General features: G+C 49.2%; 45 protein-coding genes (1 of these 45 running past the window's edge). 16 read left to right on the forward strand and 29 right to left on the reverse strand.

Features of this window, described 5'->3' with window-relative positions; genetic code table 11:
* Positions 1 to 742 precede the first annotated feature (742 nt).
* The 6 genes from IE181_RS00005 to IE181_RS00030 all read left to right on the forward strand — a co-directional run bounded on the left by IE181_RS00005 (position 743) and on the right by IE181_RS00030 (position 11,343).
* Complete coding sequence (locus tag IE181_RS00005) at positions 743 to 2,191, forward strand: M23 family metallopeptidase (RefSeq protein ID WP_191249515.1); 1,449 nt, start codon at positions 743 to 745, stop codon at positions 2,189 to 2,191.
* 130 nt (positions 2,192 to 2,321) lie between these two features.
* A complete protein-coding gene (locus tag IE181_RS00010) occupies positions 2,322 to 2,921 on the forward strand; it encodes a hypothetical protein (protein ID WP_191249516.1) in 600 nt (199 codons plus the stop codon).
* Between the two features lie 329 nt (positions 2,922 to 3,250).
* Positions 3,251 to 6,211, forward strand: a complete 2,961-nt coding sequence (locus IE181_RS00015; RefSeq protein WP_191249517.1) for a TonB-dependent receptor plug domain-containing protein — start codon at positions 3,251 to 3,253, stop codon at positions 6,209 to 6,211.
* A 135-nt stretch (positions 6,212 to 6,346) separates the two neighbouring features.
* Positions 6,347 to 6,880 (forward strand): hypothetical protein, encoded by a 534-nt coding sequence (locus IE181_RS00020; RefSeq protein ID WP_191249518.1) that lies wholly within the window; start codon positions 6,347 to 6,349, stop codon positions 6,878 to 6,880.
* Positions 6,881 to 6,918: 38 nt separating this feature from the next.
* Entirely contained in the window at positions 6,919 to 8,097 is a 1,179-nt protein-coding gene (locus tag IE181_RS00025; RefSeq protein ID WP_191249519.1) for an aspartyl/asparaginyl beta-hydroxylase domain-containing protein, read from the forward strand.
* Positions 8,098 to 8,451: 354 nt separating this feature from the next.
* Complete coding sequence (locus IE181_RS00030; RefSeq protein WP_191249520.1) at positions 8,452 to 11,343, forward strand: TonB-dependent receptor domain-containing protein; 2,892 nt, start codon at positions 8,452 to 8,454, stop codon at positions 11,341 to 11,343.
* Between the two features lie 121 nt (positions 11,344 to 11,464).
* Here the strand turns inward: IE181_RS00030 and IE181_RS00035 are convergent, their stop codons facing one another.
* The gene (locus IE181_RS00035; protein WP_191249521.1) at positions 11,465 to 13,339 is read right to left on the reverse strand and encodes a tetratricopeptide repeat-containing sulfotransferase family protein; all 1,875 of its coding nucleotides are present in this window, start codon (positions 13,337 to 13,339) and stop codon (positions 11,465 to 11,467) included.
* A gap of 85 nt (positions 13,340 to 13,424) precedes the next feature.
* Between IE181_RS00035 and IE181_RS00040 the strand changes: the two genes are divergently transcribed.
* Positions 13,425 to 14,141 (forward strand): 2OG-Fe(II) oxygenase, encoded by a 717-nt coding sequence (locus IE181_RS00040; protein WP_191249522.1) that lies wholly within the window; start codon positions 13,425 to 13,427, stop codon positions 14,139 to 14,141.
* A gap of 6 nt (positions 14,142 to 14,147) precedes the next feature.
* Here IE181_RS00040 and IE181_RS00045 read toward each other — a convergent pair whose 3' ends face one another.
* The 3 genes from IE181_RS00045 to clpB all read right to left on the reverse strand — a co-directional run bounded on the left by IE181_RS00045 (position 14,148) and on the right by clpB (position 19,038).
* Positions 14,148 to 15,971: a tetratricopeptide repeat protein gene (locus IE181_RS00045; protein ID WP_191249523.1), complete on the reverse strand. Its 1,824-nt coding sequence runs from the start codon at positions 15,969 to 15,971 to the stop codon at positions 14,148 to 14,150.
* A gap of 17 nt (positions 15,972 to 15,988) precedes the next feature.
* Complete coding sequence (locus tag IE181_RS00050; RefSeq protein WP_191249524.1) at positions 15,989 to 16,336, reverse strand: DUF4870 family protein; 348 nt, start codon at positions 16,334 to 16,336, stop codon at positions 15,989 to 15,991.
* 98 nt (positions 16,337 to 16,434) lie between these two features.
* Complete coding sequence (gene clpB, locus IE181_RS00055) at positions 16,435 to 19,038, reverse strand: ATP-dependent chaperone ClpB (protein WP_191249525.1); 2,604 nt, start codon at positions 19,036 to 19,038, stop codon at positions 16,435 to 16,437.
* Between the two features lie 237 nt (positions 19,039 to 19,275).
* On the opposite strand from clpB, the gene IE181_RS00060 reads away from it, so the two are divergent.
* Positions 19,276 to 20,139, forward strand: coding sequence for an SDR family NAD(P)-dependent oxidoreductase (locus IE181_RS00060; RefSeq protein ID WP_191249526.1), 864 nt, complete (start codon positions 19,276 to 19,278; stop codon positions 20,137 to 20,139).
* A 93-nt stretch (positions 20,140 to 20,232) separates the two neighbouring features.
* On the opposite strand, the gene IE181_RS00065 is transcribed toward IE181_RS00060, so the two are convergent.
* The 9 genes from IE181_RS00065 to IE181_RS00105 form a co-directional block, all read right to left on the reverse strand.
* Positions 20,233 to 20,916, reverse strand: coding sequence for a DUF4167 domain-containing protein (locus IE181_RS00065; protein WP_191249527.1), 684 nt, complete (start codon positions 20,914 to 20,916; stop codon positions 20,233 to 20,235).
* A 178-nt stretch (positions 20,917 to 21,094) separates the two neighbouring features.
* Positions 21,095 to 21,991 (reverse strand): peptide chain release factor N(5)-glutamine methyltransferase, encoded by an 897-nt coding sequence (prmC, locus tag IE181_RS00070; RefSeq protein ID WP_191249528.1) that lies wholly within the window; start codon positions 21,989 to 21,991, stop codon positions 21,095 to 21,097.
* Positions 21,988 to 23,067: a peptide chain release factor 1 gene (gene prfA / locus IE181_RS00075; protein ID WP_191249529.1), complete on the reverse strand. Its 1,080-nt coding sequence runs from the start codon at positions 23,065 to 23,067 to the stop codon at positions 21,988 to 21,990. The genes prmC and prfA overlap by 4 nt, the downstream gene beginning before the upstream one ends.
* Positions 23,064 to 24,323: a histidine--tRNA ligase gene (hisS, locus tag IE181_RS00080; protein ID WP_191249530.1), complete on the reverse strand. Its 1,260-nt coding sequence runs from the start codon at positions 24,321 to 24,323 to the stop codon at positions 23,064 to 23,066. Before hisS ends, prfA begins: the two co-directional genes overlap by 4 nt.
* A gap of 20 nt (positions 24,324 to 24,343) precedes the next feature.
* Complete coding sequence (ispG, locus tag IE181_RS00085; RefSeq protein ID WP_191249531.1) at positions 24,344 to 25,456, reverse strand: flavodoxin-dependent (E)-4-hydroxy-3-methylbut-2-enyl-diphosphate synthase; 1,113 nt, start codon at positions 25,454 to 25,456, stop codon at positions 24,344 to 24,346.
* A 151-nt stretch (positions 25,457 to 25,607) separates the two neighbouring features.
* The gene (locus IE181_RS00090; RefSeq protein ID WP_191249532.1) at positions 25,608 to 26,702 is read right to left on the reverse strand and encodes a helix-turn-helix domain-containing protein; all 1,095 of its coding nucleotides are present in this window, start codon (positions 26,700 to 26,702) and stop codon (positions 25,608 to 25,610) included.
* Positions 26,703 to 26,920: 218 nt separating this feature from the next.
* Positions 26,921 to 29,182, reverse strand: coding sequence for a phosphoenolpyruvate--protein phosphotransferase (ptsP, locus tag IE181_RS00095; RefSeq protein ID WP_229819024.1), 2,262 nt, complete (start codon positions 29,180 to 29,182; stop codon positions 26,921 to 26,923).
* 56 nt (positions 29,183 to 29,238) lie between these two features.
* Positions 29,239 to 30,249 (reverse strand): NAD(P)H-dependent flavin oxidoreductase, encoded by a 1,011-nt coding sequence (locus IE181_RS00100; RefSeq protein ID WP_191249533.1) that lies wholly within the window; start codon positions 30,247 to 30,249, stop codon positions 29,239 to 29,241.
* A 77-nt stretch (positions 30,250 to 30,326) separates the two neighbouring features.
* Complete coding sequence (locus IE181_RS00105) at positions 30,327 to 31,550, reverse strand: aspartate kinase (protein WP_191249534.1); 1,224 nt, start codon at positions 31,548 to 31,550, stop codon at positions 30,327 to 30,329.
* 230 nt (positions 31,551 to 31,780) lie between these two features.
* On the opposite strand from IE181_RS00105, the gene ubiG reads away from it, so the two are divergent.
* Positions 31,781 to 32,515, forward strand: coding sequence for a bifunctional 2-polyprenyl-6-hydroxyphenol methylase/3-demethylubiquinol 3-O-methyltransferase UbiG (gene ubiG, locus IE181_RS00110; RefSeq protein ID WP_191251438.1), 735 nt, complete (start codon positions 31,781 to 31,783; stop codon positions 32,513 to 32,515).
* 13 nt (positions 32,516 to 32,528) lie between these two features.
* Here ubiG and IE181_RS00115 read toward each other — a convergent pair whose 3' ends face one another.
* From IE181_RS00115 to IE181_RS00130, 4 genes are all read right to left on the reverse strand, one after another.
* Positions 32,529 to 33,050, reverse strand: a complete 522-nt coding sequence (locus tag IE181_RS00115) for a DUF1178 family protein (RefSeq protein ID WP_191249535.1) — start codon at positions 33,048 to 33,050, stop codon at positions 32,529 to 32,531.
* Positions 33,047 to 33,874 carry a carbon-nitrogen hydrolase family protein gene (locus IE181_RS00120; RefSeq protein WP_191249536.1) on the reverse strand — a complete coding sequence of 276 codons (828 nt, stop codon included), beginning with the start codon at positions 33,872 to 33,874 and terminating at the stop codon, positions 33,047 to 33,049. Before IE181_RS00120 ends, IE181_RS00115 begins: the two co-directional genes overlap by 4 nt.
* Positions 33,875 to 33,900: 26 nt before the next feature.
* A complete protein-coding gene (gene grxC, locus IE181_RS00125; RefSeq protein ID WP_191249537.1) occupies positions 33,901 to 34,161 on the reverse strand; it encodes a glutaredoxin 3 in 261 nt (86 codons plus the stop codon).
* Positions 34,162 to 34,304: 143 nt separating this feature from the next.
* Positions 34,305 to 35,108, reverse strand: coding sequence for a ComF family protein (locus IE181_RS00130; protein ID WP_268245721.1), 804 nt, complete (start codon positions 35,106 to 35,108; stop codon positions 34,305 to 34,307).
* Between the two features lie 41 nt (positions 35,109 to 35,149).
* On the opposite strand from IE181_RS00130, the gene IE181_RS00135 reads away from it, so the two are divergent.
* Positions 35,150 to 36,016 carry a methyltransferase domain-containing protein gene (locus IE181_RS00135; protein WP_191249539.1) on the forward strand — a complete coding sequence of 289 codons (867 nt, stop codon included), beginning with the start codon at positions 35,150 to 35,152 and terminating at the stop codon, positions 36,014 to 36,016.
* A gap of 15 nt (positions 36,017 to 36,031) precedes the next feature.
* Here IE181_RS00135 and IE181_RS00140 read toward each other — a convergent pair whose 3' ends face one another.
* Entirely contained in the window at positions 36,032 to 36,475 is a 444-nt protein-coding gene (locus IE181_RS00140; protein ID WP_191249540.1) for a (deoxy)nucleoside triphosphate pyrophosphohydrolase, read from the reverse strand.
* Between the two features lie 122 nt (positions 36,476 to 36,597).
* Between IE181_RS00140 and IE181_RS00145 the strand changes: the two genes are divergently transcribed.
* Positions 36,598 to 36,780, forward strand: coding sequence for a Flp family type IVb pilin (locus tag IE181_RS00145; protein ID WP_191249541.1), 183 nt, complete (start codon positions 36,598 to 36,600; stop codon positions 36,778 to 36,780).
* A 50-nt stretch (positions 36,781 to 36,830) separates the two neighbouring features.
* Here IE181_RS00145 and IE181_RS00150 read toward each other — a convergent pair whose 3' ends face one another.
* Together IE181_RS00150 and argJ are read right to left on the reverse strand one after the other, a co-directional pair.
* The gene (locus IE181_RS00150) at positions 36,831 to 37,091 is read right to left on the reverse strand and encodes a hypothetical protein (RefSeq protein ID WP_191249542.1); all 261 of its coding nucleotides are present in this window, start codon (positions 37,089 to 37,091) and stop codon (positions 36,831 to 36,833) included.
* A 172-nt stretch (positions 37,092 to 37,263) separates the two neighbouring features.
* A complete protein-coding gene (gene argJ / locus IE181_RS00155; RefSeq protein ID WP_191249543.1) occupies positions 37,264 to 38,508 on the reverse strand; it encodes a bifunctional glutamate N-acetyltransferase/amino-acid acetyltransferase ArgJ in 1,245 nt (414 codons plus the stop codon).
* Between the two features lie 232 nt (positions 38,509 to 38,740).
* On the opposite strand from argJ, the gene secA reads away from it, so the two are divergent.
* Together secA and IE181_RS00165 are read left to right on the forward strand one after the other, a co-directional pair.
* Positions 38,741 to 41,527: a preprotein translocase subunit SecA gene (gene secA, locus IE181_RS00160; protein ID WP_191249544.1), complete on the forward strand. Its 2,787-nt coding sequence runs from the start codon at positions 38,741 to 38,743 to the stop codon at positions 41,525 to 41,527.
* A gap of 179 nt (positions 41,528 to 41,706) precedes the next feature.
* Positions 41,707 to 42,459 carry a hypothetical protein gene (locus IE181_RS00165; RefSeq protein WP_191249545.1) on the forward strand — a complete coding sequence of 251 codons (753 nt, stop codon included), beginning with the start codon at positions 41,707 to 41,709 and terminating at the stop codon, positions 42,457 to 42,459.
* 142 nt (positions 42,460 to 42,601) lie between these two features.
* On the opposite strand, the gene IE181_RS00170 is transcribed toward IE181_RS00165, so the two are convergent.
* The 8 genes from IE181_RS00170 to IE181_RS00205 all read right to left on the reverse strand — a co-directional run bounded on the left by IE181_RS00170 (position 42,602) and on the right by IE181_RS00205 (position 53,427).
* A complete protein-coding gene (locus IE181_RS00170) occupies positions 42,602 to 43,426 on the reverse strand; it encodes a polyphosphate kinase 2 family protein (RefSeq protein WP_191249546.1) in 825 nt (274 codons plus the stop codon).
* 36 nt (positions 43,427 to 43,462) lie between these two features.
* A complete protein-coding gene (locus IE181_RS00175; protein ID WP_191249547.1) occupies positions 43,463 to 45,178 on the reverse strand; it encodes a B12-binding domain-containing radical SAM protein in 1,716 nt (571 codons plus the stop codon).
* Between the two features lie 229 nt (positions 45,179 to 45,407).
* Positions 45,408 to 46,367, reverse strand: a complete 960-nt coding sequence (locus IE181_RS00180; protein WP_191249548.1) for a ribonucleotide-diphosphate reductase subunit beta — start codon at positions 46,365 to 46,367, stop codon at positions 45,408 to 45,410.
* Between the two features lie 26 nt (positions 46,368 to 46,393).
* Positions 46,394 to 46,795, reverse strand: coding sequence for a GNAT family N-acetyltransferase (locus IE181_RS00185; protein WP_191249549.1), 402 nt, complete (start codon positions 46,793 to 46,795; stop codon positions 46,394 to 46,396).
* Between the two features lie 94 nt (positions 46,796 to 46,889).
* On the reverse strand, positions 46,890 to 48,734 hold the full coding sequence (locus IE181_RS00190; protein ID WP_191251441.1) for a ribonucleoside-diphosphate reductase subunit alpha: 1,845 nt from the start codon (positions 48,732 to 48,734) through the stop codon (positions 46,890 to 46,892).
* A 397-nt stretch (positions 48,735 to 49,131) separates the two neighbouring features.
* Entirely contained in the window at positions 49,132 to 50,091 is a 960-nt protein-coding gene (locus tag IE181_RS00195) for an acetyl-CoA carboxylase carboxyltransferase subunit alpha (RefSeq protein WP_191251443.1), read from the reverse strand.
* 158 nt (positions 50,092 to 50,249) lie between these two features.
* Positions 50,250 to 51,164, reverse strand: a complete 915-nt coding sequence (locus tag IE181_RS00200) for a site-specific tyrosine recombinase XerD (protein ID WP_191249550.1) — start codon at positions 51,162 to 51,164, stop codon at positions 50,250 to 50,252.
* A 25-nt stretch (positions 51,165 to 51,189) separates the two neighbouring features.
* On the reverse strand, positions 51,190 to 53,427 hold the full coding sequence (locus IE181_RS00205) for a hypothetical protein (RefSeq protein ID WP_191249551.1): 2,238 nt from the start codon (positions 53,425 to 53,427) through the stop codon (positions 51,190 to 51,192).
* A 398-nt stretch (positions 53,428 to 53,825) separates the two neighbouring features.
* On the opposite strand from IE181_RS00205, the gene IE181_RS00210 reads away from it, so the two are divergent.
* From IE181_RS00210 to IE181_RS00220, 3 genes are read left to right on the forward strand one after another with little or no spacing between them, the layout of a single operon-like run.
* Positions 53,826 to 54,458, forward strand: a complete 633-nt coding sequence (locus IE181_RS00210) for a shikimate kinase (RefSeq protein WP_191249552.1) — start codon at positions 53,826 to 53,828, stop codon at positions 54,456 to 54,458.
* A gap of 2 nt (positions 54,459 to 54,460) precedes the next feature.
* On the forward strand, positions 54,461 to 55,588 hold the full coding sequence (gene aroB, locus IE181_RS00215) for a 3-dehydroquinate synthase (protein ID WP_191249553.1): 1,128 nt from the start codon (positions 54,461 to 54,463) through the stop codon (positions 55,586 to 55,588).
* A gap of 26 nt (positions 55,589 to 55,614) precedes the next feature.
* Complete coding sequence (locus tag IE181_RS00220; protein WP_191249554.1) at positions 55,615 to 56,919, forward strand: HlyC/CorC family transporter; 1,305 nt, start codon at positions 55,615 to 55,617, stop codon at positions 56,917 to 56,919.
* A 71-nt stretch (positions 56,920 to 56,990) separates the two neighbouring features.
* Here the strand turns inward: IE181_RS00220 and IE181_RS00225 are convergent, their stop codons facing one another.
* Positions 56,991 to 57,671: the final stretch of a sensor histidine kinase gene (locus IE181_RS00225; protein WP_191249555.1), read on the reverse strand. It continues 1,503 nt past the right edge of the window; the window shows 681 of its 2,184 coding nt (coding positions 1,504–2,184); its start codon lies beyond the right edge, outside the window — the gene reads right to left on this strand; its stop codon occupies positions 56,991 to 56,993.

The following is a 57,671-nucleotide window of genomic DNA, read 5'->3' on the forward strand; positions in this document are numbered from 1 at the left end:
GCCTGCCGCCAGCGTTCGTTCTGAGCCAGGATCAAACTCTCAAGTTGAATGTCAGGAAACCAATAATGGCTCCATAAAAAACCACTATTCCTTCACACAACCAGAAAATCTTCCAACATCTGTGCCAAAGCACAGAAGCTCAAGAATTAACTGACTGATATATGCGTGAACATATATCAAAATAACTTCACTCGCTTAAAAACAAGCGAAGCATGTTAGAGATAAGAAATAGTAGTCAAAACAGACTACCGTCCTCATCTCCCTTCCATATCTACTCTGTCAAAGATCAAAAACTTTCCTGAACCGGAACCCCAGTTTAAAACTGACTTTCTGCTATCAGGCTGTTGCCGGACCGGACTTTCGTCAGCGTGCGGCGGGGCGATCTGTATATGGTGATTAACACCACCATGTCAAGTTCAAATTTGAACTTTAGATCTAGTGTGACGAAGCAGCATTCTTGTCTGAGTAACAGTCAGTGACTGGTGTGTCAGGCAGAGCAGCGCGCCCCGTCGGTGAAGCGGTTTTTAGTGACAGGGCCGGGAAAACGCAAGCGCTTTTTTGCAAGAAAATGCATTTTTTTGCCCTGCGCCGCTAAAACCCTTGCAAACCCTAGGCTTTGCATCAAAGGGAATTGAACATGGTATCTGACGGATTATATTTGCATCCACGCGCAGTGGTATATATATAATGAATCTACACCGCCAGTACGGCCACTCAATAACTGAATCAGGGACCCAGAGTTTTGAGAATCGATCCTTCGAAAGATGCAATTCAGGCACACGAAAAATCTTCACATTCTTCACTGCTGTCTCTCATGCAGCCCAAAAAACTGTTAAAGACAGTTATTAAAGCGAGCGAGTCGCCCGCAGGGTTCGGTATTTTAGCACTTGTCGGCATCACAGCTGTTTTTCTGTATCAGACCGGCGCGTTTGAAGCGGCCTCTGAATCGCTCCAGAGTGAAACACCAGCCGCACCGATCATGGCAGAAACTGCACAGGCGTCGGAGATAGATAAGACGAAACCTGAAGAACCCTCCCTCCTCTCGCTAAGTCTACGTTCGGGTGAAACTCTTATAGAGGCACTATTACGTCAGGATGTGAATTCGCAGTCAGCTCACCGGGCAGTTGCAGAACTTTCCTCTGTTGCAGACATGAGACGCATCAGACCAGGCCAGGAAATACGAATCAAACTGTTGCAAGAAGCCAATACAGACGGGAAAACAATCGAAGAGCTACGTCTGCGCACAGCCTTTGATAAGGAAGCAACTGTCAAACGAACTGGTGAAGCCTATCAGCCTAGCGAAGAAGATATTAAAACGATCCAGCTGACAAACCTCGTTGAAGGCACCATTGAAGACAGTCTTTATATATCAGCACAAAAAGAGGGACTGCCAGCCCCTGTCATCGTGAATGCGATCCGCCTTCTAAGCTTTGATGTCGACTTTGAGCGCGAAATCAGAACCGGTGATACATATAGTGTCTATTATACCAGACGGTATGCACCAGAATTTGATGACATTGAAGAAGGGAAAATTCTGCGGATTAATCTGGGTATGCAGAAGCGAGAACTTGAAGGAACCCTTTATAGTGATTCTGAAGGCAGCGATTATTTTGATGCCGAAGGGAACAGCACACGGCGTGCCTTAATGAAAACGCCTGTGGACAAAGCTGTCATGACATCTTCATACGGCAAACGAAAGCATCCCGTTCTTGGCTACACCCGCATGCATAAGGGGGTGGACTTTCGTGCATACACAGGCACACCAATCATGGCAGCTGGCGACGGCGTGATCGAACGCGCCAACAGATACGGCAGTTACGGCAATTATATTCGTATTCGTCATAACGGTAACTATCAGACGGCCTACGCACATCTAAGCAAATTTGGCAAAGGCAGTAAAAAGGGTCGACGCGTCAAACAGGGTCAGATAATCGGCTACTCTGGTGCGACCGGACGGGTAACCGGCGCCCACCTGCACTATGAGGTGTATTATAATGGCAAGTCCGTCAATCCCATGAGCTTGAAACTGCCGTCAGGGCGCAAATTGCAAGGCGATGATTTGAATATCTTTCAGGCTCAGCGAGACACACTTATTGCGCAAATTGGTCAGACACGCGAAGCATACAGTATACTGGCGTCACTGGAGCCAGCAGGCCGAAGTACATCACGGACTGCAATCGGAGATAACTGATAAGCCGTGCATCATCCCGGGCAGAACTGCTGATTACAGGTGCTGCCCTGATTACATAATCTAAAAAATACATCAGCACAGCTGACTATAGAAACTGAAATCGTTGCTTGCCCGAGGGAGCCATTAAACAATGCAGATATTATCACGGTGCACCATCATAAATATGACTGCCTGCTTGGCCACAGTGTTCGCTGTATCCGCCACAGGTAACACCCAGGATAACGCAGCACCAAATCTAAAAGCATTTGAAATGTGCGTTAGCGTAGAAAGCGATTTGGAACGGCTGGCTTGTTTTGATGCTGCCGCAAAGACATTTGATTTCAAGAAGACCCAGAAGGTTCTTGATAATTCTGCACATATTCAAAAAGAGGCAGAACGTTTGCGAGCAGAAGCCAAAGCCGCGAGGGACGCTGAACAGCGACTGAAAGCAGAAGCTGAAGCAAAAGCCAAAGCACTTGAAGCACAAAAGAAAGAAGAATTTGGCAGAGCCGACGCAGAAGTTCGCACGGTCGACCTGATCGAAGACGAGATACTGCGCATTCACAAGCCTAAAGTTGGCGGCATCGTTCTTATGCTTAAGAACAGCCAGGTCTGGCAACAGGTGGACGGCAATCGTCCTGGACGAATCGTACCCGGCATGAAGGTCAAAATTAAAAAGACCCGCATGGGTGGATATTTAATGACAATTGAACTGTCCGGCAAAGTAATCCGGGTTAAACGGATTATCTAACCTATTCTGCATTTCTCTACCTAATTATGAAATACTGGTAAGAGCAGCCTTTAGGTTGCTCTTTTTTTATGTCTAAAGTTTATTAAAACACGCCTCATATCGGACAAATGTTATATTCTTTCACGCCATGCGTAACAAACTTGTGATATATTTCACACACCTTTGATTTAATGTGTTCGTTAGCTAATTTAAACCATTAATCTACCATTTCCCCTAACTGTTTAATTTGTTTAGAAATTCAGAACGGTATCAACGAACTAGTAAAAAAGTTCAGTACCGTACAACCTACTCTTTTGGTGTAGGGATTAACTTTTGGAAAGGAAATCAGAGTGACAAACACGAGCAAGAAACTCCGTCGTGCTGCCCTTATGGGAAGTACGGCTGCTGTTGCTGCTAGTTTCGCACTGGGACTGGGGGTAACGCCTGTTTCCGCGCAAGACGCCGACGAATCGACTGAGTTCGAGGAAGTTGTAGTAACAGGTTCTCGTATTAAAAATGCTAACATTTCTTCACCTAGCCCGGTGACGACAGTTGGCGCAGCAGAAATCGCAATCCGTGGTAACACGCAGATTGAAGACATGCTGACAACACTTCCACAGACAGTTGCGGCTGTTGGTGATGGTGACTTCTATGGTGACGGTACAGCAAAAGTTGACCTTCGTGGCCTCGGACCAGAAAGAACGCTTGTTCTTGTTGACGGTCGTCGTCTTCCATACGGTCAGGCGAACGCTACAGCAGCTGACCTGAACTCAATCCCATCAATGCTGGTTCAGCGCGTTGACATCCTGACTGGTGGTGCGTCCGCAGTTTACGGTGCTGATGCGGTTGCCGGCGTTGTTAACTTCATCATGAAGCGCGACTTTGAAGGTATCTCCATTGATGGTCAGATGAGCATCAACCAGGCTGATAACGATAGCGACCGTTTCAAGGCAATTCTAGAAGGTGGTGACCAGCCTGTTCCAGGTTCTAAATTTGACGGCTTCACTTGGTCTACAGATCTTATCTTGGGTGCTAACACTGCAGATGGTCGCGGTAACGTAACTGTTGCCTTTAACTATCGTGAAGCAAATGAAATTCGCCAAAGTGATCGTGACTACGCGGCTTGCGCGTTCGGCGGCGGTGATCCAGAGTACTACTGTCTGGGTTCTTCTACAACCAGCCCTGCGCGTTTCGCATCATTTGGTCTGGCAAACACTAACCAGTTTGACCTGATCCCATTTGACCCAACTACTGGCGAAAGCCGTAACTACCAGGGTTCTGGCTCACCAAACGATACATTTAACTTTGCAGCTACACAGCGTACACGTGCGCCATCTGAGCGCTTCGCACTGACAGTGTTCTCTCACTATGATTTGTCTGACAATGTTGAACTGTACCTGGACTTCTCATACACAAGCAACACGACACAGGGTCAGGTTGGTCCATCAGGTTCCTTCTTTAACCCAAGTCAGCTAAACTGTGACAACCCATTCCTTTCTGACCTGATGGTTGAAGAGATTTGTACAAAGAACGGTTTGAGCGGTGATGACATTGCAACTGCCTTTGTTGGTAAACGTAATGTTGAAGGCGGCCCTCGTCAAATGGACAACTACAATGATACATTCCGTATCACAGGTGGTTTCCGTGGTGACCTGAATGACGCCTGGACATATGATGTTAATGGTCAGTTTGCCAAAGTGAAAAACGGTCGCATGATGGGCAACGAGTTGATCGTACCACGTATGCAGAAAGCCCTTCTCGTTGGCACTGATCCTGTAACAGGCGAAGCAGTTTGTAAGTCTGTTCTGGACGGTTCTGACCCGCTTTGTGTGCCGTGGAATATTTTCCAGCCTGACGGAGTAACTCAGGAAGCTCTGAATTACATCTCTGTACCAACTTTCCGCGAAGGTCGTGTGGTTCAGAAAATCGTGAATGCTACTTTCACTGGCGATCTGGGTCAGTATGGCGTTTCACTTCCATGGGCAGAAGACGGCGTACAGTTTGTAGGTGGTCTGGAATATCGTAGCGATCACCTGGAACGTAATGCAGATGACTTCGTTCTGAACGATCTGATGTCAGGTTCCGGTGGTATCGAAGCAATTTCTGAAACTGTTACAGTGGCAGAATTCTTCGGTGAGCTTGCAATCCCTCTCATCCAGGGCGCAGAATTCGCAGAAGAGCTTTCTGCTACTGCAGCATTCCGTTGGTCTGATTACAACACTACTGGTACGTCCAATACTTGGGCTCTTGGTCTGACGTGGCAGCCAGTATCTGATGTTCGTATCCGTGCCCAGGTTCAGCAGGCAGTTCGTGCACCAAACATTTTCGAACTGTATTTGTCTCAGGACGAGTCACTGTTTGACCTGACTGATCCAGACGGCGATGGTGTATTTGACCCATGTGCGGGCTCAACCCCACAGTACACTCAGGCACAGTGTGCCCTTCAGGGTGTAACTGCATCTCAGTACGGTAACGTATCTGATAACCCAGCAGGTCAGTTCAACAGCATTACTGGTGGTAACCCAAATCTGGAAGTTGAGAAATCCAAGACTTATACTCTTGGCGCTGTCTTCACTCCATCCGCCATTGATGGCCTGAACATCTCTGTTGATTACTTTAACATTAAAGTTAAAGACTTCATCGGTACGATCCCTGCTAACCTGTCGCTCTCTAAGTGTTCTCTGGAAGGTGACCCATTCTATTGTTCACTTATCCAGCGTGACGCTGGTGGTGGCCTGTGGGTGAACGGCGACACGTCTTACGTACTTGCAACCAACATCAACACTGGTTCCATCAAGACAGACGGTCTTGACATTAACCTAGGTTACAACTTCGACCTTCCTGAGGGTTGGGGTACGATGAACCTGTCATATGTAGCAAGCTACATCATGAACTATAAAGTAGTAGCCCTGCCTGGTGAGCCTGCTTACCAGTGTGCTGGATACTATTCTGGTGAATGTCTAATTCCACGTCCAGAATACGGCCACCGTATGCTGGCAACTTGGACGACTGATGGCGGTATTGGCGTGAACTTCTCATGGCGTCAGATTGGCAAAACCAAACTATTTGGTGCGCCTGATGATTCCACAAGCCAGAATGCTGAGATGAAGACAATCAACTACTTCGACATTGCAGTGAATAAAGAAATCATGGAAGGCGTTAGCATCCGCGCTGGTATCAACAATATTCTTGGTACCCGTCCTCCTGTGACTTCATCACTTCCTGCGGGTCTTGGTACTGGTAACACATACCCAGGTCTGTATGACGTTGATATGCGCTATGCATTCGTAGGTTTCACTGCTGACTTCTAAGTCGACAGAGAATACTTAACGGTAAAAATATACGGCTACAGGCTTTCGGGCCTGTAGCTTTTTCTTTTGCAGCAACATAAACTTTTGTAAGCTACCACTATATTTGAGCCTTCTGATTAAACATGTGGGGAAATCATGAAAAAGACCATATACACCATCGCCTTAGTATCTTTTTGCACCACACTGTCTGTGAATGCTGCAGAACAAACTGGCCAAAACTTTGTTCAACAGTTTAATGCCTGTAAAGCTATCAAGGATCATGATGACCGTCTTGCCTGCTTTGACCAGTTGGAAGCACCTACATCTAATCTCTTTTCAGGAACGCAAGAATTAAGTCCCTCTTCCTCTAAAAAACCGACCCAACAAGAAAAAGAGGACGCCTTCGGTGTACAGAGCATTAAGAAAACTGAAGAGGTGAGGAAAAAAGAAGAGGAAGCCGAACTTAAGAAGATTTCCTCTACTATCGTAGAAGCTGGCAAGAACAGCACGGGTCAATACTTCTTCATTCTGGAAAACGGTCAGGTATGGCGACAATTACCAGCAGACACCGGTAGCGTAAGACTTCCCAAAAAACTCGATGGTGCAAAAGTCGAAATTACCCGCAAAATGCTTGGTAGTTTTTCCTTACGTGTCAAAGGACGGTCAGTACGTGTCTCAAGGCTAAAATAAACGAAGTATCATCATTTCATTATTATACTGGAAAAGTCATGCAACAAACTTCAGGTGCATATAATCCAAATGCTCTAGTTCAGGAGGGCATGAAAGCCTTACAAGATAAAAGGCCACAGGAAGCACATGCTGCTTTTAAAAAGCTGATAGATAACGGCACTGAAAATGCATCTATCTGGATGGCAATTGCATATGCATGTCGTGACATGGATGACAGAAGCGGATGTGCAGAAGCCGTTGATAAGTCTTTGGCACTGGAGCCTAGAAATCCTCGGGCATATGTTCTGAAAGCAGATTCTTTCTATAATGATGAAGACTTTCAGGCTGCCACTGCTTTTTATTTGAAAGCAATGAATGTAGCCCCTGATCCGAAAAACACATCTCCTGACCTGCAGGCCGAACTCGACCGCGCCCAAACACGCTTCACTGAGCTTACGACAGCTTTTGAAGACTATCTTGTGAACGGCATAAAGAAAAAGGCAGATGAAACAGGGGACGCAGGCAAGCGAATCTCCCGGTCCATCGAATATATGATTGGCAAAAAGCAGCCCTATTTCCAACAACCGAAAACCTATTTCTTTCCTGAACTCCCAAACAAAGAGTTTTATGAAGTTTCTGATTTTGATTGGGTATCTGAGCTGGAAGCGGCGACCACTGATATATTGCACGAGTTAGAAAATGCGATTGAGAACTCTGCTGACTTCAGCCCCTATCTGACAAGAAAAGACAATCGCCCGCAATCTGATCCCCACGGTCTTGCTGATAATGACGGATGGGCAGCCTTCTATCTTTATAAAGATGGCAATATCGTAGAGAAAAATGCCGCTTTGTGCCCCAAAACAATGGATGCCTTACAGAAGGTCCCCTTGCCAAAAATTACCGGCAGGGCACCAAATGTGTTGTTTTCCAGGCTGAGGCCTGGTGCCAAGATTCCGCCGCATACAGGCATGGTAAATACCAGGCTGATTGGCCACTTACCTCTAATCATCCCGCCAGAGTGCGGTTTCAGAGTTGGACATGACACGCGTGAATGGGAAGTCGGTAAGGTATGGTTATTCGATGACACGATCGACCATGAAGCATGGAATAATAGTTCTCAGGACAGGTATATTTTATTATTTGAAATCTGGAAACCGGAACTATCAACTACCGAAAGAGAACTGGTCTCCAAGCTTCTAATGAGTGTGGACGAGTATCATAATCACCGCCAAAACTGAACGTAACCCAAAAAGCACACCACTATGGAATCATCTATAAAATGAACTTTATTGACGACTCCGCCCCCCTGAACTTACTCTAAAGTTTAAAAATTGCACCTATGTCGCTTAAACATAGGCAGCTAAACAGTTTTTACTACTTATTAACTATAGTAGCAGCATAAACTTGTGACATATATCCCACACACCCGATGTAAATACTCATTCAGTAACAGCAGAAACTAAAAAGTTTACTGTTATCTTACAAATCAGTTCGGCAATGTCGGCTTAGCGAAAGAAAATTTCGCAAACGTACGGCAACGTCCGTGCATTCGAGTGCTTAGAACATATAAGATTAAGAAGAGGAAACGCAGAGTGTCTACACATTCTACTAGACTGCGTCGTGCAGCCCTATTGGGTAGTACGGCAACCCTCGTTGCCAGCTTCGCGCTGGGCCTGGGTGTCACTCCTGTATCAGCACAAGACGCTGATGAATCAACAGAGTTTGAAGAAGTAGTTGTAACCGGTTCACGCATTATGCGTCGTGACCTGACCGCTCCTTCACCAGTATCAACTGTTGGTGCTGAAGAGTTCCAGTTGACTGGTGCTCAGAACGTTGAGCAGGTTCTTGCAACACTGCCACAGACTATCCCTGGCTTCGGTGGTTCTTCAAACAACCCAGGTAACGGTACAGCAACTGTTAACCTGCGTGGCTTGGGTACACAGCGTACGCTGGTACTGGTAAACGGTCGTCGTTATCTCCAGTCAAACCAGTCGGGCGTAGTTGACCTGAACACCATTCCATCCACTCTCATCGAGCGTGTTGAAGTTGTGACCGGCGGTGCATCCGCAGTATATGGTTCCGACGCACTTTCAGGCGTTGTTAACTTCATCATGAAAGATGATTTTGAAGGTATGGAAGTTGGTGCACAGTATGACACTACGTCACACGGTGATGCTGAGAAATACAACATCGACATGACAATGGGCGGTAACTTTGCTGATGGCAAAGGTAATGCTACTTTGTATCTTGGTTACGTGAAACGTAAGCCACTGTTCCAAGGCGACCGCAAGTTCACTACTTTCGCTCTTGAAGACTGTGACAACGATGATCCGCGCAATGAATTCGGCGTTGGTGAAGGCCTTTGTGCCGGTGGTTCTTCTGGTGTTCCAGAAGCACACGTATTCGGCTCTGGCGTACTGAGCACAATCTTTGCACCAGACGGAAGCCTGATTCCATGGGTTAACTCTGGTCCAAACAACACACGCTTTAACTATGCACCAGACAACTATCTACAGCTTCCACAGGAACGCTGGATGGCGTCTTCGACGGCACATTATCAAATCAACGATAATGTACGCGCATATACTGAAGCAATGTTCGTGCACAACCGCGTGCCACAGGAACTCGCTCCTACGCCTGCCTTTACTACTGTTGAAGTAAACCCTGATTCACCATTCTTCGCGCCTGATGCGCAAGCTGCATTTGATGCAATCCGTTCTGATACAAACGGTGATGGTGTAGTCGACGGTGACGACAACGCTGTAGTATTTGTTGGCCGCCGCATGGTTGAAAACGGCCCGCGTCAGTCACTGGATACTCGTAATGGCTTCCGTGTTCTCGTTGGTTTTGACGGTGAAGTTGCAGAAGGTTGGAACTATGATGTTTCATATTCTTATGCACGCGTTGACTATACAAACCTGCTAAACAATGACGTTGCTGCATCTCGTTTCATCCAAGCGATTGCTGTGACTGATGATGGTACTGCGTGTCAGGACCCATCTGGTGGCTGTGTGCCTCTCAATATCTGGGGTGCCGGTAACATTTCTCAGGAAGCTATCGACTTCGTCAATGTTGGTGCTGCGAACGTAACTTCTATCACTACACAAAATGTGCAAGGTTTCGTTTCAGGCTCATTGGGTGACTGGACTGGTGCAGGTGATGTTGGTCTGGCACTTGGTGTTGAATACCGTACAGACAGCTCTGATAACCGTAACGACGAATTCCTGGCATCTGGTGATGTTCTTGGCTTTAACTCTGGCCAGAACACAGCTGGTAGCTATGACGTTTACGACATCTTTGGTGAGTTGGCTCTGCCACTTCTTAGCGATGTTGCCGGTGCGGAATCTCTTGAAGCATCTTTGGCTGCTCGTTACTCAGACTATTCCACTGCAGGTTCCGTATGGTCCTACGCAGCGGGTCTGACATGGGCTCCAATTGCTGATATTTCATTCCGTGCAAACTACCAGCGTGCGGTTCGTGCACCTAACGTGAACGAGCTCTTCGGTGGCCTGTCTAATGGCTTCCCTGGCGCGACTGACCCATGTGCGGTTACAAGCGAAGGCGTAGCTCCTGATGCATCATTGAAGTCACTTTGTGAAGCAACAGGTGTTGGCGCTGGTCTGTTTGGCGTATTCGGTCAGGCAAACGCACAGATCGAAGGTCTGTTCGGTGGTAACCCTGATCTTCAGGAAGAAACTTCTGATACCTGGACATTCGGTGCAGTATTCACTCCAGAAGCACTTCCAGGCTTCACTGCTACTATCGACTATTACAAAATCGACATCACTGATGCGATCTTTGTACTTGGTGGCGGCGTGAACAATGTACTGGACGTTTGCTACAATGTTGTTCAAGACGTTAACAGCCCGTTCTGTCAGGCGATCACTCGTCGTGCAGACGGTAACGTTGACAATGTAAAAGTTCTGAACGCTAACATAGGTGCTCTGAAAACTGAAGGTATCGACCTCCAGATGAACTATTCTACAGATGTAGAGTGGGGCTTCTTCGATGGCGGTTCAACACTTGACTTTAACTTCATCGGTACGCACGTGATGGAAAACTCCTTCATCGCTACTAATGAAGGCGAGCTCGCAGAAGATGTTGTTGAGTGTGGCAACACATTCGGTGAGACTTGTGGTGAACCAGATCCAGAGTTCCGCTTTAACCTGCGTTCTACAATGACGAATGGCCCAATGTCACTGTCATTGAACTGGCGCTGGATTGGCTCATCTAAAGTTGATGCAATCATCAACGGTGATGACCCAGCTGGCTATTCTATACCAAAACTGAAGTCCAAGTCATACTTTGACCTGTCTGGTACATATGATGTCAATGAGACACTTCAGCTGTACGGTGGTGTTCGTAACCTTCTGAACACTAAGCCACAGTTCCTTGGTACTGATCAGTCACAGGCGAACACATACCCAGAGACATACGATGCTATCGGCATGCGTATCTTCCTCGGCGGTAAAGTACGCTTCTAATCTGAAGTCAGATACAAAACACAGAAAGCGGGCTCATGTAGCCCGCTTTTTTTATTCACTGCAGGTCGTCAACCCCTTACAATATGATATATTTGACTGTTAGGCTTACGCGCCGGATGGCTTAAAGGCCGTAATGATCCAGAGCAGTCAAAAGGGGGACCAGTTCTGTTTGATAATGACGCCAACGCCCTATCCCCTTGACATTAATGGGTTGCCTGACCTGCAGTTCGCTGAAAGTGAAGCTGGTGTCATTTCTTGTGTGAAAATCAAGCATGCTATCAGACCATTCCAGGCCACAAAAAGCGACAATTCTGCGTGCCTCTTGTTCTGGATTTTTGGCAAGCTGTTCATATGAGACGTCCATAATGCGTGTTGGGCAGACCTCTTTCCAATGCTCCATCAAAAGAACACTTTGGTGATACATATGAGCAAGCCATTCCTGATCACAGGAGTAAGGATGACCATCCGGGAATTGACGGCTGAAGATAGACTGGCAAACATCCCGTGGGTCACGGCGCATATAGATAATAGGACTATCCGGAAATGTCTGTGAGATCAGGGCAGCATGTCGAAAGTTATGCGGCATTTTATCCGTTATAAACGGTGTGCTGCAGGGGATAGACGCCCGGTATTCTTTTGCCAGCACTGCCCAGTCCGCGGGATGCATTTGTCTTGGTTGCGGACGTTTCCCGCGTTCCACATCCCAAAAATAGCTGGCGGCAACCATTTCCATGGTTTCAAGCTCTCCCCCCATCGTGACCGCCTCATCGCCACCAAGAATTTTTTCAACAAGCGTAGTGCCTGATCGCGGCATCCCCAGGATAAAAATTGGCGTGAAAGTACGATCAGCTTGCCCCTTGCCATCACTGTCGGGCCTTGCCGCAGTGCTATAGTCGCCTATAGGCGGAAAATATCGCCGTAAGCGCTCGTAATATATCTCTGTCGCCTCTGGGTCATATACAACCCCTTTGGCGCTCAGATCCTCTTTTTGCAGGGCATTCGCCAGCAGAAAGGTCTTAGCCGCAGCCGTGTAATCCTTCTGCCGTTCCTGCATTCTCCCCAGAGAAAACGCCATTAATGATCTGTCGTATATCTGGCCCTGCCCTATAGAAAGCTGTTCGTCACAATCTTGAATCAGTGCTGATAAATCATCCTCGTCTGCCAGATCTGCCAAATATTGCCAAGCCTGGCCGTGGTACCTTTTCTGACACAACGCAGACCGCAGATACTGTTTTGCCAGCGCATAGTCGCCGCTTAGCCGTGCACACTTTGCTGCGATGGTGTAAGCAACTGCCGAGGTTTCTCCTTCTGCCAGCGCCTTTTCTATAGTCGCCGTTGCTTCGTGATGCATTCGCCCCATCAAATATAAATCAGCAAGCGCAAGCGTATCAGCGACATCATATGGTTTTAGCTTCATATAGGTATGAAAGGCTTCAACTGCTAAATCGTACTTTCGCAGATAGCCGGCTGCTTGGGCCAGTTCGCGCCAGACGGCGGGGTCATCTTTAATGTGTTTTGTCACGGCCATCAGGGCATCAAGTGCAGTTCCCCAGCTTCCAAGTGCCGCATGGGAACGGGCGAGATGAATGACCACCTTTGGATCAGATTGATCAAGGGATGCCACTGCCTGTATAGCCTTATGCGGTTCATGCAGTTTCAAAAGTTCTGTAGCCGCCATAAGGGTCAGTGCCGTATGCCCCCTTGCCAGCTCCACCGCTCTGGCAAAACCATCAATCGCCTGTTTTGTCAGTCCTAACTGTCGGTAGGCTGATGCAAGGTTGACCAAGATTTCGGGTGAATTTGGGGCCCCCGCCCTTGCCTTTTCCAGAAACGATTTTGCCGTGTCATATTCTTTGCGCTGCAACGCAATTGTGCCAAGACCGTACAGTGCATCAACATTTTCTGCCTGTTCGTGAAGAACGGCATCGTAAGCTATTTTGGCATCATCCAGTTTTCCTGCGTCATGAAACCTGAAAGCCTGCTCTAGATACTGCACATCAAATCCCCATAAATCTAATAACTACTTTTACATGCACCGCGTGTAAGTTACAAAAGAATATAGACTGAAATGGGGTAGAAACTTGGACCAACATTTTGCAATCAATCCTGAATTAAATGCTGCTGGGCTTGCCCCATCTTATGCAACAAGCAAGAGATTACAGATACAAAACTTCTTAACAGAAGAGTCCGCACAGCATTTGTACCACTGCCTTGCCAATCAAGTACCATGGGGTTTCGCCTATCAGGATGACGGCCCTAAATACAAACGTGCTGAAGAACTGACAAAAATGAGCCCCGCTGACCAGAATGTTCTGTTACAGCGACTGTATAAGGGGGCACAAAATGGCTTTCAGTATGCCTATAATTGTTACCCTATACTCGATGCTTACTTGCAAAAATGGGGACAAGTCCCCCTGCTTGATCGCTATCTGGAGTTTCTGAATGACCAACCGATGCTGGATTTCATCAGAACGCTGACAGGCAGAAAGGACATCACAAAAGGGGATAGTCAGGCAACCCGCTATGGCCCCGGGCAATTTCTGAAATATCACACAGACGATGTGGTAGAGGAAAAACGAGTAGCCGCCTTTGTTCTTAATCTAACCCCCAAATGGGATAAAGACTGGGGCGGGTATCTGCAGTTCTATGATAAAAGCGGCGATATTGAACAAGCCTTTTTGCCGCGGTTCAACACCCTCAATATCTTTACGGTCCCACAGGATCACAGCGTTAGCTATGTTGCCAACTATGCTACTGGTCAGCGATATGCCCTAACGGGGTGGTTCCGCTACGGTTAACTGTCTCTACGCCAGCGGGGATACATCGCACGGTGTCGTCATACGATATTCTTTGGATGTGAAGGGATATGTACCGTGCCATGTGTAAGACGGGAATAGAGCACACAAGCCCACCTCCGGGCAAACTGCCTTTGCTACATGTTGGCGTTCGTCACCCAAATCCAAACCGGTTTCGCCAAATTTGACCCATCCTGCCTTGTTTGGGTCATCCTTACGAATGACGGACGGCACCTCAATATAGGTCGGACCTGACAGCCAGCCTTGCGGGTGAACATGGTTCACATGAAACCCTTCGCTTTTCAGCCTGACAGACCAGCTACCTGTGAAACGGAATCCATCTGTCTTACGGGATAGAAACGGGTGCGTAGGATCATCCGGCAGTGAACGTATATACTCCTGGATACGCTTCTCAAGTACCTTTCGGTAATCCTGAATAACCTGAATATCCTGAAAAAGTAACCGCCCAGGCGTCTGTGTCCCACCTCGCAGGCTTTGATCCAGCGGGTTTCTTTCTGTTGTGTGCATTTGGACAAGCGCCGACCGAAGCTCGGACCAGAAATGGTCTGCACAGTCATAGCCTTCGGGCGTATCAAGAACCGATGCCTGTACAAAGGCATCATAATTATTTAACCATGCAGCCCTGTCATCCCCGGTAAATCGCCAGACCAGCCCCTTGAAGGCCCACATTTCCTGATCCAGCGGGTCAGCCATTTCCGCCACGGCGATATGGCTTTCCGCTTCCTTATAGTCTTCGCGCTCAATCAGATGGGCCGCCAGATCAAGTCGGTATCTGCCAACGTCAGGCTCCAGATCAATAGCCCGGCGGAAATGCTCCATGGCTAAATCTTTCTCGCCCTGACGCTCAGCAATAATTCCCAGCCCGTGATAAAACCCGGACGCATCACCAAGCTCGGCAATCGCAGTCTCAAGAACGGATTGTGCTTCTTCCCTGCGTTCCGCCATATTCAGCTGATTGGCGAAAGCAGTACGCAAATGGACATTCTTTGGGTCGGCCTTGATGCACATCTCATAAGACTTACCAAACTTTTCGTTCTGTCCGTGTTCCCAATATAGCTTATTCAGTGCTTCATGCGCCATCAGATACCCCGGGTTCAGGCCAATTGCTATACGCAGTTCTTCGTCAGCTTCCTCGGTTCGTCCTGCATCATACAGCGCACAGGCATTATTGAATCTCAGTTCCGGTATACGTTTTCCAGCATCAAGTATAGTTGTGTAACACTCCAGTGCAGCCTCGGTTTTTTGCAATAGCCGCAGCGTAACTCCTTTGTTATGCCAGGCACGAAAGTTAGACGGATCAAGCGCAATTGCCTGATCATAACAGGTCACAGCTTCTTCAAGACGGTCTACTGCCTTCAGCGACACACCCTTCGCTGTATAAAACTTAGGAAGCGACGGCGACAAAGCAATCGCGCGGTCAAATGACTGAATGGCAGCGGTATGATCGCTTTGAGCCTGCAATGCCAACCCCATATTGAACCATGCATCTACAAACTTTTCGTCCTGACGCACCGCTTCCTGATAAGAGTTCACAGCTTCGTCAAATCGGCTAAGTTCTTTCAAAAGGTTGCCAAGGTTATTTAAAACCTGCGGCTGGTGGGGGCTATGTCCCAGTGATTGCCGGAAAAGCTGCTCCGCTTCCAGGGGGCGGTTTTGCTGCTTTCTGACAAGCCCTAAAAAGTGCAAACCATTTGGTTCATCCGGCGCTTGTGACAGTGCGCTCAGAAAGGCTTTTTCTGCGACGACCAAGTTCCCCTGACGCAGGGCACCGACGCCCTGCTGCAAAACTGATTGTACCATCGCAGATGACATTTTACGGCATCACCATCCTAGAACAACAGCGTGTTTGGATCGTCAATTGGGCTGCGTTCATTGGCACGCAGAAAGCCTTTTATAATTCTGATAAGCTGCCACACAACCACGGCGAACAAGATCAAAAAACCAATGCCAACAATCATGGTAAGAACACCAACGATTGCACCAATAATACCGTACCAGAAAGTACGTATCTGATAGGACAGATGTGACTGGATAACACCGTCAACCTGACCGGACTTAAGATGCGCAATGATAACACCGACAAGGGCAAATAGCCCCCCTGTCAGAATGCCTAGCGCATACAGACCATAGACAATCATGACGATGTGCCACTGGCTTTTCAGTTCCTGATTTTCCATATTCGGTTCCTTCCCGCTAAATATCGAAAAATCATACAAAAAGGGAGCAGCGAATACTACTCCCTTTCTTTTGTCTTTTCTGACTTTTAGACGCAAGGTTACGCTACGGCTTCTTCCTTACCTGCCACAGATAAAAGAAGCTGACCGTCCCCGGCTGTGCTCTGGATATGATCTCCGGAAACAACCTCACCGCGCAAAATCATATCAGCCAACGGATCCTGCAAGTATTTTTGCACAGTCCGCTTCAGAGGCCGTGCACCGTAAACCGGATCATACCCCGCATCTGCCAGCCATGTTTTCGCACTCTCATCCAGATCAATGGTAATCTTGCGGTCGTCCAGGAGCTTCTGCAAACGTGCAACCTGAATATCGACGATACCTGTCATATGCGCCCGTGCAAGACGGTGGAACAGGATCACTTCATCAAGACGGTTCAGGAATTCGGGACGGAAAGCACCACGCACAACTTCCATAACACCGTCACGAACAGATTCCGTATCTGCCCCTTCTGGCATTTCCGCAAGCAGGTGTGACCCAAGATTTGACGTCAGAATGATCATAGTATTGGTGAAATCCACCGTTCTACCCTGACCATCTGTCAACCGGCCATCATCAAGAACCTGCAACAGCACGTTGAAGACATCCGGATGGGCTTTTTCCACCTCGTCAAACAGTATCACCTGATATGGGCGTCTGCGCACTGCCTCAGTTAGGACACCACCTTCCTCATAACCAACATAGCCTGGAGGCGCACCGATCAGACGGGCAACCGCATGTTTCTCCATAAACTCAGACATATCGATCCGCACCATCGCGGTATCATCATTAAAGAGAAACGCTGCAAGTGCCTTAGTGAGCTCGGTCTTACCTACACCGGTTGGTCCAAGAAACAGGAAGCTACCCAGTGGCCTGTTCGGGTCTTGCAGTCCTGCGCGCGCACGGCGTACAGAATGCGATACCGCAGTCAAAGCTTCTTCCTGACCGATAACGCGCTTGCCTAAAGCCTCTTCCATATTCAGAAGCTTTTCCCGTTCGCCTTCCAGCATTTTGTCAACCGGCACACCTGTCCAGCGAGAGACAACAGATGCAATATCCTGATCTGTCACTTCTTCCCGCAGCATGGATGATTGCTCCCCGTCTGCAGACAGGACATTTTCCAATTTTTGTTCCAGGTCCGGAATAACACCGTGCTGTAATTCGCCTGCACGCGTATAGTCCCCTTCACGCTGTGCTCGCTCCAGCTCAACGCGGGCAGCTTCCAGCTTTTCTTTCAGGGTTTTATCGCCTGCAATCTTGTCTTTTTCTGACTGCCAGCGAATAGTCAGTTCCGTTGATTTCTGCTCCAGATCGGCCAGTTCTTTTTCAAGGTCAGCCAACCGGGACTTAGACCCTTCATCCTTTTCCTTTTTCAGGGCTTCGCGTTCGATTTTCAGCTGTATGATACGGCGGTCCAGTTCATCAATCTCTTCCGGTTTGGATTCTGTCTCCATCCGCAGGCGACTGGCTGCCTCATCCATCAGATCAATTGCCTTATCCGGCAGGAACCTGTCCGTGATATAGCGGTTTGAAAGCGTTGCAGCTGCAACAATTGCGGCATCTGTAATCCGGACACCGTGGTGCAATTCATACTTTTCCTTCAACCCGCGAAGAATGGAAATGCTGTCCTCAACCGTTGGCTCCTGCACCATTACAGGCTGGAAACGGCGCTCCAGTGCAGCATCCTTTTCCACATACTTGCGGTATTCATTCAGCGTTGTTGCACCAATACAGTGCAGTTCCCCACGCGCAAGCGCTGGTTTCAGAAGGTTGGATGCATCCATCGCACCATCTGTTTTACCGGCCCCGACCAAGGTGTGCATTTCGTCAATAAAGAGGATGATATCCCCTTCACCGTGCGAGACTTCCTGCAGAACACCTTTAAGGCGCTCTTCAAATTCACCGCGGTATTTCGCACCAGCGATCAAAGCCCCCATATCAAGCGCCATAATCTTCTTGTTACGCAGACTATCCGGCACATCACCGTTCGCGATACGCAGTGCCAACCCTTCAGCAATGGCTGTCTTACCGACACCAGGCTCCCCAATCAAGACCGGGTTATTTTTAGTCCGGCGGCTTAGCACCTGAATCGTACGGCGGATTTCTTCATCCCGGCCAATGACAGGATCAAGTTTACCGTCAAGCGCACGCTGAGTCAGATCCTGTGCATAGCGTTTCAGCGCATCATACGCATCTTCGCTGGATGCGGTGTCCGCTGTACGGCCTTTTCTGACTTCGTTAATTGCTTTGTTCAGCGCTTCGGCTTTCAGGCCGGCTGATTTCAGAATGTCGCCAGACTTACAGTTAGACGTCAGCAAAAAGGCAAGCAGCAAACGCTCTGCGGTAACGTATTTGTCTTTCGCTTTGTCCGCTACTTCTTCCGCCTTGGCAAAAACCTGTGCGGTCACAGGATCAAGATGCAGTTGCCCTGCACCAGTCCCTTCCACTTTTGGAAGTTTGGCAAGGGCTGCTTCTGTTTCCCGAAGGGCAACATCCGGCTTTGCGCCAGCTTTTTTCATTAAATTTGCTGCCAGTCCTTCTTTATCATCAAGGATCACCTTCAAAAGGTGTTCTGGCGTAAAGCGCTGATGGCCCTCGCGCAGAGCGAGAGATTGTGCGCTTTGAATAAACCCGCGACTGCGGTCAGTGAAACGTTCAATATCCATGTGTTTAAAACCCCATGATTATATGGCCCTTATATGCAAGCGACCAATGTTTACAATATGATAGCACCCATATGTGGCATGCCATTATAAATTATGTGGTGACTCTTTCGTCTGACTGCAAGTACCCGGATGCAGAAATACAACATCAGGCATGACAGACAGTTTTCCATGGATTAGGCTCTTACGTGGGACGTAAGGCTATATCATCATTATCATGTTTGAGGGGGAGTTCAGAGAATGGAATATCAAGGGAAAAACGCCTTTATCACTGGCGCTGCATCCGGTATTGGCTTTGCCATTGCCGAGGCTTTCGCAAACCGCGGCACAAACATACTGCTGGCTGACATAGATGCAGAAGCTCTGGAAGCTGCGAAAAAGGCATTATCACCGCACGGCGTCCATCTCGATACATATGAATGCGATGTCGCAAAGCCTGAAAATCTGCAAAAAGCGGCTGACTATATGACCGATACATTTGGTCATATTCATTTTCTCGTCAACAATGCGGGGGTAGGCCTAAGTGGGGCGGTTGGTACAATTGATACAGAGGACTGGCGCTGGATTGTGGATATTAATCTTCTGGCGGTCACGCTCGGCTGTGAAATATTCCTGCCGCGCATGCAGGCTCACGGAGAATCTGGGTACATCATCAATACCGCTTCGATGGCAGGTCATTTAGGCGCGCCCGAGATGCCGCCTTATGTAGCAACCAAGTTCGCGGTCGTTGGGTATAGCGAATCTCTGCGCGGGCAATTATTAGATAGCACAATCGGGGTTAGCGTACTGTGTCCTGGCTGGGTCAATACCAATATTCACACAACGCAGGCCGGAAGCCCTTCCCGCAACCGCGCGGGCGCGCCCCCTGCGGCACCTTCCCCCGACGACATTGCCCGTTTCAAAGAAATGGAAGCTGTTATCCGAAGTGGCCTGGCACCAGAAAAACTGGCCAGATGGGTTCTGGAATGTATTGACCAAAACCGATTCTATATTTTTTCCGCCCCGGAAATGCGTGGTTTTCTTCAGGAACGTGCCCAACAAATTGACGAAGACTATGCAGCCTGTGACACCTGGTTTGCTAACAGCAGTTCTGATACCCCCTGATAAGGCGGCCTACTGCAGGCATGGTTACAGACATGAAAAAAGCGGCCACCATTTCTGTAGCCGCTTTTCACATAAACTGTATCTATTGGCAGATTAGGCTGCTGCCTCGTCAGAGCCGGGTGTATCACCGTCCCCGTCTCCCTCTGCTGGCTTAACCTTCCTCGGGCGCCCGCGACGTTTCGGCTTATCTTCATCAACCGGAACCGGCTTGCTCAGGAAAGGTAAATCAAGCTCAGGGTGTCCTTGCGCCTGAGTTTCTTCACTATCAACCTTATCCTTGGCCTTAGCCTTTGGTTTTTGACGCTCCTCTACCGCATCATCTTCTTCACCAGAAGTTACCTGATCGTCATCTTTCCTGGGTCGGCGCCCACGCGACGTAGAGCGACCACGGCCCCGTCCGCGCTGCGGTGCTTCACCGTCAGTATCAGCCCCTGCTTCCTCGGTATTTTCAACGTCATCAGCCGCTGTTTCATCAACCTGCCCGTTCTCGTCGTCATCAGCCCTGTTATCACTGCGATTACGATTACTCTGCGGCTGATTACGCTGCATTTCATTCACCAGGCGTTGATAGTGGTCAGCAAACTGAAAGTAATATTCCGCTGTTACACGATCACCAGATTGTAATGCTTCACGCGCTTGCGTCTTGTATTTTTCAAGATGCTGCTTCGGGTTACCCCTGACTTTAATATCGTTGCGATTATTACCCGCAGAGCCTTTAGAGTGTTTCCGCTGTGCATTGCGTGCACGGCCTTTTCGGGCGTTTTGTCCTTGCTTCATAGGATATCTGTACCAATTTTTTTCTGAAATCAGCCCCAAGCCCAACCCACCAGAGTCAGCTTATTATCCAAGCCAGTCATACCATTAAGGAGAGTGTCCTCTAAATCTTAATCAAAAGATTGCATTGCTTGGGACCTCTTGACACTAGCGGCATAGCCGGCAGTTTCCAAGCATTAATTTAATTTTTTGGACAAAAACCGCTCACAACACGGTCATTGCCGGCCAAATCCTTCATAACCTCAACCGATTGATAGTGATTTTGCACAAACATGGCACTAACAGCCTTTGCCTGTTCGAATCCAATTTCAACGGCTAGCAAACCACCGGGCCGCAGGTATGTGGCCGCCTGCGTGGTTAGTATACGGTACGGAGCCAATCCATCCGGCCCGCCGTGCAGTGCACCCGTCGGTTCAAAGTCGCGCACGTCTGGCATCAACCCTGTCATTTCATCGGTTGTAATGTACGGCGGGTTGGAAACAATACAGTCATATCCGTCTTCTAAAACAGGGACACCAGCAAACCAGTCTCCTTGAATGAAGTCTGCCATATCGGCAATCCCTAGTGCCGCAGCATTACCTGCCGCAACTTTTAGTGCCGCCTCGCTAATATCAATCCCGACACCGCTAAAACGACCACTTGTACTGCGTGCCTTCAATTCAGATAGCAGTGTCAATAGAATGCAGCCTGTGCCGGTGCCAAGATCAGCCAGCACGCCCCCCTTAGCTGGAAACTGTGCTCTCTTTAACGCCACATCAATCAAGGTTTCCGTGTCCGGGCGCGGAATTAGTGTTGCAGGCGTAACAGAAAAATCTCTGCCGTAAAACTCCTGCGACCCCAGTATATAGGCCATCGGCTCAAACTGGGCCCTGCGATCAACCACTTCAAAATACCGTGTGGTTTCTTCTGTTGAAAGCACATGGGTGCCTTCAAGAAAAACCTTATGCCTTGGCCAGTCCAGAATATGGACCATTAGAATTTCTGCCTCGTTGCGCGACCCTTCTATGCCTGCCGCTTTCAGACATTCGCCTGCTTTGCCAACCGCACTCCGAACCGTCCAATCAGACAAATTCCTCAAAAACCAGCCTCCATCGCAGATAGCTTCATTGCCTGATCTTCTGCAATGAGAGCATCCACAACTTCTTCCAGGCCCTCACCGGCTAACACTTGCTCCAGTTTATGCAGGGTCAGTCCAATGCGGTGATCTGTTACCCGGCCTTGCGGGAAATTATAGGTTCTGATCCGTTCTGACCTGTCCCCGGAACCAACTTGCGACTTACGGTCGTCTGCACGTTCCTTGGCCAGCTTCTCACGCTCCATGTCATAGAGGCGCGCCCGCAAAATCTGCATGGCTTTTTCCCGGTTCTTATGCTGGGACTTTTCGCTTTGTGTCACCACAACACCGGTCGGCAGGTGGGTAATACGCACCGCAGAGTCGGTGGTATTTACGTGCTGCCCCCCAGCTCCAGAAGACCGCATGGTATCAATTCTAATATCCTCATCGCGGATTTCGATATCAACATCTTCTGCTTCGGGCAGAACCGCGACGGTTGCCGCAGACGTATGAATGCGGCCACCGGATTCAGTGGTTGGCACGCGCTGCACCCGGTGTACGCCCGATTCAAACTTCATTTTCGCAAACACGCCTTTACCGGTGATATTGGCAACAACTTCTTTGAAGCCACCAACATCTGCGGCTGCACTTGAAATCATCTCTACTTTCCAGCCCTGGGACTGTGCATAGCGTTCATACATGCGGAACAGGTCGCCTGCAAAAAGAGCTGCTTCATCACCGCCAGTGCCCGCACGTATCTCAAGAATAGCTGACTTTTCATCCGCAGCATCCTTCGGCAATAACTTGATCGACAAAGCCTGCTCCATTTCGGGCAAACGTTCTTTCAGGTCATGATACTCAGACTGCGCCAATTCTTTCATCTCGGCGTCCTCAGCGCTTTGCACCATCTCCTGAAGGTCTATCAGTTCCTCTCTTGCTTCACGAAGGGCTTTCGCAGCTTCGACAACCGGACCAAGTTCGGAATATTCCTGGCTTAGCTTGACGAATTCCTGATTGGAAAACTCATCTGGCGTTGCAAGAGAATGCTCCAGATAATCATATCTTTCCAGAAGCTGGCGAATACGGTCTTCAGTGATCATTCAGCATCTCCTGACATGATGGGAGCAAGGACGGTTTTCAGCATATCAAGCGCAACATCGGTCTGCTCACCGCTGTCCAGATCTTTTACCTGTGCAACCCCTTGTTCCAGCTCATTATCCCCAAGGATAATGGCAACACGGGCATTATTTTTATTGGCCCGGTTCAGGCGTTTTTTCAGATTGCCCGAACGGTCCGCAACAACATCAAACCCGGCATCGCGCAATTCTTCTCCAATTGGAAACGCCTTTAATGTCGCGGCCTCACCCATCGGCAGCAAGACCACAGACCGCGCAACAGCCGGTGCTGCCTTCATCAGCATGGCAAGCCGTTCAATACCGCCCGCAAATCCTACACCTGGCGTGGGAGCCCCCCCAAGCTGGCTAACCAGACCATCAAATCTGCCACCTGCCAGAACTGTACCCTGCGCCCCAAGCGCGGTTGTGATAAATTCAAAAACCGTATGGTTATAGTAATCAAGTCCCCGTACCAGCTTGTCATCCATCACATACGGAATACCAAGGGCTGTTAATCCGTTTTGAACCGATGCGATAAAAGCCGCAGCTTCTTCGGTCATATGATCCTCAACACTTGGTGCATCCTTGATTATCTCACGGTCGCCTTCATTCTTGCTGTCTAATATTCTGAGCGGGTTCGTCTCCAAACGACGCTGGCTATCCTCAGACAGATTGTCTTTATGCTGGTTCAGATATTCCACTAGCGCCACTCTGTACTGTTGGCGACTTTCAGCATCCCCAAGGCTGTTTAGGTGCAATACAGTATCGTCGGCAATACCTAACTGTTTCATCATCCGCCATGCCAGCGCGATCAGATCCACATCTGTTTCCGGGCTGTCTGCGCCCAGAATTTCAGCGTCAATCTGGTGGAACTGGCGATACCGACCTTTTTGGGGACGTTCATACCGAAAGACCGGTCCCCATGCCATTAACCGTTGCGGCAAAGATTGCTGCATACCGTTGGAAATGAAGGCGCGACAAATCCCGGCCGTAAACTCAGGTCGCAGCGTTACTTCTTCACCACCCCGGTCTTCGAAGGAATACATTTCCTTGGAAACAATATCCGATGCCTCCCCAAGTGGGCGTTTAAACACCTCTGTAAACTCAAAGATTGGCGTCTGGATTTCTTCAAAACCATACTGAGTTGCAGTTGCTTTGAAACAGTCAACCACCGCAGCCATGCGGCGGGCGTCTTCCCCATATATATCGCGCGTACCCCGCGCTGGTTGGAGTTTGGACACAGATTTTTCCTTTTATCTTGCTAGGATGCCTGTGCGGCGTCTTCTGCCAATGCCGCAGCTTTTTCTTCAACAAGCTCTACAATATGATCAACAAGCTTGTCATCCGTGATTTTGTGATCCGTAACACCGGACAGATAAACCATATGATTACCATTGCCGCCACCCGTAAGACCAATGTCCGTTTCCCGTGCTTCACCCGGACCGTTGACCACACAGCCAATGATGGAAAGGCTCATCGGCGTATGAATATGTGCCAGACGCTCTTCCAGCACTTCAACCGTTTTAATGACCGGAAATGCCTGACGGGCACAGGATGGGCAGGACACAATACGAACGCCCCGGTGCCGCAAGCCAAGAGACTTCAGAATTTCAAAGCCTGCTTTGATTTCTTCGACCGGGTGCGCCGACAAGGATACACGGATTGTGTCGCCTATCCCCGCCCATAAAAGCGATCCAATACCAATCGACGACTTAACAGTGCCGCCACGCAGGCCGCCTGCCTCAGTAATTCCAAGGTGCAAAGGATAATCACAGACATCTGCCAACCCCTGATACGCCGCAACGGCAAGGAACAGGTCCGATGCCTTCACACTGATCTTGAAATTGGTGAAGTCATTGTCTTCAAGAATTTTTGCATGCTCAAGCGCACTTTCAACCAGTGCTTCGGGGCAAGGCTCTCCGTATTTTTCAAGCAGATGCTTTTCAAGCGAGCCTGCGTTCACACCAATCCGCATGGAACAGCCATTCGCCTTAGCCGCCTGCACCACTTCTCTTACCCGTGCTGCAGAACCAATATTCCCCGGATTAATACGCAAACAAGCCGCGCCTGCGTCGGCTGCTTCCAGCGCCCGTTTATAGTGAAAGTGAATATCGGCCACAATTGGCACAGCCGCTTCGCGACATATCTCGGACATGGCCGCTGTAGATTCTTCGTCCGGGCAGGATACACGTACAATGTCTGCGCCGGCTTCTTCCGCAAGGCGAATTTGATCGATAGTCGCGCCCGGGTCGCTGGTCAGCGTATTGGTCATGGTCTGTACGGTAATTGGGGCATCCCCACCAACGGGGACAGAGCCGACCATAATCTGCTTTGACTTGCGGCGAACAACATCTCTCCAGGGGCGGATGCTCATGACCTTATGCTTTCCTAAACGGTTCAACAATACCAGTTGATATGGGTTATACCCCTGCGCACAGGCGCGTCAAGCGCCGCACGCAGTTTCACCGATAAAAAGATAGGGAAGTCAGAGCGTGACGCGACAGGCATCACCCTCGAAATTGAACCTACATTGGTAGCTTGATTGTGTAATCTGTCAGAATTTCACCGCGGTTGCCAAGCGGACCACCCTCAACACTGCCCAGATTAACCTGAACGCCGCCTGCGTTACTGGTTGTCAAAACAATCGTTTCCGGCACCGCGGGACGATACAAATCCCCCTGACGCAGCACACCAGACCATATTTCAACACCGTCGCTATTTGCCAAACGGACCCAGCTGTCCTCTAACGCCTCGAGAACGATCTCTTTGCCAATCTTACCCTCAAAGCCATACTCTGTATCTGCGTAAGCCGCAGGGAAAAATGCACGGGCGGGCGTTTCTTCAGTAGGCGTGGAAGCAAGATGATCAGAAGCGAGATCCTGCCCCGGCGCCATAGGGTCACTCTTCTCTAAGAGTGCTGTACCGGCATCGCCGACGCTGGACGCATCCGCATATAGACTGCTCGAATCTGTCTGGGTTGATTCTGAAGCTACTGATTCTTGTCCCGCACTATCAGAGGACGTCTCTGTAGAGGCAGACGCTGCAACCATTTGCCCTGTTGCAACCAATCGCTCCGACTGATCGGCAACTTGATCAACCACCACGGGATCAGCCTGTATGTTATTTTGCATATCAGAAGTGGCAGAAACCAACGCTTGCTGCTGCACAGGCGTGTTCGAAGCAAGACTGGTCACGGTTGCCGTTGGTGCGGTCGGCATTGCGCCCACGACGAACCATGTTGCAATCATCCCAATCACGCCTGTCAGTCCGGCACCCCATGTTGCCAGCAGCGATTTTTTCGGTGGCGGTGCAATTTTTACGGATTTACAAGCTGCCTGATTACCTTGGCCAGACGGGCCCTCTTCACCGGATTGATGCGATAGTTCGGCTTTGAACAGTTCCACCACCTTGCAATCGTTAAGTCCCACAGCCTTTGCATAGGCTTTGACGAACCCATGGGCGAAGGCTTTTTCAGGCAATTTGTCATATTGCCCGGCCTCGATTGCTTCCAGGTAAAAAGAAGATACGCAAATATCCCGAGAGATATCTTTAATCGACACCCCTTTTGCGATACGTGCTTGTTTAATCAACGCTGCAACAGATTGCCTGTCTGTCGTCATAGTATTGTCCCTGTCCCACACCAGAGTAAGTATTTTCACTTTATCTCTGGCAACCATCAGAACGCAGGTACGGCGAGTAATTTTAAACCCGACACCCTGCTACAACTCTCCTGAACGTGGAAATGAAAAGCAATTTACACTTATGAGTCAAACAGTTTCCCAGAAAGACACCAATATGGCACATATTATCGCATATATTGTGTTTATTCCCGGAACAGTCACAACCTGATATTGTGATCCCGGGCAAAAAGTAAAAGCGAGTCGCGAATCGAATGCTCTGGTGATGTAATATTTTCCATCATGAACTGCCGCAGATTTTTCAAATCTACACTGCGGATCATTCTTTTGACCGGACCCATTGCGGACGGGGATATAGATAAACGCCTTAAACCAAGGGCAATCAATGCCATTGCTTCAAGTGGTCTCCCCCCCATTTCACCGCAAAGCGTTACCGGAACACCGGCCTGGTGACAGGCACGAACAACAGAATGCAGGAACGCAAGTACAGGAGGGGCCATTAAATCATAACGGTCCGCCAGTTTTGGATTACTGCGGTCACATGCAAAGAAAAATTGCATCAGATCATTTGTGCCAATCGACAAAAAGTCGATTTCCCGCAACAGAATATCCAACTGCCAGCTAAGAGAGGGTACTTCCAGCATCACACCGACCTTCACCGCCACAGGCTTGTCTTTGCCCAATCGGTCGAGACGGTCGATTTCTTTCTGCAGGATTTTTTTACAGCGCCGCAACTCTGCCACTTCGGCGATCATGGGGAACATAACATGCAGTGTTTTACCGGCCGCCGAATATAGAAGTGCCCGCAACTGGTAGCGCAATAACGCAGGCCGGTCGAGCGCGATACGGATCGCACGCCAACCCATCGCAGGGTTTTCCTCTGGCTCCCTTGGCAGGAAGGGTACAGGTTTGTCACCCCCGATATCAAGGGTCCGAAATACAACAGGTCTGTCACCAGCAGCCTCGATGGCTGCGGAATAAATCTTGGTCTGTTCATCGACACGCGGGAGCGCCGGTGAAACCATAAACTGGAATTCGGTTCTGAAAAGACCAATACCCTCCGCACCGGTTTCATCCAGACTTGGCAAATCCACCAACAACCCTGCGTTCATCAAGAGCGTAACATTCTCACCGTCTAGTGTGGTCGCGGGTAAATCCCGTTCTGCTGCATATTCCGCTAGCAGTTTGACCCGGAGTTCCATCGCATCGCGGTAAGATTCGATAATATCTTCGGTCGGACGCACATAGGCATGTTCATGATCGCTATCAACGACGATATATTCGCCGGATTCTACATGATTAAGAAGCCCGGTTACCTGCCCCAGAACCGGGATACCCATTGCACGTGCAATGATTGTCACATGGGCCGTGGTTGACCCTTCTTCCATAACAATGGCTTTTAGGAACGATCGGTCATAATCCATCAGTTCCGCCGGCCCGATGTTACGCGCCACCAGTACTGAATCTTCTTCCAGTTTTTCATGGCCGGGGTCAGTTTTACCCTGAATAATTCTAATAAGACGGGTCGCCAGGTCTTCGAAGTCGGCCAGCCTTTCCCGCAGATAAGGGTCCCGAATCTTTTTCATCCGGATTCGGTTTTCCTGCTGAACTTTATCAACAGCGGCTTCAGCCGTCAGACCCGACAGAACCGTTTCCCGCATTTTATCCTGCCAGCCCTGATCATAGGCGAACATCCGGTACGTCTCTAATACCTCTCTATGTTCGCCCCCATGCTCCAAATCTGGGTGGTCCAGCATATTTTCAAGCTGCAGGCGAAGTGTCGCGATCGCTTCTTCCAGCCGGATACTTTCTTCGTCGACATCATCTGCAACGGTTTTGGAGATCTGAACCTGTGGTTCATGGAAGACAGCTATCCCTGCGCCGATACCGGATGCCAGACGTTTTCCGTCTACCGTGATCGGGCCACCCGCGCGGCTTGAATCTTCACTCAGCTCTTCGGGGGCAATAACCTCTGTTGAACCGACAAGCTCGGAGATAACCATCGCAATGGTCTGCAGCGCTTCAATTTCTTCGGTCTTATAACGACGCGAGGCAACGTTCTGGACAACCAGCACCCCCGCCACACGGCTGCGACGCAGGATCGGCACCCCGAGAAAACTGTGATAAATATCTTCGCCTGTCTCCGGACGATAGGCAAATTTAGGGTGGGATGGGGCCTCTGATAAATTCAGCGGCATCCCGCGTTCTGCAACCAACCCAACAAGGCCTTCACCAAACCGCAAACGGGTCAGATGAACTGCTTCTTCCTTCAAGCCTTCGGTTGCGAATAATTCAAGGATGGACCCCGCACGCCGCAGATAGATAGAACATACCTCTGCGACCATATTCTGAGCGATAACCTGTACCACGCGCCTAAGTCGGTCTTCTGCTGAACCGCCGCTTGCCATTACACTGTGCAAACGTCTCAACAGTAATCTTGGCTGACTTACATGGTCAGGCAAGGATTTCCCCCTTATCTCTGTTGGTTACCGGATCGCAAACGACCTCGGTTCCCCTTTTATTCTTCCAGGTACGATGTAGCCTGAGCCACAAGTTCTTGAATGATATTTTCTGTCGTGTCTATCTTTTTTACCATGCCAACACTTTGACCTGCCATGACAGAACCAGACTTGACATCGCCGTCAATCACAGCACGTCGAAGCGCTCCACCCCAGAAATGCTCGATCTGCATCTGAGCATCATGCTGGTCCAGTTCACCCGACTGAAATTTGGTAACGACATCATGCTGCGTACGCATAAAGTCCTCTGTTGCATCATTCTTCAGGGCGCGAACAGGAATGACCGGAAAACGGCTATCTATCTGTACACTTGCAACGGCATCCCGGGCCTTGGCCTTGATAAACGCCTTCTTGAAGTTTTCGTGGGCGATACATTCTTCCGCGACCACAAACCGTGTCCCCAACTGTGCACCGGAAGCACCCAGTTCCAGATAGGAGGCAATGGTATCACCCCGACCAATGCCGCCCGCAATAAAGACAGGAACATCACGAATTTCGGGCAGAATTTCCTGTGCCAGGACGCTGGTAGAAACCGGACCGATATGTCCACCCGCTTCTGTGCCTTCGATGATAATTGCATCCACGCCTGACCGGATCAGTTTTTTACCAAAAACAACCGTCGGCGTGAAACACATTAACTTGGCACCAAAAGCCTTGATTCTGGCGATCGCATCCCCGGACGGCATGCCGCCCGCCAAAACAACATGGCTGACATTTTCATCACGGCATGCATCAATTAAACTATCCAGTTCGGGGTGCAGTGTAATCAGGTTAACACCAAATGGCTTGTCCGTCAGTGCACGGGTTGCCCGAATTTCCTGTTTAAGCTGCTCAGCATTCATGCCGCCACAGGCAATGACACCAAATCCACCAGCATTCGATATAGCAGACACAAGGTTTCTCTCTGAAACCCAGGACATTGCCCCACCCAAAATAGCATAGTTTGTGCCGAGAAAATCCGTACCACGCTTCCACAAACTATTTAGCCGATCAAGACCTGCTTGTGACATATACCCTCCTACGCTAGCAAGCTTCAGGACGCGGCACCGGATAAGACCGACACCGCCCCATCAGACAGCTTCATGCTCTATTCGGCTGCATCCAACCCATACGCTGTGTGCAGTGCACGCACAGCAAGTTCGGTGTAAGCTGCGTCAATAATTACGCTAACCTTGATTTCCGACGTGGAGATAACCTGAATGTTAATCCCTTTTTCCGCCAAAACATCAAACATCTTGCGGGCAACACCCGCATGGCTACGCATCCCAACACCAACAACGGATACTTTTACAACATCACCAGTATATTGCAATTCCTGGAAATTCAGTTGGTCTTTCGCTGCGTCCAATACTTTTACAGCGCGCTGCAGATCATCTTCCGGCACAGTAAAGGTAACATCGGTAGATTTGCCGTCGTCTGAAGCCGACTGAACAATCATATCAACATTGATATTTGCATCTGCTAGTGGCCCGAATACATGGCTTACCTGACCTGGCTGGTCTTCCAGTGCTACCAGCGTGATTTTTGCTTCACCGCGGGAATATGCAATCCCGCTGACAACTTCCTGTTCCACGATTTCTTCCTCATCAACAACCAGTGTTCCGGGGGTATCTTCAAATGACGAACGCACCTGCGTCCGCACCCCAAATTTCATTGCAAGGGCAACAGACCGTGTCTGCAGAACCTTTGCGCCAAGGGATGCCATTTCCAGCATCTCTTCATAGGTGATTTTATCCAATTTGCGCGCCTTGGGCACAATACGGGGGTCTGTTGTATAGACACCATCAACATCCGTATAGATGTCACAGCGGTCTGCTTTCACCGCTGCCGCAACCGCAACCGCAGACGTGTCGCTACCGCCACGCCCCAATGTCGCAATGCGGCCATCCTCGGCAACGCCCTGAAAACCTGCAATCACAGCAACACGGCCACCCTTAAAGCATTCTTCCAGCTTTTCTGTACCAATGTCTTCAATCCGAGCCGACCCGTGCACAGTATTTGTCTTGATCGGGATTTGCCACCCAAGGAATGAACGGGCAGGAACACCCATTTCCTGTAGGCAAATAGATAACAGACCAACGGTAATCTGCTCGCCTGCCGCGACAACGGTATCATATTCCCGCGCATCATGCAGCGGTGCAGCATCCCGACAGTACCCAACAAGCTGATTGGTGGTGCCGGACATAGCGGACACAACAACAGCCACTTCGTGACCTTCATCCACTGCCTTCTTAACCCGTGCCGCTACATTTCTGATACGATCGATATCACCGACCGATGTTCCCCCAAATTTCTTTACAATTCTGGCCATAAGAGTATGTCTTTCAAAATCCAGTCGTCACAATCCAGCGTAGCCACTGAACCGTATAAAAGTCCTGATAGTAAACAGGGCATGCAAATCTACCCCTGGCACAGGAGCATATTGATTTGCAACGCGTCCTATGTAATGTGTGACACTGAATGGTGCAAGCACCTTGACACAAAAGTTTCTGAGGCAAACACTTAGGTTAACTGGTAATGACGAACGTACATCCTGAACAAATTGCAACTGGTTCTACTGTCGATGCTGACGAGGTAGCCTTCTTTGCAGGCATTGCAGATAGCTGGTGGGACCCTAAGGGACCCTTTAAACCCTTGCATCAGTTAAATCCAACACGACTTGCCTACATTCGCCAAGAAGTATGTCGCCACTTTGACCTGAAAGACACCCTGCGCCCTTACGAGACCTTACGCTTTCTCGACATTGGATGTGGTGGCGGCCTGCTGTCCGAACCACTTAAACGGTTAGGCGCTGATCTTGTGTCCGTTGATGCATCAGAGAAAAACATTAAGGTTGCCAGCCTCCACGCCGAGCAGTCCGGTCTTGATATCGATTATAGAAACACCACGGCAGAAGCACTAGCAGACGCTGGCGAGACATTTGATGTGATCGTCAATATGGAAGTGATCGAACATGTCGCTGATGTCAGCGCATATCTGGAAGCGTGCCGGAAACTATTAAAACCTGGCGGCATTATGCTTCTCAGCACAATCAACCGCACATCAAAAGCCTATCTGTTCGCCATCATAGGTGCCGAAGTTATCCTGCGATGGCTCCCGCGCGGTGCACATGACTGGAATAAATTTCTTACACCAAAAGAACTCAGCGACGCTTTGGAAGCTGCAAGCTTCACGCCAAGTGCCCCGACAGGCTTTTCCTTCAATCCCCTCGGTGGACGGTGGTCATTAAGTGATCGGGATGTTGCTGTGAACTACGCCATGAGTGCTGCCGGATAGGCTGCATACCTTATCAAGCATCTGTCCGACGAGGCATCGGCATCGGAAGAATATCTATGCCTTCTTCAAGAAGTTCGCGCGTTTCTTCTGCGGTGCTTTCCCCGTAGATGCCGCGCTCTTCTGCTTCACCATAATGAATTTTACGCGCTTCTTCGGCAAAGTCTTTGCCGACGTTGTCACAGGACGCTTCCACAGCCGTTCGAAATTCCTGCAAAAGCATTGTGACTTTTTCAGCGACTACGGGGTCAACAGCAGGAGGTACCGCTACTGATTGGTGTCGTTCGGACTTTACTGCACCTGCACCCGTTTGCGGCTTCCCGGCTGTCTTTGCTTGCACGGACGATGGTGACTGCTCAATCTTCTGGTTGCCCTTGCGACCAACGTTCGGCGCCATAACAGCCTTTGTAACACTTCGGCTGCCACAAGAAGGGCATTCAAGTAAACCCGATGCTTTCTGGTCCTCATACGCAGATGATGATCCAAACCATGCTTCAAACACATGACCTTCGTCACATTTCAAATCAAATACAATCATATCGTATCCGTAACATGTATAGAAACATCCCGTGAATGTTTCAGGGACGGAATTCTTTGCCGTATTTTGGCTACCATTTCAAGATCAAGAACTGCATTGACGACCCCGGTATCTGTGCCTGCATCCACAAGAACTGCACCCCACGGATCTATGATCAAACTATGGCCGTAGGTTTCTCTGCCCGTTGCATGCAGCCCGGTCTGTGCTGCGGCCAAAACAAATGCACCGTTCTCAATAGCCCGTGCCCGCAACAGGGTATACCAGTGCGCTTCACCGGTGGGCTTTGTGAAGGCGGCTGGCACCGTCAGAATGTCTGCGCCTTTCTGGGCCATTTCCCGATACAAATAGGGAAACCGTAGATCGTAGCATATTGAGATGCCAATCGAGGCGTCTGGTGTTTTTACAAGCTGTCCCTGCGATCCATGATCATATAGTCTGCTCTCCCGGTAGCTTTCGCCACCATCCAGATCAACATCAAACAAATGCAGTTTGTCATAAGATGTTCTAAGGCAGCCATCAGGCCCAAACAGGAAGGCACGGTTCGCAAGTCTGTCTTCAGCGGTCTTGATGATCAAAGATCCAATATGAAGCCAGATGCCCAGTTCTTTCGCCAGCGCGGAAAAAGCCTGCACCCCTGGATCGTCTTCCTGTGCCCTGGCCTTCTCCAGAACGCTTTGCCGGTTCATTTCCATCAAATGCGTTGTCTCTGGGGTCTGGACATACCGCGCACCGGCTTTCGCTGCCTCCTTAATGAATGTGGATGCAGCTTCAATATTTTCTGCAACATCATTGCTTGATGTCATTTGAATCAGTGCTACGTGCATAATCCACTCTCTAGCCTGTAAGGCAGCTATCCAGCAGCCAACAGCGGATCAAGCTTTCCCGCGGAATCAAGGGCATATAAGTCGTCACAGCCGCCGACGTGAATATCATCAATGAAAATCTGCGGCACTGTATTAACACCGCCAGCGCGAGACCGCATTTCTGCACGAACCTGCGGCTTCATATCCACATTGATTTCTTCAAATGCTACCCCTTTGCTGGATAGCAAGCCTTTTGCACGGTAACAAAACCCACAAAGCTTGGAACTGTAAACAACAACTTTTGGCATGATAACTCCTGAATTCATATTCGCACTAGGCCTGATATAGCTTTATATCTGTAGTTTACCATAGGCGATTACAATAAATTAATACTTAACTTGTCTGATTGTTATCCTTGTTTGCAGCTTAAAGCCTTGCCGCCGCTACAGTATCAAGTTCCTGTGCCGGATTGCCGAACACCGATTGCTCGCGCAAACGTGACGGCCCCCACTTCTACAGCGCCTGCTTTCACCAGCGCCTTGGCACAGGCAGACAGCGTTGCCCCTGTCGTATAGACATCATCAACCAGCAGAATTGAATGACCGCTGATATCTGTCTGTCGCTCGGAAGGAACCGTGAACGCCCCTGCCACATTTCGAAAACGCTGTTTGCGCCCAAAACTGCCCTGCGATTCCGTATTTCGGTGTCGCACAAGCACGGCTGGCTTGCAGGGCACATCAAGACGACGTGCAATCGGCTTAGCAAGTAAATGCGATTGATTATAGCGTCGTTGCCGTAACCGCACTGTGTGCAGTGGTACAGGTACAACAATCAATCTGGTTGTCTCTACCTGACGCCGCAACAGACCAGGCAGCATCAGCGCAGCCATCGCCGGTGCCACATGCGTGTGCTGGCCATGTTTCAGTCGTAAAATTGCGTCACGCGCTACGCCGTCATAGCGAACTGCCGACTGCACCCAGTTAAAATGGGGCTTTACTGCTAAACATCCGGCGCACAGACTTTGTTCAGCCACCGAATATTCAAAAGGAAAACCACAACAGCTACATGCTGGTTCCCCAATGAAGGAAAATGTCTGCCAACAGGGTCCGCAAAACCGGTGTGCTTCCTGATGATGCGTTTTACACGCCGGACACACAGGTGGCAGTATCAAATCAAGTATTTTATTCCAAACCTGCAAAAGAAATCCCCCAACCTCTAGGGGCAGTGTATCACCAACCCGTGCCCCTACAATCATATTCTCTTGCAGCTATTCCTCATAAAAGTTAAAGCACTGTCATGAACACGAAAGCTGAATTATTTGATCGCTCCCTGCTGGCAGCACGCAGACGCCGTGGCCAGTCCATGGACCATGATGGCGACTTTCTTTGTCGTCATATTGCAGATGGCCTGCTTGAACGGCTTGATGAGATTAACCGGGATTTCACACTGGCACTGGATCACGGCGGAAATTTCACGCCTTTTGCCCAGTTGCCTGATGGTTGCACGCCAACGGTTCAATCGCCCGTTCGCCCCGATGCAGATATTCAGGAAGATGAAGAGTTTCTGCCGGTCGAACAAGGCAGCTTTGATTTAGTGCTTTCAAATCTGGTAATGCATTCTATCAATGACCTGCCGGGAACACTGATACAGATCAACCGTGCGCTAAAGCCTGACGGCCTGTTCCTTGGATCACTATTCGGCGGCGAAACGCTAACTGAACTCCGTCAATCATTTCTGCAAGCAGAGGCAAAAATAACAGGGGGTGCAGCACCGCGGGTAGCGCCATTTGGTGACATTCGCGACCTTGGTGCCCTTCTGCAGCGTGCTGGCTTTGCCCTTCCGGTGGCAGACAGTGAACGGCTAACCGTGACATATGACCATCCAGTCAAGTTACTGCATGACCTGCGCGCCATGGGAGAAACCAATATTTTATTTGATCGCAGCCGCAAACCGCTCCGGCGGGATGTCCTGATGGCAGCGTTTGATCACTATATCAAAAAGTACGCGCAACCCGATGGCCGCATTTTTGCAACGTTTGATATCGTCTACCTGACAGGGTGGCATCCCCACGAAAGCCAGCAAAAACCTTTAAAACCAGGTACTGGGAAAGTCAGTCTTGGCGATGCACTTTCGGGAAAAATCAGCCCAAAGACCAAGACATAAATACCCTTAATCAGGTTAGATAAAGTCACGAAGCATGGCGACAAGGGGTATGTCTGCGGGAGGCATATCATACGCGCCCAAATCAAGGGGCCTGACCCATTTAACTGCCTGCCCTTCCATGGGCCGGATCAAGCCTTCCCATTTTCGGCATAGATATAACGGCATAAGAAGATGAAAATCATCATATGTATGTGACGCAAATGCAAAAGGAGCAAGGCAGGAAGCCGAGACATCAATATCCAGTTCTTCTTTACACTCCCGAATAAGGGCTGCTTCAGGAATTTCGCCTGTCTCTACCTTTCCGCCGGGAAACTCCCACATACCTGCCATAGACTTTCCCTTGGGGCGCTGGGCAATAAGAACCCTGCCTTCCAGATCAATCAGGGCGATAGCAGAAACCAAAATAATCGGTAGCGCTGTGTCAATGCGAACTGTCGCTTGTGGGCAATCATTTTCCATACAGGAGGTGATACTGACTTAACTAAATTAAATCAACATCGAACTATCTCTTTACTTTTTAAGGTTAATTCTGAGATACTAAGCGCCAATTGGGTGCTAACTACTATAGGTGGGGTATAAATATGTTGAATTTTCTTAAATCGCTTAAGACAAGCGAAGAAGGTGCAACTGCTATTGAATATGGGCTTATCGTTGCCCTTATTGCTGTATTGTTGATTTTGTCATTAACAAGCATCGGGGAAAACATTGCAAGCACGTTTAATGACGTAAGCAGCGGTATCGAAAACGCAAACCCTGATGGATAGTACATACCTACTACCCTAAAAATGCATACTGTATTCTAAAGGCAGGAGTTTTATACTCTTGCCTCTTTATATTGGCGTGCTTGACGCTTCGGGGCATAATCAGCAGACCGTTTGAAAGAAGATTCTTCTTTTTTAGTGACCGCAATTTTGTTAGCGACAACAGCCTGGGCACGGTCGACTTCCCGCTTCATGTACTCAAGCTCGTTTTTCTTTGAAACATCCACATCATCATACTTGACCATAGCATCCGACAGGGCGCCTTCAAGCTGCTGCAGAAATTTAAGCTGTAACTCTAGATCAACTATTGGCATTTTCATCTCCGGTAAACTCTACACGTAACCGGGATAAAATATTCAATTTTCATGCCATCTATTTTATACAATATTTCAAGGAGTTACAATAATCTCACCGTCTTAAGGGAAGAAAATACCCGGCAAGTGATACTTACCGGGCATCAGAGTTTAAAAATTGCAGGTCCTTAAATCAGGACCGGTAATCCGCATTAATAGAGATATATTGATGTGTCAGGTCACATGTCCAGACCGTTGAGCACGCATCCCCCACGCCAACATTCAAGATCAAATCAATATGGGATCGTTTCATATAAGCTGCGCCGTCTTCCTCCTGGTATTTTGAGGAAACCTGCCCATCTGTTGCCACAAGAATGTCACCAAACCAGATAGACAAGGCACTTTGATTTGCCTTTTCACCACTTTTACCGACTGCCATAACCAGTCTGCCCCAGTTAGGGTCTTCCCCGGCGATGGCTGTTTTCACAAGCGGGCTGTTTGCAATTGACTTAGCGATAATACGCGCTGATTCGGTGCTTTCTGCGCCCTTGACGGTTACAGAAATAAGTTTAGTCGCCCCTTCACCGTCACAAACGATCTGTTTCGCCAAATCTTCCATAACGGCAGCGAACTTCGCCTTGAAGCCTTGCAAGCGCGGATCTGCCGGATCCGTGATACAGTTTTCATTCGCCGCTTCTCCGGTTGCGAATGCAAGTACCGTATCATTTGTAGACGTATCACTATCCACCGTTATCGAATTAAAACTTGCCGCATTGGTTTCCGCAAGGATTGCCTGCAGGCAGGCGCTACTGATGTTCGCGTTGGTAAACACAAACCCAAGCATCGTCGCCATATTTGGCTCAATCATGCCTGACCCTTTGGCAACACCTGTAATAGTTATCGCCTTGCCATCTATCTCACAAAGTGTGGAGGCTGCTTTCGCATAGGTATCAGTGGTACGTATTGCTTCGGCCGCATCACGCACAAGACTGGCGGACAGACCGTCAACAATCTTGGGCAGCGCTTTCTTAATTGGCGTTACATCCAGCGGCACGCCAATAACCCCGGTCGATGCCAATAATATTTCATCCGGGCTACACCCCAGAACCTCAGCCGCAGCATTTGCTGTACTTTGAACGGCAGCAACACCTGCCTTGCCCGTGAACGCATTTGCATTCCCTGCATTGACGACCAGTCCACGCCCCGTACCACCGCTATTTTTCAAAGCCTGACGGCACCATTCAACTGGGGCTGCAGGCATACTATTCTGTGTAAAAACACCCGCCACCTGCGTCCCCTGGCACAAACGAACCAGCAACAGATCAAGGCGTCCCTTATATCGCATCCCAGTTGCCATGGCGCCAAACTCGACGCCGGGTATATTATTAACCACAGGAAATGCTTCTGGGGCTAAAGGGGACACAGGAATATCGGCCATTTTATATCTCGCTAATCAGTTACTGGAGTGCGGCGCATGATGACGACATTTCAGCACTGCATCAAGAAATACTGTCTTTAATATGCAAAATATATGAAATGCTGGCTATCCGCTGGTTGACAGGGCTCCCAGAGGCTCTTATCTGTGCCTGACGTATTATTTTCATTAAAACTGCGCGACAGGCGACCAACCACTCCTGTCCGGATGCAGAAAACAGGGTCGGGAACACAGTATGCTAGGACTTGGCAAAATCGCAAAAAAAATATTTGGTAGTGCCAATGATCGCTATCTGGCTAAATTGCAGCCAAAAATTGAAGCAATTAACGCGCTTGAGCCAGAGTTTGAAGCACTCTCCGACGATGATCTGAAAGCAAAAACTGCCGAATTCCGTTCACGACTGGAAGCTGGTGAGACCACTGACGACCTTCTTGTTGAGGCATTTGCAACCGTCCGGGAAGCTGCCAAAAGAACCCTTGGCCAGCGACACTACGATGTCCAGCTTATTGGCGGCATGGTCCTGCATGACAATAGCATCGCGGAAATGCGAACAGGTGAAGGTAAAACACTTGTAGCCACACTCGCAGCTTATCTGAATGCCCTACCCGGCAAAGGCGTCCATGTTGTAACCGTAAACGACTATCTGGCAGAACGTGATTCAAGCTGGATGAGCCAGGTATATGGCTTCCTTGGCATGACAACAGGCGTCATCCTGCCCATCCTTGATGCGCAAGCCCGACAGGAAGCATACGCCGCAGATATTACATACGGTACTAACAACGAATTTGGTTTTGACTATCTGCGTGACAATATGAAATTCCACCGTCAAGAGATGGTACAACGCGAATTCGCGTTTGCCATTGTCGATGAGGTGGACAGCATTTTGATCGACGAGGCGCGAACCCCTCTGATTATCTCCGGACCAACCGAAGACAAATCCGAGCTTTATGTCACGATCAACGACATCATCGCCAATATCTCTGAAGAAGATTACGAGAAAGACGAAAAGTCCCGCCACGTAGCCTTGACGGATGATGGTATGGAAAAGGTCGAAGGCATTCTGCGTGATGGTGGTTTCATGGAAGGGGAAAGCCTCTATGACTATGAAAACACGGCACTGGTTCATCATGTTGATCAGGCACTGAAGGCCCACGTCCTGTTCGAACGTGACAAAGACTATATCGTCAAGGACAACAAAGTCATCATCATTGATGAATTCACAGGTCGGATGATGGATGGCCGACGCTACAGCGGTGGTCTGCATCAGGCTCTGGAAGCAAAAGAGAAAGTTGATATCCAGCCCGAGAACCAGACGCTGGCATCTGTAACGCTGCAGAATTATTTCCGCATGTATCCGAAACTATCCGGCATGACAGGTACTGCAGAAACAGAAGCAGAAGAATTTGCAGAAATTTACGGTCTTGGGGTTATCGAAATCCCCACCAATGTCGAAGTGCAGCGTAAAGATGAGCATGACGAGTTTTACCGGACAGAAACGGAAAAATATGAAGCAATCGTCCGCGACATTGCAGATGCCCAGGAACGTGGCCAGCCAGTTCTTGTCGGTACTGTTTCCATTGAAAAGTCTGAGGTTCTATCAGCCTTCCTGCACCAAAAGAAGGTAAAACACCAGGTTCTGAATGCACGCTATCATGAACAGGAAGCCTATATCATTGCACAGGCAGGCCGCCTTGGTGCTGTAACCATTGCAACGAATATGGCTGGCCGTGGTACTGACATCCAGCTTGGCGGCAATCTCGACATGATGATTGATCAGGCAACTCAGGGTATCGAAGATGCTGCAGAGATCGCAAAAATTACCAGTGAAATCAAAGCACAGGTAGAAGAAGAAAAAGCAAAGGCCCTTGAAGCGGGTGGCCTGTATGTCATGGGCACCGAACGCCATGAAAGCCGCCGTATTGATAACCAGCTTCGTGGTCGTTCCGGTCGTCAGGGTGACCCTGGCCGGTCTAAGTTCTACCTGTCTCTGCAGGATGACCTGATGCGCATCTTCGGACCTGAACGCATGGACGCCATGCTTGTTAGGCTCGGCATCGAAGAAGGCGAGGCAATTATCCATCCATGGATCAACAAAGCCATCGAGAAAGCACAGCAAAAAGTCGAAACACGCAACTACGACATCCGGAAAAATCTCGTTAAATATGATGATGTTATGAATGACCAGCGGAACGTTGTTTATGAGCAGCGCCGTGAAATCATGGATGCCGACGATGTGTCCGAGACAATCAAAGATATGCGTACAGATGTTGTCTATAATCTGGTTGATACCCGCATCCCGCCAAAGTCCTATCCTGAGCAGTGGGACATGGACGGCCTAGCAGAAGACTGTGTGAAAATCCTTGGCATGGATCTGCCTGTCAAAGAGTGGGCCGAGGAAGAAGGTATCAACGAAAAAACCATCATCGAACGCATTGAAAATGCTGTTGATCAGATGATGAGCGCCAAAGCAGTCAATTACGGAACGGAACTGTGGCGTTCAGTGGAGAAAAGTCTGCTGTTGCAGGTTGTCGATCAGGAGTGGAAAGACCACCTTGGTAATCTGGATCACTTACGTCAGGGCGTGGGCCTGCGCTCTTACGGTCAGCGTGACCCGCTTAATGAGTATAAAACAGAGGCATTTTCACTGTTTGAAAGCATGCTTTATCACACACGTGAAAGTGTAACGAGCCTGCTGGCACGCGTTGAACTGGCACCGCAGGTAGACCCTGCTGCGCTTGAGCCAGAAAGCCCAAGCGTATTCCAAGAGTCGCACGCAAATCCGACGACCGGTGAAAATGAGATGGCCGCTGGCTTTGACCCCAACGACACATCAACATGGCACAATGTACCGCGCAACGCACCCTGCCCGTGTGGATCAGGCGAGAAATTCAAGCATTGCCACGGAAACTTTTCTGACGGACAGCCCGGAGCCCTGAAAAATCCTTTTGAAGGGGTTGGCAGAAATGAACCCTGCCCCTGTGGCTCCGGCAAAAAGTTTAAGCATTGTCACGGTGCTGTATAACCGGCAACGCAAAGCGATACTCCCAAAAGGGTCCAGTCTCTGGGCCCTTTTTTTATGCCCGAAAAACCGCCCAGTGGCCTCAGGCTTTTCTTCAAATGAATATAATATGAATAAACGGCTCAGAGTTCGGTCAGTCATATCGCGCTAAGGTCACCTTGTAACAAGCAAGGAGATCAGACATGGCTAGCCCAACAGCACTTATGAAAACCCTGACAGCCAGCATACTGTTTGCTGGCACTATGACAATCATGTCAAATGGTGTAGCGGCATCACCAGCACCTGATCATCCCCAGTCTGGCTACGGTAGATATTATGATGAATATTACCGCCCGCTGACCGTTTATATTGATTTTGATGGCCCACAGCGTGAACGCCGCGAAGAACGTATTGAAAGAAGACTAGTAGATGCAATACAGCGCAGACTGGATAGACCTGTTCGGTTTACTGACAGTCGCCGCCGCGCTGATATGATTATCAAGGCACGTGAGCTTGATTATGATCTGTCGTTCCGCATTACAGATGTAGACCGAAAGGATAAAAGCTACGACAATCGCTACCGATACGGCCATGGCCGGTGTGGTAACCTTTATAAAGCGTATTATGACCGTATTGAGGAAAAAGGCACCGCATATTACCGCTACCAATTATCAGTTCGCCTGAAAGGTGAAATGCGGTTCAAAGATGAGTTCCGGGGACGTGCCAGAGAAGATTTTAAATACGGAAGAAATCTGCGCGCAGCAACCAATTGCGGGATCAGACCAACCGATATTTACCCATCTTCAAAGGTAGCGCGTTTGTTTGAAAAGGCTTCCCCCGGTTACAGACACACGGTTGCACGCGAAATACGCCGTGAAACTTTAGATGATCTGGGGCGGCAAATTGCTCGTATCATTAATAGGACGACAAAACAGATAGCAGATGCCTCTTGGTAAATGCTTGTATAGGCGCCCAGAGTTAGACCCCCGGGCGACAGGGTACCATACCCCATATGCAGCTGTTCCCTCGCTGAAGCTGTACCCTGTAGCCCCCTATGGCACCCGAACTATCGGGTGCCATTTTTTACCGCTTCCCAACCTAGATAAGCCCCAGTTTTTGCTTTGCCCGATTGATAAAGTCCTGATCGACATGAGGCGGTGTAATATCCACATCATGTGCGAGTGCATCTGTTATGCAGCGCAAAACAGCGATACGGGCATACCATTTTCTTTCCGCTGGAATCACATACCAGGGCGCTCGCACTGTGGAGGTATGGTCAAACATATCTTCAATGGCCTGCGTATACGCCGGTATTTGTTGATGATTTCGAATATCTTCATCCGTTAACTTCCACTGCTTGGCCGGGTCGTCAAGCCGTTGTTCAAACCTGCGAAGCTGTTCCTTGGGCGAGATATGCAAAAATATTTTCACTAAGCGGACACCGTCATCAAGCAGCATCGTCTCAAGCGCCTTGATTTCACCGTAGGCGCGCATCCAATCTTGCTGCGGGATCAAGCCGTCCACACGTTCAATAAGAACCCTACCGTACCAGGACCGGTCAAATACTGTTGTATGGCCCTCAGAAGGAAGATGTTTAAAAAAGCGCTTTAAATAATTCTCTGAGCGTTCAAGCGGTGTCGGGGCAGACACATTCACAACCGACACGCCGCGTGGGTCCAGCTTTTCTGTTACTCGCCGAATGGCACCGCCCTTGCCCGCCGCATCCCAGCCTTCGAAGATGATCACAGCCTTACGCTGTTGATGATAATAGGCCTGCTGAATATGCAGCATTTGCAGTTGCAGTGCATGCAGTTGACGGCTGTAGACACTTTTATTGGCAACAGAGAAAGCGCCCAGATCAATGGCAGATAATTTCTGCCCGCTCTGCGCTATATAGTGGTCTGATACCCGCTTGCCTGCCATAGTGTTTACCCGCACCAGTTTCGTACCAGTAAGACACTACCCCGTACGCACGCAGATATCTATATTCTCATATTCAGGAAACTCGGTTGTAAAAGCCTTTTTCAGGTAGCCTTCTACTTTTTCATCCATTTTAGTGCTTGTTTCCCCCACACGTATTTCCAGTTTCAAACTTTGTGTTTCCCAATCGGAATCGATCAGCAAGTGACGCGGTGCTGACCCGTCCACAGAGGCCATTGGTTTTTCTGCTATATTTTGATCAGAGACCAAAAGCCTATAATCCAAATCGTTCAACAGGGTATCTTCCAAACGGTCTCGGAAGAAAGTTATTAGCCGTTGGCTTTTACGTTTTTTCAGTACCGCAGAACACCGACGAAATCCCTCTTCAATCAACTCTGCTGCACGTGATTGAGGAATATTTAAGTTATAGAAGCTATCAGCACGCTGATGGAAATGACTTCGGTATTCGTTGTCTTCCGGGTTCAAAAGCCCAGATTTAAGGCAATAATCAAATATCGGTGTACCTGGAAGTGGCGTTAGAACACTAAGGGCCGGGTTGTCTGGCTCACACTCTTCCATGAAATCAAGAGTTTCCAATATATCTTCTTCCGTTTCCCACGGAAATCCAATGATAAAGAACATTGTCAGTGACAGACCCTCAGACCGTATAATCTCGGCTGCACGCCTGATACTTTCTAAACTGGATCCTTTTGCAACTTGCTTTAATGACCGCTGCGATCCGCTTTCTGCACCTATTGCAATAGCAACGCATCCAGCCTCTTTAAGGTTTCTAACCAGTTCCTGAGTAATGACATTAGGGTGGATTTCACACCACCACCGAAACTCCTCTCTGGGAAGAGATGCCAAACCAGCCTCTTTAAACTTGTTGCACATATCGATAGCAACCGACTGCTTCGTCACCAGACAATCATCCTGGAAAGAGAAAAAGTTAGTACCAAACTCGCGTTTGATCGCCCATATCTCCTCAACCAATCGGTCATGAGACATCCGTCTGACTTTACGGGTCCAGGTACCGCGACTGTCACAGAACGAACAACCGTATGGACACCCCCTAGAGGTAAAGAGTAGCCCAAAATCATTTGGTGACATCAAGTCTGCATTTAAAACTACATTTCGGGCAGGAAATGGAATGTCATCAATATTTTCGACATAGGGCCGCATGGGATTCGTGATCAGCTTACCATCAGAGAGATAGGATATGCCTTTCAGTGCCGAGTAATCACGGCCTTCCTCAATACACTTTACAAGTTCAACAAACGTGACCTCTCCCTCACCGCGCACGACAATATCTGGTTTCACAATACGCAGTACATCCTCGGGGCACGATGATGCATGGGGGCCACCCGCAACGATTACTGCCTGCGGGAATTCATTGCGAATACGCTCCACCAATATCTTGGAAATGAAGAATTTAGCAGTCCGAATAGAAATCCCGATAACATCCGGGGAATGTTCATTTAAGGTTTCAATCACATACTTATAGCAAAGGTCCTCTGCATCCTTAACCCTGCTTTCAAAAAGATGAAATTTCTGAACTTCATTGTGCCTGTCTTTGCCGCTAGGCGGTAGAAACTTACCAGGTACAATGTCCGCATTAAGAATATGCACATTTGAATATCCATGCGCCTGCAAGCTCCCCGCTAAGTAAGCCAACCCAAGCGGCAGTCCATTTTGACTTTCATCCAGAAACGAAAAAAAAGGTGGGTCAATAAGTACGACTGAAAAGTTTTTCATAGAGACACCCTTACATAGGTTAGTAGCTAAGCTTCACGTCTAAAGCTCGGCGACAAATGCCCCCAATTCAGTCTACGCTAACACACGCAACCACCATGAAAGAAATAAATATTACATTAATCACTTTTAAGGTGTATTCTATCTTGCAATGCGGATATTCTGTGTGAATTCACATAAAAAAGGCCGCCTACAGGCGACCTTTTTTCTTACTAGGTAGAGATACCGCGCTTTATTCGAACGCTTCGTCCCACGAGCCAGTTGTGGCAGCTTTAGAGTATTCCGTAGCCCGGTTTTCAAAGAAGTTTGTATGCTCAACCGCATTAAGCATGACATCAAGCCACGGCAGCGGATTCTTCTCCACATGATATATTTTGTCCAGACCCAGCTGGATCAGACGCCGGTCTGCAATATAGCGGATATACTGTTTAACCTCTTCAGCTGTCAGGCCTTCAATCGGCCCCATCCCAAACGCCAGATCGATGAAAGCGTCTTCATGCTCTACGATAGTTTTGCAGGCCTCGTACATCTGGTTGATCAAATCATCATCCAGAATTTCAGGGTTTTCAGACGTTAAAGTGTGGAAAAGCTTGATAACACTGTCACAGTGCAGGCTCTCGTCACGTACGGACCAGGTTACAATCTGGCCCATCCCCTTCATCTTATTAAAACGCGGGAAGTTGAGCAGCATCGCGAAACTTGCAAAAAGCTGCAACCCTTCCGTAAAGGCACCGAAAACAGCAAGCGTCAGAGCAGTCGACTTCAGATCATCTGAATTAAACTGCTGCATGTAATCATATTTATCCTTCATTTCCTTATACTTAAGGAATGCAGAATATTCAGCCTCAGGCATGCCAATTGTATCAAGAAGGTGCGAATAGGCTGCAATATGGATTGTCTCCATATTGGAAAAAGCACTTAGCATCATCTGGACTTCTGTTGGCTTGAACACCTGCGTATAATGCTTCATATAGCAGTTATTCACTTCGATATCGCTTTGCGTGAAGAAGCGGAAAATCTGGGTAAGCAGATTTTTCTCGCTTGGGCTAAGCGATCTGGCCCAGTCACGCACATCCTCTGCCAAAGGAACTTCCTCAGGCAACCAATGGATTTGCTGCTGTTTTAACCAGGCTTCATAAGCCCATGGATACCGAAAAGGTTTATAAACATGACGTTCTTCAAGAAGTGACATAGATCTCTTACCGTTCTAAATTTTGGTTATGCACCTTTAAACCGGAAGCAGGCTGGAACCCGCTCCATTCCAATATGCTCATAATAAGTGACAGCGCCCGGCGCTGAAACAAGATACAGTGTCGCAGCACCGATATATTTTTGTGTTTCGCGAATAAGTCCCTGCCCAATACCGGCTGCCTGACACGCAGTATCAACTGCCAGATCTGACAGATAACAACAATATGCGAAATCCGTTACAGAACGCGCAATCCCAACCAAAAGGCCAGTTTCGTCCCGTGCCGTTATGATCAGATCAGACCCGTCCAGCATGGCTTGCACGCGTTCCAAATCGTCAACTGGACGGCGTTCCGCCAATGTTGATCGGTGCAGTACAGCGCGAAACTCCTCAACACTGATGGACTGTTCCCGTGCAATTGTTATCGACATCCAACCACTCCTGCGCGGCAACCAATATCTGCATTTTCCAAGGGACTAAAACGCAGCCCCTTCACAGAGCTGCGTGTATATCTGCCCAAACTTTTTACTGGCAGGCCAGACACTCTTCATAATCACTGGTGTTACTGGCAGCTGCCAGATTAAGCTGTACTTCAGTCTGCTGGAGTTTTTTGCTCTCTGCCGCAGTAGAGACAACCTCTGCACGCTGGATTGATTTGGAACGACAGTAATACAGGCTTTTCAAGCCGCGCTTCCATGCCTGATAATGAATCTGGTGAAGATCCCGTTTATGCACGTTTGCCGGCAGGAAAATATTCACAGACTGTGCCTGACTAATAAACGGCGCACGATCCGCAGCCAGCTCCACGACCCAGCGCTGATCCAGTTCAAAGGCAGTCTTGAAGACATCCTTTTCATCCTGTGTCAGGAAGTCCAGATGCTGTACAGACCCTTCACTGACTGTGATAGAACTCCAGACCTCTTCTGTGTTCTGGCCTTTTTCTTCCAAAAGCTTGGTCAGGGCACGGTTACGCACATTGAAACTGCCTGAAAGGGTTTTCTGTGTGTAACTGTTCGCTGCAATCGGTTCAATACCAGGGCTTGCGCCACCACAAATCGTAGAAATTGACGCCGTTGGCGCAATCGCAGACTTGTTGGAAAAGCGCTCCATAATGCCGTAATCCGCAGCATCGGGACACGGCCCACGCTCAAGCGCAAGTTCTTCCGACGCACGATCGGCTTCCTGCTTGATGTGTGTGAAAATCTTCTTGTTCCACGCCTTCGCCATCGCGCTTTCAAATGGCACCATATTATCCTGCAGAAAACTGTGGAAGCCCATAACACCCAGACCTACCGAACGCTCCCGCATCGCACTGTAGCGTGCCTTGGCCATACTGTCCGGCGCACGGTCAATAAAGTCCTGCAAGACATTATCCAGGAACCGCATAACGTCTGGAATGAAATTAGCGTCATCTTTCCAGGCTTTGTAATATTCAAGATTGAGCGATGACAAACAGCATACCGCCGTCCGTTCGTTGCCGAGATGATCCAGACCTGTAGGCAATGTAATTTCTGCACACAGGTTGGATGTTTTCACGGTCAATCCAGCCAGTTTATGATGCTCTGGCATAGAGCTGTTCACTGTATCAGAATAAATAATGTATGGCTCGCCCGTCTCAACCCGTGCGGTCAGGAGACGTATCCACAAACCCCTAGCAGAAACTGTTGTCACCACATGACCGTCTTTTGGACTAAGGAGAGCCCAGTCTTCATTAGCTTCGACAGCGCGCATGAAAGCGTCTGACACCAACACACCGTGGTGCAGGTTTGGTGTCTTCCGGTTAGGGTCACCACCGGTTGGACGGCGCAGTTCAATAAACTCTTCAATTTCCGGGTGGCTGATCGGCAGATACACAGCCGCAGAACCACGGCGTAGCGACCCTTGAGAAATGGCAAGTGTCAAACTGTCCATAACACGTACAAACGGTACAATTCCGCTGGTTTTACCCACACCGCCGACCGTTTCACCGATAGACCGCAGATTACCCCAATAACTGCCAATGCCGCCGCCACGGGACGCCAGCCAGACATTCTCTGTCCACAAATCCACGATGGAATCTAGCTTGTCCTGCGCTTCGTTCAAAAAGCAGGAAATCGGCAAGCCACGGTTCGTACCACCATTTGACAAAACAGGTGTCGCCGGCATGAACCACAGATTCGAGATATAATTATAAAGGCGCTGAGAGTGCTCTTTATTGTCACCATAAAAACTGGCAACCCGTGCGAACAAATCCTGAAAAGATTCGCCCGGCAGCAAGTAGCGGTCCAGCAGAGTAGCTTTACCAAACTCTGTCAATTGATCATCCCGGCTGCGATCGATTTCGACCGCGCCGCCATGTTCGAAATGAGTAATTTCAAACATTGTGCCCATATCTCCCTTACCCGCATTCTTCACGGAGTCAGATTCCATCATTTCCACAAGAATAACCCTGTTTTTAATAGCCAGCGCACTCAAGTTCAAGAACAAAAGAGGAACATCTAACTTTTACATTTAATTTCAATGATTTACAAGAAGATGACCAACAACAAGCCCCCTTGAATTAGCCAATCCTCTCTTCACAAAACCAAGATAGAGTCGAAGGGGGTCCCGCGTCAAGATAGTGCGTAAAATAAATCCAAACCCCCTATATCTTGTGTAGTTTTTCGAAAATTTTTACGCAGAAGACAAGCTTCGTCATCAGCCTGCAATAGTATTGCAACCTGACAACGTCAGCATTACCGGCGAGTCGCCTGAGTTGAATGAATTTTACGTTGTCTGAAGGGAAAACCTAGAGACCGATTTCACCAATCGCGAGGAACTTTTCACGGCGGAGTTCCCGCAGCTTGTCAGGGCCCATGCCTGCCATTTCCCGCAATGACTGTTCAATCTGATCACCCAGCATATTCATGGCACGCTCTGGGTCACGGTGGGCACCGCCAAGTGGCTCTTCCACAATTCCATCAATGACTTTCAGCTTCATCAGGTCCTGTGCAGTAATTTTCAGCGCATTGGCAGCTTCTTCCGCTTTTTCGTTTGTGCGCCAGAGAATCGATGCACAGCCTTCCGGCGAGATAACGGAATAGATTGCATGCTCCATCATCAGAACCTTATTACCGGCCGCGATCGCCACTGCACCGCCAGAGCCCCCTTCACCAACGATGGTACAAACAAGGGGAACACGCAGGTTAAGACATGTATCCGTTGACCGGGCAATTGCTTCGGCCTGTCCGCGCTCTTCTGCCCCTACGCCTGGGTATGCACCAGGTGTGTCAACCATCGTCAAAATCGGCAATCCGAACCGGTCGGCCATTTCCATCAGACGAATAGCCTTACGGTATCCTTCTGGGCGTGCCATACCAAAATTATGTTTGATTCGAGACTGTGTGTCTGACCCTTTTTCATGGCCCATAACAACACACGCCTCCCCACGAAATCGCGCCATACCGCCGATGATTGCCTCATCTTCGCCAAATGCACGGTCACCCGCAAGCGGAACAAAGTCTTCAAAGAGATGATTTGCGATATCACTGAAATGAGGACGCTCAGGGTGACGCGCCACTTGCATCTTCTGTTTGGGCGACAAGTCAGCATAGGTATCTTTCAACAGCTTGCTCAGCTTCCCCTCAAGCTGAGAAACCTCCGCCGTTATGTCTACTTCCCCTTTTCCTGAACCTGGCGAGAAGCTCCGCAATTCACGGATCTTGCCTTCCAATTCAGCAATAGGTTTTTCAAACTCTAGAAACGTCATCATATACTGCCAATCCATTTGCGCCCCTTGCCCCAAACTTGATCATGACCCTATCATAGGGATTAATGCGCTCTCTGTCCAATTTGGCGCAACTTCACCAAGTTGGACCGCGCTGTCAAGTCCAGAACCATTCGGTCTATTAAATAGACCCTTTCTATCTAATCCTCTATATTTTTACTCAGAGGGTGTTTTTCAAGAACCAGTGACTTCATTCTTTCTTCCAGAACATGGGTATAAATCTGTGTTGTTGAAATATCAGCATGCCCCAGAATTTGCTGCAAAGACCGTAAATCAGCTCCGTGCGCCAATAAATGGGTTGCAAACGCATGCCTGAGTTTATGCGGACTTACCAGATCAGGTGCTATACCTGCACTGATTGCTATATCTTTCAATAACTGACCAACGCGGCGTCTTGTCAGGTGACCTTCCTTACCACGGGACGGGAACAAAAAATCAGACTCTGCATAGTCCCCAAGTTTGACAAGTACCCGGTACCGTTCAAGAGCTACACGGGCCTTGCTACCAATCGGAACAACCCGTTCGCGCCCGCCCTTTCCGCGCACCAATATCATGCGGGTATCCGGCCCAACAGCACGGGCAGGCAATGCCACCAGTTCACTAATCCTTAGCCCTGTTGCATACAGCATTTCCAAAAGGGCGTGCAGGCGCAGTGCAGACAGACTTTCGGGCTCCGCGTCCGCGCCGTCCTCTGCGGTCTGCAACAACCTGTCGACAAAGTCCTCAGACAAAACCTTTGGCAGCGGACGTTCAAGACGTGGTCCCTCGATCCCCTGCGCAGGATTATCGGACCGAAAGCCATCCCTATACAGAAACAGATAAAACTGCTTTAACGCAGATAACCGCCTGGATGCTGTGCTGGTGCTGAACCCGCGGGCATGTATCTCTGCCAGATACTGACGAACATCTTCCGTCCCCGCATTCAGGAGAGGTCCCGGAATAAACTCTGCAAAGTCCTGTAGATCACGCGTGTAAGCTTTCAGGCTGTTCTCTGCCCGCCCTTTTTCTGCGGACAGCATCTCTAGAAACAAATCAATATACTGCGTGTCCGACACGAAAAGCCCTTTCTGAAGGCCCTTACTACAGGCCCTGAGCCACCATCATCTCTACGGCAAGCTGACTGGCTTCTTCTTCCAGCCCCATGCGTCCCAGATACTGCAAAACTGACCCGGCTGTATCAGCAGACATATTGGATATACCCGTGGATGCCATCAGGCGAAGGGCGGCTGCAAGCGTTGCAGCACGATCACCTGAACGGGCGCTTTGAACCAGACGGCGCCACTGGGCTGTAGAGGCTGCAAGCTTGGGACCGGGCTTTCCGATCATTTCCATATGCTGCCACAGGCTTTCCGGCACGGACCTGCCAAATGCCTCAAGGAGCACAACAGGCATTTCAGTATCTATGCTTGATGTCGCCTGTCCTTGCCAGACTTTATAGGCCGACGAGGATACCTCTGTAGATTTGGTGTCCAAAATTGCGATATACGGCCATGCGCGCACCAACTGCACATCAAGGTCCGGGTTATCGCCTGCGACACGTGTTCGCAAATACTGCGCATATTCTGACGCAGCAGAGTAATCCTGCCGCAGAAGGGCAAACATCAACCGGGTATCCACGGATAAAAAGCGTTCATTGTCCCCTTCCACCAAAAGGGCCATAATGGTGTTCCATTCCAAAATACTACCGGTACGGCGCGCATAGGCTTGTAGGGCCTCTACAACAGGCATCAGGTCCGTTTGGCCCGTATCCTCCTCAGGCAGGGCAAGAGTTTTCGCTGCAGCCAGAATTTCGATAGCCGCTGGTAGGTAGGCGTCCCCTTCTACAGTGTCGTCCGATGCATCATTTTCTGTATCCGCCATATCAAGCGACATTAATTCCGAACCGTCAAAATCCGTAGAGCGGATATAGTCAGCCACTGTTTGCAGGGAGATATTATGCCCTTTCAGTCCAAGCATCACCAAATTGGCGCCCGCATCAGCGCCCAGTGTTGGCAGCGCCAAAAACACAGGAACCGCAACAGGATTAACATTATCCGTAGAAACTGATGTAATCGCCACCTGTGACAAACGTGCCATCGCGGCGTTGAGCGGGGTTACCTCCACAGGCCCGGCAAGCACAGTTCCTTCGGGTGCTGAGGGTGCCGTCGGGTTTTCTGCCTGAACCAAAACCTGTTCGATCAACTGGTAGAAAGTTTGCGGCAAGGAAGTTACTTCCTCCAGAACACCCAACTGAAAGTCAACGCCCATTCGGCTGCCGCGCGCTGCCTCGCAAAATGCCAGATACTTCAACCAGTAGGGCGAAGCATCCCTGCGGCGCTCTGTATCAGCAACGGCGCACCCTTCCAGCAGGTCGCCCGACAAAAGAGAGGCAACACTTAATTCATTTGAAAAAAGCGTCTTATCTGTGTCTGCGGGTAAGGCACCGATCAACCGGGCAAAGCCATCAGCATCACCAACAGACCGTATCAAATTCAAACGTGCTTTAATGTAATTGGCCACATCATCCGGACCAGCAGGCGCCGCGGGCATGGATGGGGAAAGAGCGACCCTGCGCAGCAAGTCACGCAGGGAAGGCGACGCATTCTTGGCACTATAAGCATGCAAATAATCAATCACATCTGAACGTGCATAGTCTGACCAAAAAACGGCTGGAAATGCCTGCGTTCCGTCCAACACCCCCACACCAGAAGGGTCTAGCGTTGATAGCTGCTCCCCGGCAAGCGGGTCACGCGGGGCGATCATAGTAGCCTCCGTCTGGCTATTATCTCCGCCCGAAGAAAGAGCTGCGCCTTCCAAGAGAGCTTCATCGCTCGTTACGGCATTACCAGCATCACTTCCCGGCGCGGCAACACCGCCTGACGGCTCGCCAGCCATGACGGCACCCTCCTCAGTGCCAGAATTAGTCCCAGCCTGTGCGGCATCAGACGGAGTTGCCTCTTGCACAGTTTCCTCTACGGGAAGGGCAACAGACCCAACGGGGACATAGGGTTTTGGTAATATCGAAACGGGTTGCCCGACAGATGGGCCTTTTTGGCGCTGAAGTTTCGGGCGGTCTCCGATGAAGAAGGTTACCCTGCTGTCATCAACTTCCTGCACAGCTGGTTTTTGATCCGCGGATGATGTCTCTTGCTCGGCTTCGGCCTGCTGGTCATCAGCAGACTGGCTATCCGTCTGATCTGATTGTTGTTGATCGGTTTCAGAAGTCTCGACCTCTTGCTGGGGTACTTCTGCATCCTGCGCAGAAAGCGGATAGAATACCCCCGCGGTTGAAGACAGCAAAAGAGCTACCATTAATGATTTAGAATATTTACCAGCCACGTCATCCACCCCGAATACTTCACCTACTTGGCATCTGCTTTGCCAACCCTGCTGTGCCCTCCGTCAGTCCAGTTATGGATCAGGATGGGAAGCGGTCATTATCCACTGTTTTTGATACTTTCTCGCTGGGAGCAGGAATATCCCAAGTCATTAAAAATAGTCCGCCGCCAACAATACCCAGAACAACCGCCAGGAAGAGAATTTTCTTTAAAGGTCCCATGTCAGATACAAGCCTCGATTAATCTTTTAAAAACATTAGATTGGTTATAGGGCCAGACGCTACGCAAGTCCAGTAACCAGACAGGGAAACACCAAAGCAGATTTTTTTGACTGAATTATGGTCTGTTGCGCCATAAAATGCTTGGAACAGTGCACAAACAGCGTGTAAACACCGAAACATGCAAAAGGAAACTGCCAAAAAGCGTCCCTTCAGACGCAGCCAAGCCCCCAAAGTCAACAAGTCGATCGTACTTGTCGGACTGATGGGTGCTGGCAAAACCACGGTAGGTCGCCGCCTTGCTAAAAAACTTGGTCTGGAATTTGTCGATTCTGACCATGAAATTGAACGGGCGGCGGACATGTCTGTATCAGATATATTTTCCAATTTTGGCGAAGAGGAGTTCCGTGCAGGAGAACGCCGGGTTATTGCCCGCTTGATGACTGGCAAACCCAAAGTAGTTGCAACCGGTGGCGGTGCATTTATCAACGAAGAAACCCGTGCCCTTATCAAGGAAAAGGCCCTGTCCGTCTGGCTGGATGCTGATATTGATATTTTGGTGGAACGAACGGGCCGTAGGGACACACGCCCGCTTTTGCGCGATGGCGATCCAAAAGAAATCCTGATGCGGTTAGCAGAAGAACGGGCACCAAAGTATGCCGAAGCCGACATTAAAGTACAGTCCTGCCTTGGCCCCCATGAAGATGTCGTGCGCGATATTGTCCGTGCAGTGAATAAAAAATTATCACGTCGCCATAACCGGCGCCGTTTCCATACTCGCTTTAAGAAAAATACCGATCAGACAGGCACTTGAATATGACCGCATCAAACGCCCCAACATTATTGGATACAGTCACCGTACCCCTTGGCGATCGGTCCTATGATATTCAGATCGGCAATGGGCTGATAGCAAATCTGGGAACCGTTATTGCACCTGTTCTGGATCAGAAGCGTACCGTCATTATAACGGACGAAAATGTTGCCCCGCTCTATCTGGAGACGGCACAAAATGCGCTAGAGGCAGCTGGTATCCAGACACAGGCCATCACGCTGAAGGCAGGGGAAACCACAAAATCCTTCCAGTCCTATCAGAATTTGATGGACCAGCTGCTGACGTTGGGAGTTGAGCGAAAAGATACACTGATAGCCCTCGGCGGCGGTGTTATTGGTGACCTTACCGGATTTGCCGCGGCGACCCTTAGGCGCGGTGTCAATTTCATTCAGGTACCGACAAGTCTGCTTGCCCAGGTAGATAGTAGCGTTGGTGGTAAAACTGGTATTAATACGCCGCACGGCAAAAACCTCGTCGGGGCCTTTTACCAGCCACGCATGGTTGTTGCCGACATATCCGTTCTGAACAGCCTGCCAAAACGGGAGCTGCAGGCAGGCTATGCCGAAGTTGTCAAATACGGCCTGATTGATGATCCTGACTTTTTCAATTGGTGCCTTGCAAATGGCAGTAATATCTTTAACGGGGATCACAGCGCACAGGCATATGCTATTGCTACCAGTTGCAGGTCCAAGGCCCGCATTGTCGCCGAAGATGAACGTGAAGGCGGGAAGAGAGCCTTATTAAATCTGGGGCATACATTTGGTCACGCACTGGAAGCAGAATGTGCCTACGACGGAACATTGCTGCACGGTGAAGCCGTCGCCATTGGCATGGTCATGGCGCTTGATCTGGCTGCCCGCCTTGGTACTGGCAGTGATACTGAAAAAGACCTGCTGACCACCCATTTGCGTGACGTCGGCATGAAAACCCGCCCGACCGAGATTGGCCGGAAGTTCACTTCCGACAAGCTGCTGCATCACATGGAACAGGATAAAAAGGTCGAAGCTGGAAAAATGGTTTTTATCGCAGGCGGCATTGGCAGAGCCGAGGTTCGCAAGGATGTTCCTGTTGATATGGTTCGGCAGGTACTGGATGCATCATTATGCAGCTAATGCAATAACTGGAGAGACTTAATTCGATGGAAACGCTTGTACCTGATTCATTCAGCTTTGGTTCTGTAGACACAGAAACCTGGATTACGTCCATCGTTATTATTGTGCTTTTGTTTCTGTCCGGCGTTTTCTCCGGCTCTGAAACTGCCTTGACCGCTGCATCCAAGGCCCATATGCATCATCTGTCAAAGGCTGGCAACCGGCGCGCGAAACAGGTCGGCAAACTGATAGACGATAAAGAGCGCATGATCGGCGCCATCCTTCTAGGCAACAATCTCGTTAATATTCTGGCGTCTGCTTTGGCCACAAGCCTGTTCCTGCAATTGGCAGGCGAAGCCGGTGTTGTTTACGCCACTTTGATTATGACAGCCCTGGTCCTGATTTTTGCCGAAGTCCTGCCAAAGTCATACGCCATTTCAAACCCGGAAAGACTGGCGCTGAATATCGCGCCATTCATCAGTATTATTGTCACTGTTTTTGCGCCAATTGTTACACTCGTGCAAAAAATTGTCCGGCTGACACTTAAACTTCTGCGCGTTGATATTACCTCGGATGAATTTACCCAGAAGGCACAGGATGAAATTCGCGGTACTATTGATTTGCACCGTCATGAAGGCAGCCTGATCAAAGAAGACCAGGCAATGATTGGGTCTATTCTTGATCTGGATGAAGTCACAGTAGAAGACGTGATGGTGCACCGAAAAAGCATGCAGACACTGAATATCGAAGATAGTGTAGACGACATCATCTCACAGGTCGTTCGCAGCCCGTATACACGCCTGCCCGTTTATGAAGGGGACGCAGAAAATATCGTCGGCGTACTGCATGCCAAAGATGTTCTGCGGTCGCTGCGCAAGACATCTGGCCAATCCAAACCTATCAACATCAAGCGGATTATGATTAAGCCCTGGTTTGTACCAGAGACATCCAGCCTGCGTGAGCAGTTGAATGCCTTCCTTGAGCGCAAAAGCCATTTCGCGCTTGTGGTTGACGAATACGGCACCATTCAGGGGCTGGTTACCCTTGAAGACATCCTTGAGGAAATCGTCGGTGACATTACGGACGAGCATGATTTTGACCTGCCCGGCGTACAGGTACTGGCGGACGGCAGCATCAGTGCCGAGGGCACTGTCACTATTCGTGATCTAAACCGCATGATGGACTGGAACCTGCCGGATGATGAAGCAACAACCATTGCAGGGTTGGTTCTATTTGAATCAGAGACAATCCCAATCGTAGGGCAAAGCTTCAATTTCCACGGTTACAAATTTGAAGTTACCAGTCGTCGCCGTAATCAGGTGACAGGCATCAAGGTGAAAAAGCAACATTAGAAGCGTCCAGCCGCGAAAGGCGATATACAAACATATACGCCACTGCCAGAAGCATAGGGCACACCCATTACCTAGATATAAAGAGCGTCCTCCAGCTCCTTCATAGCGTCGGGCTGTTCTTTTAAAGTTGCCCGGTCAATTATCCTCTCTTTTGGAAATCTTAGATAGGTTGTTGTCCCTATACCAACCTTGCTCTCGATCTGCAAAGTACCTTGATGCTGCTCCATCAATTGCTTCACCAGCGCAAGCCCAAGACCAGTTCCTTCATGATGACGCTGCAGGGAGTTATCAACCTGCCAAAACGGCTCAGTGATCTTCTCAAGGTTTTCTAAGGATATGCCTATGCCCGTGTCGGTTACAGCGAAAACCAACGTATCCCCCTCTATATATCCAGATAGGGTGACAGAGCCATTCTCCTCGGTGAACTTTACTGCATTGGACAGAAGGTTTGACAACATCTGCTTTAGCTCTGTCTCGCCACCGCGCAGATATTTAGTCTCCAATTCCAAGGTTTGTGACATTTTTATATTTTTGCTATCCGCCCTGTAGCGTACAAGCCTCATCGCGGCGTCACAGACATCCTCTGGTGCCAGCAAGGTTTCCTGAACTTCATATCTTCCAGCTTCGATTTTGGAAATATCGAGAATATTATTGATGATCGACAGCAGATGCTGGCCACTTTGATGAATATCCCGCGTATAATCCTTATAAACAGGGCTCCCCATCGTCCCCATCAATTCATTCTGCATGAT

The organism is Kordiimonas sediminis, assembly GCF_014656395.1.
Lineage (GTDB): Bacteria > Pseudomonadota > Alphaproteobacteria > Sphingomonadales > Kordiimonadaceae > Kordiimonas_A > Kordiimonas_A sediminis.

Coding starts and splice junctions, on each gene's coding strand:
- IE181_RS00010 (WP_191249516.1), top strand. CDS start 2,322: ATGCAGATATTATCACGGTGCACCATCATAAATATGACTGCCTGCTTG.
- IE181_RS00020 (WP_191249518.1), top strand. CDS start 6,347: ATGAAAAAGACCATATACACCATCGCCTTAGTATCTTTTTGCACCACA.
- IE181_RS00025 (WP_191249519.1), top strand. CDS start 6,919: ATGCAACAAACTTCAGGTGCATATAATCCAAATGCTCTAGTTCAGGAG.
- IE181_RS00045 (WP_191249523.1), bottom strand. CDS start 15,971: ATGTCATCTGCGATGGTACAATCAGTTTTGCAGCAGGGCGTCGGTGCC.
- IE181_RS00050 (WP_191249524.1), bottom strand. CDS start 16,336: ATGGAAAATCAGGAACTGAAAAGCCAGTGGCACATCGTCATGATTGTC.
- clpB (WP_191249525.1), bottom strand. CDS start 19,038: ATGGATATTGAACGTTTCACTGACCGCAGTCGCGGGTTTATTCAAAGC.
- IE181_RS00060 (WP_191249526.1), top strand. CDS start 19,276: ATGGAATATCAAGGGAAAAACGCCTTTATCACTGGCGCTGCATCCGGT.
- IE181_RS00065 (WP_191249527.1), bottom strand. CDS start 20,916: ATGAAGCAAGGACAAAACGCCCGAAAAGGCCGTGCACGCAATGCACAG.
- prfA (WP_191249529.1), bottom strand. CDS start 23,067: ATGATCACTGAAGACCGTATTCGCCAGCTTCTGGAAAGATATGATTAT.
- ispG (WP_191249531.1), bottom strand. CDS start 25,456: ATGAGCATCCGCCCCTGGAGAGATGTTGTTCGCCGCAAGTCAAAGCAG.
- IE181_RS00090 (WP_191249532.1), bottom strand. CDS start 26,702: ATGACGACAGACAGGCAATCTGTTGCAGCGTTGATTAAACAAGCACGT.
- IE181_RS00100 (WP_191249533.1), bottom strand. CDS start 30,249: ATGTCACAAGCAGGTCTTGATCGGCTAAATAGTTTGTGGAAGCGTGGT.
- IE181_RS00105 (WP_191249534.1), bottom strand. CDS start 31,550: ATGGCCAGAATTGTAAAGAAATTTGGGGGAACATCGGTCGGTGATATC.
- IE181_RS00115 (WP_191249535.1), bottom strand. CDS start 33,050: ATGATTGTATTTGATTTGAAATGTGACGAAGGTCATGTGTTTGAAGCA.
- IE181_RS00120 (WP_191249536.1), bottom strand. CDS start 33,874: ATGCACGTAGCACTGATTCAAATGACATCAAGCAATGATGTTGCAGAA.
- grxC (WP_191249537.1), bottom strand. CDS start 34,161: ATGCCAAAAGTTGTTGTTTACAGTTCCAAGCTTTGTGGGTTTTGTTAC.
- IE181_RS00130 (WP_268245721.1), bottom strand. CDS start 35,108: ATGATTGTAGGGGCACGGGTTGGTGATACACTGCCCCTAGAGGTTGGG.
- IE181_RS00135 (WP_191249539.1), top strand. CDS start 35,150: ATGAACACGAAAGCTGAATTATTTGATCGCTCCCTGCTGGCAGCACGC.
- IE181_RS00140 (WP_191249540.1), bottom strand. CDS start 36,475: ATGGAAAATGATTGCCCACAAGCGACAGTTCGCATTGACACAGCGCTA.
- IE181_RS00145 (WP_191249541.1), top strand. CDS start 36,598: ATGTTGAATTTTCTTAAATCGCTTAAGACAAGCGAAGAAGGTGCAACT.
- IE181_RS00150 (WP_191249542.1), bottom strand. CDS start 37,091: ATGCCAATAGTTGATCTAGAGTTACAGCTTAAATTTCTGCAGCAGCTT.
- argJ (WP_191249543.1), bottom strand. CDS start 38,508: ATGGCCGATATTCCTGTGTCCCCTTTAGCCCCAGAAGCATTTCCTGTG.
- secA (WP_191249544.1), top strand. CDS start 38,741: ATGCTAGGACTTGGCAAAATCGCAAAAAAAATATTTGGTAGTGCCAAT.
- IE181_RS00165 (WP_191249545.1), top strand. CDS start 41,707: ATGGCTAGCCCAACAGCACTTATGAAAACCCTGACAGCCAGCATACTG.
- IE181_RS00170 (WP_191249546.1), bottom strand. CDS start 43,426: ATGGCAGGCAAGCGGGTATCAGACCACTATATAGCGCAGAGCGGGCAG.
- IE181_RS00175 (WP_191249547.1), bottom strand. CDS start 45,178: ATGAAAAACTTTTCAGTCGTACTTATTGACCCACCTTTTTTTTCGTTT.
- IE181_RS00180 (WP_191249548.1), bottom strand. CDS start 46,367: ATGTCACTTCTTGAAGAACGTCATGTTTATAAACCTTTTCGGTATCCA.
- IE181_RS00185 (WP_191249549.1), bottom strand. CDS start 46,795: ATGTCGATAACAATTGCACGGGAACAGTCCATCAGTGTTGAGGAGTTT.
- IE181_RS00190 (WP_191251441.1), bottom strand. CDS start 48,734: ATGGGCACAATGTTTGAAATTACTCATTTCGAACATGGCGGCGCGGTC.
- IE181_RS00195 (WP_191251443.1), bottom strand. CDS start 50,091: ATGACGTTTCTAGAGTTTGAAAAACCTATTGCTGAATTGGAAGGCAAG.
- IE181_RS00210 (WP_191249552.1), top strand. CDS start 53,826: ATGCAAAAGGAAACTGCCAAAAAGCGTCCCTTCAGACGCAGCCAAGCC.
- aroB (WP_191249553.1), top strand. CDS start 54,461: ATGACCGCATCAAACGCCCCAACATTATTGGATACAGTCACCGTACCC.
- IE181_RS00220 (WP_191249554.1), top strand. CDS start 55,615: ATGGAAACGCTTGTACCTGATTCATTCAGCTTTGGTTCTGTAGACACA.